The sequence below is a fragment of the Buttiauxella cochleicola genome, assembly GCF_021283185.1.
Lineage (GTDB): Bacteria > Pseudomonadota > Gammaproteobacteria > Enterobacterales > Enterobacteriaceae > Buttiauxella > Buttiauxella massiliensis.
The window spans coordinates 229,337-287,007 of the sequence record NZ_JAJSOS010000001.1 but is presented as its reverse complement, the minus strand read 5'-3'; the positions used below and the strand labels follow the sequence as shown (position 1 = coordinate 287,007).

The 57,671-nt window shown below is 49.2% G+C and carries 54 protein-coding genes and 6 tRNA genes (2 of these 60 running past the window's edge); 19 read left to right on the top strand and 41 right to left on the bottom strand.

All coding sequences use genetic code 11. From position 1 onward, the window contains the following. Both LVQ76_RS01320 and LVQ76_RS01315 read left to right on the top strand, forming a co-directional pair. Nucleotides 1-21 carry the 3' portion of a 2-hydroxyacid dehydrogenase gene (locus LVQ76_RS01320; protein WP_232920792.1) on the top strand. Its footprint begins 927 nt before the window's first position, so 21 of the gene's 948 nt are visible here — the last part of the coding sequence; the start codon falls outside the window, past its left edge; its stop codon occupies nt 19-21. A 57-nt stretch (nt 22-78) separates the two neighbouring features. Continuing rightward, on the top strand, nt 79-1,392 hold the full coding sequence (locus tag LVQ76_RS01315) for an MFS transporter (RefSeq protein WP_232864250.1): 1,314 nt from the start codon (nt 79-81) through the stop codon (nt 1,390-1,392). A gap of 3 nt (nt 1,393-1,395) precedes the next feature. Here LVQ76_RS01315 and rna read toward each other — a convergent pair whose 3' ends face one another. Both rna and dcuC read right to left on the bottom strand, forming a co-directional pair. Then, a complete protein-coding gene (rna, locus tag LVQ76_RS01310) occupies nt 1,396-2,193 on the bottom strand; it encodes a ribonuclease I (protein ID WP_370640055.1) in 798 nt (265 codons plus the stop codon). 94 nt (nt 2,194-2,287) lie between these two features. Then, nucleotides 2,288-3,664, bottom strand: a complete 1,377-nt coding sequence (gene dcuC / locus LVQ76_RS01305) for an anaerobic C4-dicarboxylate transporter DcuC (protein ID WP_232904067.1) — start codon at nt 3,662-3,664, stop codon at nt 2,288-2,290. Nucleotides 3,665-4,077: 413 nt separating this feature from the next. Here dcuC and LVQ76_RS01300 point away from each other — a divergent pair, with 413 nt between their 5' ends. The 7 genes from LVQ76_RS01300 to cspE all read left to right on the top strand — a co-directional run bounded on the left by LVQ76_RS01300 (nt 4,078) and on the right by cspE (nt 11,899). After that, complete coding sequence (locus LVQ76_RS01300; protein ID WP_232904066.1) at nt 4,078-4,488, top strand: DUF2946 domain-containing protein; 411 nt, start codon at nt 4,078-4,080, stop codon at nt 4,486-4,488. Between the two features lie 65 nt (nt 4,489-4,553). Then, the gene (locus tag LVQ76_RS01295) at nt 4,554-4,901 is read left to right on the top strand and encodes a copper-binding protein (protein ID WP_232864253.1); all 348 of its coding nucleotides are present in this window, start codon (nt 4,554-4,556) and stop codon (nt 4,899-4,901) included. Nucleotides 4,902-4,912: 11 nt separating this feature from the next. Further along, a complete protein-coding gene (locus LVQ76_RS01290; RefSeq protein ID WP_232920790.1) occupies nt 4,913-6,169 on the top strand; it encodes a TolC family protein in 1,257 nt (418 codons plus the stop codon). Further along, entirely contained in the window at nt 6,169-7,626 is a 1,458-nt protein-coding gene (locus LVQ76_RS01285) for an efflux RND transporter periplasmic adaptor subunit (RefSeq protein ID WP_232920789.1), read from the top strand. Before LVQ76_RS01290 ends, LVQ76_RS01285 begins: the two co-directional genes overlap by 1 nt. Beyond that, a complete protein-coding gene (locus LVQ76_RS01280; RefSeq protein ID WP_232920788.1) occupies nt 7,623-10,742 on the top strand; it encodes an efflux RND transporter permease subunit in 3,120 nt (1,039 codons plus the stop codon). Before LVQ76_RS01285 ends, LVQ76_RS01280 begins: the two co-directional genes overlap by 4 nt. Nucleotides 10,743-10,930: 188 nt before the next feature. Then, the gene (gene pagP / locus LVQ76_RS01275) at nt 10,931-11,488 is read left to right on the top strand and encodes a lipid IV(A) palmitoyltransferase PagP (protein ID WP_370640054.1); all 558 of its coding nucleotides are present in this window, start codon (nt 10,931-10,933) and stop codon (nt 11,486-11,488) included. A 201-nt stretch (nt 11,489-11,689) separates the two neighbouring features. After that, nucleotides 11,690-11,899: a transcription antiterminator/RNA stability regulator CspE gene (gene cspE / locus LVQ76_RS01270; RefSeq protein ID WP_004100146.1), complete on the top strand. Its 210-nt coding sequence runs from the start codon at nt 11,690-11,692 to the stop codon at nt 11,897-11,899. 212 nt (nt 11,900-12,111) lie between these two features. Here the strand turns inward: cspE and crcB are convergent, their stop codons facing one another. After that, entirely contained in the window at nt 12,112-12,495 is a 384-nt protein-coding gene (gene crcB, locus LVQ76_RS01265; protein ID WP_232864257.1) for a fluoride efflux transporter CrcB, read from the bottom strand. Nucleotides 12,496-12,602: 107 nt separating this feature from the next. Between crcB and LVQ76_RS01260 the strand changes: the two genes are divergently transcribed. Both LVQ76_RS01260 and tatE read left to right on the top strand, forming a co-directional pair. Continuing rightward, nucleotides 12,603-13,391 (top strand): deaminated glutathione amidase, encoded by a 789-nt coding sequence (locus LVQ76_RS01260; RefSeq protein ID WP_232920787.1) that lies wholly within the window; start codon nt 12,603-12,605, stop codon nt 13,389-13,391. A 127-nt stretch (nt 13,392-13,518) separates the two neighbouring features. Next, complete coding sequence (gene tatE / locus LVQ76_RS01255) at nt 13,519-13,722, top strand: twin-arginine translocase subunit TatE (RefSeq protein ID WP_064517012.1); 204 nt, start codon at nt 13,519-13,521, stop codon at nt 13,720-13,722. A 98-nt stretch (nt 13,723-13,820) separates the two neighbouring features. Here the strand turns inward: tatE and lipA are convergent, their stop codons facing one another. From lipA to LVQ76_RS01205, 10 genes are all read right to left on the bottom strand, one after another. Further along, a complete protein-coding gene (gene lipA, locus LVQ76_RS01250; RefSeq protein WP_232920786.1) occupies nt 13,821-14,786 on the bottom strand; it encodes a lipoyl synthase in 966 nt (321 codons plus the stop codon). Between the two features lie 272 nt (nt 14,787-15,058). Beyond that, nucleotides 15,059-15,700, bottom strand: a complete 642-nt coding sequence (gene lipB / locus LVQ76_RS01245) for a lipoyl(octanoyl) transferase LipB (RefSeq protein WP_232920785.1) — start codon at nt 15,698-15,700, stop codon at nt 15,059-15,061. An 86-nt stretch (nt 15,701-15,786) separates the two neighbouring features. Then, the gene (gene ybeD / locus LVQ76_RS01240) at nt 15,787-16,050 is read right to left on the bottom strand and encodes a DUF493 family protein YbeD (RefSeq protein ID WP_034456720.1); all 264 of its coding nucleotides are present in this window, start codon (nt 16,048-16,050) and stop codon (nt 15,787-15,789) included. A gap of 111 nt (nt 16,051-16,161) precedes the next feature. Further along, nucleotides 16,162-17,373 carry a D-alanyl-D-alanine carboxypeptidase DacA gene (gene dacA / locus LVQ76_RS01235; RefSeq protein ID WP_034457229.1) on the bottom strand — a complete coding sequence of 404 codons (1,212 nt, stop codon included), beginning with the start codon at nt 17,371-17,373 and terminating at the stop codon, nt 16,162-16,164. 143 nt (nt 17,374-17,516) lie between these two features. Then, nucleotides 17,517-18,647, bottom strand: coding sequence for an endolytic peptidoglycan transglycosylase RlpA (gene rlpA / locus LVQ76_RS01230; protein WP_232904059.1), 1,131 nt, complete (start codon nt 18,645-18,647; stop codon nt 17,517-17,519). Between the two features lie 16 nt (nt 18,648-18,663). After that, complete coding sequence (mrdB, locus tag LVQ76_RS01225; RefSeq protein ID WP_064553411.1) at nt 18,664-19,776, bottom strand: peptidoglycan glycosyltransferase MrdB; 1,113 nt, start codon at nt 19,774-19,776, stop codon at nt 18,664-18,666. A 2-nt stretch (nt 19,777-19,778) separates the two neighbouring features. Beyond that, nucleotides 19,779-21,680: a peptidoglycan DD-transpeptidase MrdA gene (gene mrdA / locus LVQ76_RS01220; RefSeq protein WP_232864261.1), complete on the bottom strand. Its 1,902-nt coding sequence runs from the start codon at nt 21,678-21,680 to the stop codon at nt 19,779-19,781. A gap of 27 nt (nt 21,681-21,707) precedes the next feature. Then, a complete protein-coding gene (rlmH, locus tag LVQ76_RS01215) occupies nt 21,708-22,178 on the bottom strand; it encodes a 23S rRNA (pseudouridine(1915)-N(3))-methyltransferase RlmH (protein WP_151992891.1) in 471 nt (156 codons plus the stop codon). A gap of 3 nt (nt 22,179-22,181) precedes the next feature. Next, entirely contained in the window at nt 22,182-22,499 is a 318-nt protein-coding gene (gene rsfS / locus LVQ76_RS01210) for a ribosome silencing factor (protein ID WP_064517029.1), read from the bottom strand. 251 nt (nt 22,500-22,750) lie between these two features. Next, nucleotides 22,751-23,362: an adenosylcobalamin/alpha-ribazole phosphatase gene (locus LVQ76_RS01205; protein ID WP_232904058.1), complete on the bottom strand. Its 612-nt coding sequence runs from the start codon at nt 23,360-23,362 to the stop codon at nt 22,751-22,753. An 85-nt stretch (nt 23,363-23,447) separates the two neighbouring features. Between LVQ76_RS01205 and cobD the strand changes: the two genes are divergently transcribed. Next, nucleotides 23,448-24,542 carry a threonine-phosphate decarboxylase CobD gene (gene cobD, locus LVQ76_RS01200; RefSeq protein ID WP_232920784.1) on the top strand — a complete coding sequence of 365 codons (1,095 nt, stop codon included), beginning with the start codon at nt 23,448-23,450 and terminating at the stop codon, nt 24,540-24,542. Here cobD and nadD read toward each other — a convergent pair. The 4 genes from nadD to leuS are packed head-to-tail and all read right to left on the bottom strand — an operon-like array spanning nt 24,514 to nt 29,417. Beyond that, complete coding sequence (gene nadD / locus LVQ76_RS01195; protein WP_232904056.1) at nt 24,514-25,167, bottom strand: nicotinate-nucleotide adenylyltransferase; 654 nt, start codon at nt 25,165-25,167, stop codon at nt 24,514-24,516. The two genes, cobD and nadD, sit on opposite strands and share 29 nt — an antisense overlap. After that, nucleotides 25,160-26,191, bottom strand: coding sequence for a DNA polymerase III subunit delta (gene holA, locus LVQ76_RS01190; protein WP_232920783.1), 1,032 nt, complete (start codon nt 26,189-26,191; stop codon nt 25,160-25,162). Before holA ends, nadD begins: the two co-directional genes overlap by 8 nt. Further along, nucleotides 26,188-26,820 (bottom strand): LPS assembly lipoprotein LptE, encoded by a 633-nt coding sequence (gene lptE / locus LVQ76_RS01185; protein WP_232904054.1) that lies wholly within the window; start codon nt 26,818-26,820, stop codon nt 26,188-26,190. Before lptE ends, holA begins: the two co-directional genes overlap by 4 nt. A gap of 14 nt (nt 26,821-26,834) precedes the next feature. Beyond that, the gene (gene leuS, locus LVQ76_RS01180) at nt 26,835-29,417 is read right to left on the bottom strand and encodes a leucine--tRNA ligase (RefSeq protein ID WP_232864267.1); all 2,583 of its coding nucleotides are present in this window, start codon (nt 29,415-29,417) and stop codon (nt 26,835-26,837) included. A gap of 253 nt (nt 29,418-29,670) precedes the next feature. On the opposite strand from leuS, the gene LVQ76_RS01175 reads away from it, so the two are divergent. Then, nucleotides 29,671-30,153, top strand: coding sequence for a zinc ribbon-containing protein (locus LVQ76_RS01175; protein ID WP_064517046.1), 483 nt, complete (start codon nt 29,671-29,673; stop codon nt 30,151-30,153). A 24-nt stretch (nt 30,154-30,177) separates the two neighbouring features. Beyond that, nucleotides 30,178-31,224: a TRAP transporter substrate-binding protein DctP gene (dctP, locus tag LVQ76_RS01170; protein ID WP_232920782.1), complete on the top strand. Its 1,047-nt coding sequence runs from the start codon at nt 30,178-30,180 to the stop codon at nt 31,222-31,224. 52 nt (nt 31,225-31,276) lie between these two features. Here dctP and LVQ76_RS01165 read toward each other — a convergent pair whose 3' ends face one another. The 9 genes from LVQ76_RS01165 to miaB all read right to left on the bottom strand — a co-directional run bounded on the left by LVQ76_RS01165 (nt 31,277) and on the right by miaB (nt 40,624). Then, entirely contained in the window at nt 31,277-32,002 is a 726-nt protein-coding gene (locus LVQ76_RS01165; protein ID WP_232864269.1) for an amino acid ABC transporter ATP-binding protein, read from the bottom strand. Continuing rightward, nucleotides 32,002-32,676, bottom strand: a complete 675-nt coding sequence (gltK, locus tag LVQ76_RS01160; protein WP_151992881.1) for a glutamate/aspartate ABC transporter permease GltK — start codon at nt 32,674-32,676, stop codon at nt 32,002-32,004. Before gltK ends, LVQ76_RS01165 begins: the two co-directional genes overlap by 1 nt. Further along, nucleotides 32,676-33,416 carry an amino acid ABC transporter permease gene (locus LVQ76_RS01155; protein ID WP_034456698.1) on the bottom strand — a complete coding sequence of 247 codons (741 nt, stop codon included), beginning with the start codon at nt 33,414-33,416 and terminating at the stop codon, nt 32,676-32,678. The genes gltK and LVQ76_RS01155 overlap by 1 nt, the downstream gene beginning before the upstream one ends. Before the next feature lie 204 nt (nt 33,417-33,620). Then, entirely contained in the window at nt 33,621-34,532 is a 912-nt protein-coding gene (locus LVQ76_RS01150) for an amino acid ABC transporter substrate-binding protein (protein WP_151992880.1), read from the bottom strand. A 413-nt stretch (nt 34,533-34,945) separates the two neighbouring features. Beyond that, entirely contained in the window at nt 34,946-36,487 is a 1,542-nt protein-coding gene (gene lnt, locus LVQ76_RS01145) for an apolipoprotein N-acyltransferase (RefSeq protein WP_232864270.1), read from the bottom strand. Nucleotides 36,488-36,494: 7 nt separating this feature from the next. Next, nucleotides 36,495-37,373 carry a CNNM family magnesium/cobalt transport protein CorC gene (gene corC / locus LVQ76_RS01140; RefSeq protein WP_034494022.1) on the bottom strand — a complete coding sequence of 293 codons (879 nt, stop codon included), beginning with the start codon at nt 37,371-37,373 and terminating at the stop codon, nt 36,495-36,497. 100 nt (nt 37,374-37,473) lie between these two features. Next, a complete protein-coding gene (gene ybeY / locus LVQ76_RS01135; RefSeq protein ID WP_034456694.1) occupies nt 37,474-37,941 on the bottom strand; it encodes an rRNA maturation RNase YbeY in 468 nt (155 codons plus the stop codon). After that, nucleotides 37,938-38,999, bottom strand: a complete 1,062-nt coding sequence (locus LVQ76_RS01130; RefSeq protein ID WP_151992878.1) for a PhoH family protein — start codon at nt 38,997-38,999, stop codon at nt 37,938-37,940. The genes ybeY and LVQ76_RS01130 overlap by 4 nt, the downstream gene beginning before the upstream one ends. Nucleotides 39,000-39,196: 197 nt before the next feature. After that, nucleotides 39,197-40,624, bottom strand: coding sequence for a tRNA (N6-isopentenyl adenosine(37)-C2)-methylthiotransferase MiaB (gene miaB, locus LVQ76_RS01125; RefSeq protein WP_232920781.1), 1,428 nt, complete (start codon nt 40,622-40,624; stop codon nt 39,197-39,199). A 126-nt stretch (nt 40,625-40,750) separates the two neighbouring features. Here miaB and ubiF point away from each other — a divergent pair, with 126 nt between their 5' ends. Next, the gene (gene ubiF, locus LVQ76_RS01120; protein ID WP_232920780.1) at nt 40,751-41,926 is read left to right on the top strand and encodes a 3-demethoxyubiquinol 3-hydroxylase; all 1,176 of its coding nucleotides are present in this window, start codon (nt 40,751-40,753) and stop codon (nt 41,924-41,926) included. A gap of 112 nt (nt 41,927-42,038) precedes the next feature. Here the strand turns inward: ubiF and LVQ76_RS01115 are convergent. The 11 genes from LVQ76_RS01115 to nagB all read right to left on the bottom strand — a co-directional run bounded on the left by LVQ76_RS01115 (nt 42,039) and on the right by nagB (nt 49,001). After that, nucleotides 42,039-42,113: transfer RNA gene (locus LVQ76_RS01115), tRNA-Gln, on the bottom strand. Between the two features lie 6 nt (nt 42,114-42,119). Further along, a tRNA-Met gene (locus LVQ76_RS01110) sits at nt 42,120-42,196 on the bottom strand. 25 nt (nt 42,197-42,221) lie between these two features. Further along, a tRNA-Gln gene (locus LVQ76_RS01105) sits at nt 42,222-42,296 on the bottom strand. Between the two features lie 39 nt (nt 42,297-42,335). Beyond that, a tRNA-Gln gene (locus LVQ76_RS01100) sits at nt 42,336-42,410 on the bottom strand. Nucleotides 42,411-42,429: 19 nt separating this feature from the next. Then, nucleotides 42,430-42,514 (bottom strand) — tRNA-Leu (locus tag LVQ76_RS01095). A gap of 16 nt (nt 42,515-42,530) precedes the next feature. Next, nucleotides 42,531-42,607: transfer RNA gene (locus tag LVQ76_RS01090), tRNA-Met, on the bottom strand. Nucleotides 42,608-42,857: 250 nt separating this feature from the next. Then, on the bottom strand, nt 42,858-44,522 hold the full coding sequence (gene asnB / locus LVQ76_RS01085; protein ID WP_232904049.1) for an asparagine synthase B: 1,665 nt from the start codon (nt 44,520-44,522) through the stop codon (nt 42,858-42,860). Between the two features lie 403 nt (nt 44,523-44,925). Further along, nucleotides 44,926-45,678, bottom strand: a complete 753-nt coding sequence (locus LVQ76_RS01080) for an HAD-IIA family hydrolase (RefSeq protein ID WP_034456689.1) — start codon at nt 45,676-45,678, stop codon at nt 44,926-44,928. Between the two features lie 62 nt (nt 45,679-45,740). Beyond that, on the bottom strand, nt 45,741-46,961 hold the full coding sequence (nagC, locus tag LVQ76_RS01075) for a DNA-binding transcriptional regulator NagC (RefSeq protein ID WP_232920779.1): 1,221 nt from the start codon (nt 46,959-46,961) through the stop codon (nt 45,741-45,743). 7 nt (nt 46,962-46,968) lie between these two features. Beyond that, nucleotides 46,969-48,117 (bottom strand): N-acetylglucosamine-6-phosphate deacetylase, encoded by a 1,149-nt coding sequence (gene nagA, locus LVQ76_RS01070; RefSeq protein WP_151992871.1) that lies wholly within the window; start codon nt 48,115-48,117, stop codon nt 46,969-46,971. Between the two features lie 83 nt (nt 48,118-48,200). Further along, a complete protein-coding gene (gene nagB, locus LVQ76_RS01065; RefSeq protein WP_064517071.1) occupies nt 48,201-49,001 on the bottom strand; it encodes a glucosamine-6-phosphate deaminase in 801 nt (266 codons plus the stop codon). A 333-nt stretch (nt 49,002-49,334) separates the two neighbouring features. Here nagB and nagE point away from each other — a divergent pair, with 333 nt between their 5' ends. The 4 genes from nagE to chiQ all read left to right on the top strand — a co-directional run bounded on the left by nagE (nt 49,335) and on the right by chiQ (nt 55,450). Next, nucleotides 49,335-51,356, top strand: coding sequence for an N-acetylglucosamine-specific PTS transporter subunit IIBC (nagE, locus tag LVQ76_RS01060; protein ID WP_232920778.1), 2,022 nt, complete (start codon nt 49,335-49,337; stop codon nt 51,354-51,356). 176 nt (nt 51,357-51,532) lie between these two features. Continuing rightward, on the top strand, nt 51,533-53,200 hold the full coding sequence (glnS, locus tag LVQ76_RS01055; protein WP_232864276.1) for a glutamine--tRNA ligase: 1,668 nt from the start codon (nt 51,533-51,535) through the stop codon (nt 53,198-53,200). A gap of 472 nt (nt 53,201-53,672) precedes the next feature. Next, nucleotides 53,673-55,070, top strand: a complete 1,398-nt coding sequence (gene chiP, locus LVQ76_RS01050; protein WP_151992868.1) for a chitoporin ChiP — start codon at nt 53,673-53,675, stop codon at nt 55,068-55,070. 47 nt (nt 55,071-55,117) lie between these two features. Continuing rightward, complete coding sequence (gene chiQ / locus LVQ76_RS01045) at nt 55,118-55,450, top strand: ChiQ/YbfN family lipoprotein (RefSeq protein ID WP_151992867.1); 333 nt, start codon at nt 55,118-55,120, stop codon at nt 55,448-55,450. Between the two features lie 89 nt (nt 55,451-55,539). Here chiQ and fur read toward each other — a convergent pair whose 3' ends face one another. From fur to ybfF, 4 genes are all read right to left on the bottom strand, one after another. Then, nucleotides 55,540-55,992, bottom strand: a complete 453-nt coding sequence (gene fur / locus LVQ76_RS01040; protein ID WP_034456677.1) for a ferric iron uptake transcriptional regulator — start codon at nt 55,990-55,992, stop codon at nt 55,540-55,542. Between the two features lie 282 nt (nt 55,993-56,274). Further along, on the bottom strand, nt 56,275-56,805 hold the full coding sequence (gene fldA / locus LVQ76_RS01035) for a flavodoxin FldA (protein WP_034456675.1): 531 nt from the start codon (nt 56,803-56,805) through the stop codon (nt 56,275-56,277). Nucleotides 56,806-56,956: 151 nt separating this feature from the next. Next, a complete protein-coding gene (gene ybfE, locus LVQ76_RS01030) occupies nt 56,957-57,238 on the bottom strand; it encodes a LexA regulated protein (RefSeq protein WP_064517087.1) in 282 nt (93 codons plus the stop codon). 135 nt (nt 57,239-57,373) lie between these two features. Continuing rightward, a protein-coding gene (ybfF, locus tag LVQ76_RS01025; protein WP_232920777.1) for an esterase crosses the window boundary here: on the bottom strand, nt 57,374-57,671 show its end. Its footprint extends 479 nt past the window's final position; the window shows 298 of its 777 coding nt (coding positions 480-777); its start codon lies beyond the right edge, outside the window; the stop codon is at nt 57,374-57,376.

Sequence of the window (57,671 nt, the reverse complement as noted above, 5' to 3'; positions counted from 1 at the left end):
CTGCCGCACCGTATTAAGTAATTTCCCGGAGCCCTTTATTAAAAAGGGCAATGACTTTTATTGTCACGGATAAATACCATGGAAAAGAAAATCCCCGGCACTCGCTGGTGGCGCGTGGTCGCGCCTATTTTAATCGCCTGTATTATTTCTTTTATGGATCGGGTGAATATTAGTTTCGCACTTCCCGGTGGAATGGAGGCTGATTTAGGTATAACCAGCCAAATGGCAGGTCTCACCAGCGGGATATTTTTCATCGGTTATCTTTTCTTGCAGATTCCCGGTGGGCGGGCGGCGGTGAACGGTAGTGGTAAACGGTTTATCGCCTGGTCGCTGGTGGCGTGGGCTATCGTTTCTGTCGCCACAGGTTTTGTCACCAACCACTATCAGGTCTTAGTTCTGCGGTTTGTGCTCGGTGTCGCCGAGGGCGGAATGCTGCCAGTCGTGTTAACGATGATCAGCAACTGGTTCCCGGACCGCGAAATTGGGCGAGCGAATGCTTTCGTCATGATGTTCGCTCCTATCGGCGGTATGGTAACCGCGCCAATCTCGGGTGCGATTATTCAGAGTCTGGACTGGCGCTGGCTGTTTATCATCGAAGGTTTGCTGTCGATTGTGGTCTTGGCGGTGTGGTGGTGGCTGATTAGCGACCGTCCGCAGGAGGCTCGCTGGTTACCTGCTGCAGAACGTGAATACCTGCTGGCGGAATTTGAACGCGACCGTCAGGCGCGAAGCCTGAAGCAGCCGGTAAGTAATGCTCCGTTGCGCGATGTATTTCGTAACAGCAGTCTAATGAAGCTGGTGGCACTTAACTTTTTCTACCAAACCGGTGATTACGGCTACACGCTGTGGCTGCCGACAATCCTCAAAAACCTTACCGGCGCGAATATGGCGGGTGTCGGGCTGCTGGCAATAGTGCCTTTTGTCGCGACGATTATCGGTATCTATGTCATTTCAATGCTCAGCGATAAAACCGGTAAACGCCGACTGTGGGTAATGATTTCACTGTTGTGCTTTGCCGCGGCATTGCTGGCGTCGGTAGTTTTACGTCATAACATTATCGCGGCCTACATTGCTTTAGTGGTGTGCGGGTTCTTCCTGAAGGCTGCAACCAGTCCGTTCTGGTCGATTCCGGGGCGAATTGCATCACCAGAAGTTGCCGGTGGGGCACGTGGTGTGATTAACGGATTAGGCAATCTTGGGGGCTTCTGTGGCCCGTGGCTGGTGGGGATGATGATTTATCTCTATGGGCAGAACATGGCAGTCTGCGCCCTGGCTGGTTCGCTGGTGATTGCGGCACTGATAACTCTGACGCTACCAAAGAACTGCGATCTGACTCCCGATAATGGAAAGTCAGTCGCAGACGAGTCGGCTAAACAGCCACATGTTGCTTAACGATCAATAACCTACAGCATCCAGGCGGAACTGCTTCGCGCAGTTGCCTGGATTTCTTTGTGTGGCAAACGAACCTTCATTAAGCGGGCCATTAATTTTTGCAGCATCAAGCGAGATTTGCATTTCCGTCAGGTATGCCGGGTTACCGTTACAGGTCAGTTTTACCGCCTTCACCGCATCATTTCCCCAGCTCTTTTCCAACGCTTTATTGAACGCTTTTCGCGTGACGACTTTGCCGTAGTTTGTTGCCAAAAATTCACCGAAAGCGCTTTGTTTGAATTCATTGTTCAGGCGAACCATGGTGCCGAAATAGGCGTTGGGGTTAAAACCAAAACACGCGCCATGTTTTGCGAACTCATAGCGTTCAAGGCACGACTGACCTCCAGCCCCTGGCATGACACCCGCAAGTTTGCTGGCGATATCTGTTGATAACGCAGGTGCTGGTGCCTGGCATTTTTGCGAACCGCGAACTTCAGCCATGTTCGGCACCGGGCGTGTTGAACAGCCGTAGCGCATCCATCGTTTTTCATCCACACCGCGCGCCGCTACCGATTTTGGCAAACCTGGCCACAGGCCGTGCACGGTTAAGAAAGTGCGCTTGTCATTTTGCTCTTGCTGAGTTTTACATTCGGCAGGTTCGTTGCGGTTACGCTCATGCATGCTCTGGCAAAAACCGGTTTGCCAGGACAGAGCCAACACGTAACGGTCGAAATCGGCATACTGTTTGGCGGTGAGTTCCTCCGCGTGTAACAGATGGCTGGTGGCCAGTAGGGAAGTCAGGATTAGCGTGTTTTGCCACATTAATTTCATCGTTTTCTCGCTCAGGCTTCCAGAAGTCACTTTATTTAAACATAAAAAAAGCGCCTCAATGAGGCGCTTATTACAAAGCTAAAGATTAAGGCAGAATGGCAGCAGACGGCACCAGAATTTCGGTGGCGATAATCACGACAATCAGACCAACAGCAACGGGGACTGACGTGCGTTTTACCACTTCGAATGGAGAGATTTTTGCCATCCCTGCAACCGCAACAACTACACCGGAAACCGGAGAAATGGTGCGTCCAAGGTTGGAGGCTTGCAGCATTGGGATCGCCAGGTACGCCGGGTTAATGCCGGAGGAGTGAGCCAGTTTCGGGATCATCTCAACGAAGGCATAAAACGGTGCGTTACCGGAACCGGTGGTCATCGCAGCCAACATCGTCAGCACGACCAGCACCAGCATCAGAATGATACTTGCTGAACCGAACGAGGTGGCAATCGATATTAGGCTCTGGATAAAGCCGATGGTGCTAAGGCCTTGTGCAAACACACCCGCAGCAACCAACAGCATAACGACGTTTGCGAAGGCATCAGCCATACCGCGATAGCAGACTTCAAGGCCAGAGAAGACGGTTTGCGCTTTGAAGCTACGGAAGAATTCAATCACCGCGGCAATCAGAATACAGATCACCAAAATTGAGATGATGTGCAGTTGTGGACCCCATTTGCCGTCGAAAATCAGCACGCCGATAATTGGCGTAAATGGCAGAATGGCATAGAAAGAAGGCGCAGTAGTCTGGATTTCGCTGACATCAAGCATTTCATGGCTGACGTTTTCTTTTTTATCCAGGTAGCGTTGCCAGAAGAAGTGGGCAATCGCCATGGCAATAATGGCAGCGATAGAAATTGGCACGGTGGTTTTAAAAGCAAAATCAACCAATGACATTTCTGCAGCTTTTGCCGCCAGCACTACGTCACCAGAAGTTGGGGACAGGATGATTGCCGCAGGAGAAGCACAAATTGCTGCTGCCGCACCACGACTAATTCCCACGTTCACCATGACCGGGAACAACGTTGCCATCAGCAACACACCCAGGCCGGTTGCAGATGAAACCGCCAGCGACATCAGACAAGCCACGAAATAAGCGGCGATCATCAGGATATAGGGTGAGTTAATTAATTTCAGTGGTTTAGACGCAAGCTTAACCACCATATCGTTAGCGCCGATATGCGTCATATATGATGCGAAACCGCACAGCATCATGATCATCATGCCAAGATCGCCACCGCGGCTCATCAGCAGAATTTTGACATATTCAACGATATCAGTTGCGGTATACCCAGTGCTTTCGGCATTGCCAGGTAAAACCTTGTGACCCATCAGGGCACTTATAATCAGTAACGTTAAACCACCGACGAATAATACGCCGGTCGCGGAGTAGCCCTTGATGATGTAGCGAGCTACACCGACAATAACCACAACCCCAATAAGTAATTCAAGAGTAGTTAGCATTTGAGTCCCCTGTCGCGTTCGGCATCTTTACCCATTAAGGGGTGAGCAGTACCTGAGCGCAACGCCATGCCAGAAAATAAAAAAATAAGACGCTTTGCAGTCGTCGGCGAAAACGGTGCCAATCTGCCTGAATCATTGGCGCAGAATTCTGATGAGCATCAAATTTAGTAAGCTTCGTTCTGCTGCCATGACACTTTTGTCGGCAGCCTTGCAATTATGACATTTACTTATTGATAAGCGGTATATATTTATATCGCTTATTGCTCTGTTAATAATCATATGGAGGGAATTAAATTAAAATTATATTACATAATTGTTAATTACCTATCTGAATGTAAAGCAACTAAAAATCTCTTTAAAATAAAAAGGTCTAATGCTTATACTGCCGCCTCGTATATTTTGGGGTAACCAAGTTGCAATCCACTTTCTGGTCGACAAGCCGTTTACGCTTCCTCAGAAAGCATCTTTTGATGCTGCTGTTGGCGTTTGGCTGGCTGTTTGTCAACAGCCAGGTCGCAGTGGCATCGCATGACTGCCCGGTAGAAATTAGCGCGCCATCCCTTTCCGTTCAGCATAGCGAACATATGCTGATGAAAAACCATTGGGATATGGTGAAAGCGAAGGGAACGCTGTGTGATAAACATTGCATTCCGGACGTGATGCAAAAAGATAACGGCTACAGTTCTTTGGCCGCATTGCCGGTTACCGATACTCTGGCCTTAGTGATCCCCGAATGCACTGAAACGGTTACCTCGGTTGCCTTATTAACTCCGCCTGCAACTGGCCCTCCGGCCACAATACGGTTTTGTCGTTTTAGAGAATAACTCCAGCACTGTCTTGGTTCATCCCTTACGGATTTCATCCTTTGACTTTAGTTCTGGAGATTTTTATGTCTGCTATTTCTGCACGTTTCTTTACAGCCGTTGCGCTGTCAGTATCAGCTTTCTTTACTTTGGCTCACGCAGCTTCTCACGATATGACTCATGAAATGTCGATGGCTCAGCCAATGGCCTCTGAGGTTTACCACGGCCATGGTGTGGTAAAGAAAGTCACCAACGATTCCATTTCAATTGCCCACAAACCTATCGCTGCCCTTAACTGGCCCGCAATGACGATGACATTCAGCTTGCCTGAAGCGGGTTCATTAGCGACGGTGAAAGCCGGTGACACGGTTGATTTCACTTTTAGCCAGCAGGCTGAAGGTTACCAACTCGCTTCGGTTACCCCGACTAAGTAACTGAGGCCATCATGAAACAACATTCCCTGAGCTTATGGCTCGGCGGGGTGCTGTTTGCTGTGTCTGTCTCTGTCGCAAATGCGGCAGAGTTCAGCCTGCAACAGACCCTGGCCGCGGCCGTTCATTATTCCGCAGAACTTTCTGCCAACCGTAATCAGAGCAACGCGCTGAATGCGATGGCTGATTCTGCCCGCGAATTACCCGACCCGAAATTGAAATTCGGCATTGAAAACGTGCCGGTACAGGGCAGCAACAGCCACCGTTTTACTCGTGAAGGCATGACCATGCAGCGCATTGGCATCATGCAGGATTACGTCAGCGAGGAAAAACGCGACCGTAAAGCAGAAACTATTCTGGCGCAATCGGCCAGCAGCGCTGCGAAAGCGGAAGTGATTCGAGCGACGTTACAAAGAGTTACGGCGCAGGCCTGGCTCGATTTAGCGTTATCGCAAAAGGTGCTGGTGGGCGCTCAAAAGCTGGTGGCAGAAACCGAACGCCAAATCAGCGTGCAAAAAACCACCGTCGCCAGTGGTAGTTCCCCGGCATCCAGCGTGGTGGATATCCGCATGACGCTATTGGGGATGCAGGACAAAGTCACGCTCGCCCAGCGCGATGTGACGCTGGCGCAAACTCGTTTACTGCAATTAACCGGTGAGAACATTGAGGACACACGCGGCACATTACCGCGCTATCAGCGCTTGCCTGCGGACCCGGAAATACTGGAACAAAACGTCGAGCAGCACCCGGAAGTGATAGAAGCGGCGCGTGAGGCGGATGTTGCCAAAGCGCGTTCGGCGCAGTCTGCAGTCGCCGCGAAGCCGAACGTGGGGGTTGAGGTTTATTACGCCCATCGCGCCGATGATTACGACGATATGGCAGGCGTGATGTTTACCGTCGATTTACCGATGTTTAAATCTCAGCGCCAGGACAAAGATCTCGCGGCGGATATGTCGCGTTCAATGGAAGCCAACGACCAATTGGCATTGGCGAACCGCGACCGTATAGCATTGGTGCGCACGCTTGTCGCGCAGTATCAGGCAGCTCAAACACTCTGGCTGCGCCAGCAAGAAGAGATTTTGCCGTTGCAACGCCAGCGTCTTTCACTGATTGAAGCGCAATACCGTGCCGGGCAATCCACGCTTTCCGATTTGCTCACTGCGCGCCGCACCTTACTCGATACCGAACTGACCGCGAATAGCGCTGAAAAAAGCGTGGCTGAAACCTGGGCCGCCATCCGCTACCTGACGCCACAGGATGACAACCAATAATGAAAACCATAACGAAACTCTCATTGTTAGCGCTCACTATCGCGGCGGCACTTGGCGCTGGGTATTACGCGGGTAAACAAAGCCATTCCACCACTACTACACAATCTGTTCAGCCAGAACGCAAAGTTCTTTATTGGTATGACCCGATGACGCCCGGACAGCGTTTCGATAAGCCGGGTAAATCGCCGTTTATGGATATGGACCTGGTGCCGCGTTACGCCGATGAAACCACTGAAGATGGCGGAGTGACGGTAAGCGCTCGCCAACAACAAAATCTGGGAATAAGAACAGCGCTGGTTGAGAAGAAAGTGCTGGATTATCAGTTTGATGCTTTTGCCACTGTTTCTACCGATGAGCGCAGCGTGCAGATTATTCCGGCCAGTGCTAATGGCGTCGTTGAGAAGCTATTTGTTAATGCGCCGCAGCAATTTGTGAAAGCAGGTGAACCACTCGCACAGCTGTGGATACCTGAATGGACAGCAGCTCAACAGGAATATCTGGCGGTGCGCGGTTTGGGCGATAGCGCGTTAAGTTCTGCCGCGCGTGAGCGCCTGCAACTCCAGTTTATGCCTGCGGAAATTATCAACCAGGTTGAGCGCACCGGGAAACCGCAAACGCGTGTGACAGTGCGGGCTAAACAAGCAGGCTACATCAACAAGCTGGAAACGCGTGAAGGGGCGCAGGTTACACCAACCGCACCGTTGTTTGAGGTTGCCAGCCTCGAATCTGTGTGGATTGTGATTGATTACCCACAAATTCAGGCGCAGGTGCTGCAAGTGGGAAGTGAGATTCAGGCATCGAGCAATAGTTGGCCTGGTGAGACTTTCCATGGCCGCGTGAGTGAACTACTCCCCAATATGGATACGTCCACCCGAACGCTGAAAGCGCGCATCGTGGTGGACAATCATCAAATGAAGCTCAAGCCTGGGATGTATCTCAATGTGAAACTAGCCAGGCAGCTTAATCTCCCGCCAGTGCTGGCTATTCCTGAAGAGGCGATGATTGAAACGGGCAGTAATAGCCGAGTGTTAGTCGCTCAGGACGATGGTCATTTCAACCCGGTGAATGTCGTGGTTGGGGCGGCGCAAAATGGCTGGGTTGAGATTAAACAAGGATTGAAAGAGGGCGATAAAGTTGTGACCTCCGGGCAGTTCCTGATTGATTCCGAAGCAAGCCTTCGTAGTGCATTGCCACAGGAGAAAACTGCCAAGGCAACTGCCCAAGAATATCAAGGGGAAGCCGTAGTAAAAGGCATTGCTGATGACGCGATTACCCTTTCGCACAAACCGATCCCAGCGTTGAAATGGAATGCAATGACCATGGACTTTGCTCTGAAATCAGCCGCTGACGCGCAGAGTGTGAAGGTTGGGGATCGCGTGATGTTCAGTTTCACAATGGATGACGAACATGGCGCAGTAATCACTCATCTGATGCCGATGGCGGGGGCAATGAAATGATTGCCGCCGTTATTCGTTGGTCACTTAAAAACCGGCTGCTGGTGTTGCTTGCGGCGATCATGATGGCTGCATGGGGAATTTGGTCGCTGCAACGCGCACCGCTGGATGCGCTGCCCGATCTCTCAGACGTACAGGTGATCATTCGTATCAATTACCCAGGCAAAGCGCCACAGGTCGTTGAGGATCAGGTTACTTATCCGCTGACCACTACCATGCTTTCGGTACCAGGCGCGAAAACTGTGCGCGGGTTTTCGATGTTTGGTGACTCCTATGTCTACATTCTGTTTGAAGATGGCACCGATCCGTACTGGGCGCGCTCGCGGGTTCTGGAGTATTTAAGCCAGGTTCAGTCGCAGTTACCTCCAGAAGCTAAAGCCTCGTTAGGGCCGGATGCGACGGGGGTGGGTTGGGTTTATGAATATGCGCTGGTGGACAGAACCGGCAAACACAGCCTGGCAGATTTACGCGCCCTTCAAGACTGGACGCTTAAATTTGAGCTCAAAACTGTGCCGAATGTTTCGGAAGTTGCGAGCGTAGGCGGCATGGTTCGACAGTACCAAATCGTCCTCGATCCGCAGCGCATGCGGGCGCTGAACATCACACATGAACAAGTTATTAGTGCGGTGCAAAGCGCTAACCAGGAAGGTGGCGGTTCGGTCATCGAAATGGGCGAAGCCGAATATATGGTGCGCACGGCAGGTTACCTGAAAAATCTGAATGATTTTAAACAGGTAGTGATCACCACGCGCGAAGGCGTGCCGGTGTTATTGAGCGATGTAGCAACGCTGCGCATGGGGCCTGAAATTCGCCGGGGCGTGGCGGAATTTAATGGTGAAGGTGAGGTTGCGGGCGGCATCATTGTAATGCGCTATGGCAAGAATGCGCTGGATACCATTAATGCAGTGAAGGCAAAACTCCAGCAAATCCAGAAAAGTTTGCCAGCGGGAGTCGAAATCGTTCCGGTTTACGATCGCTCGCATCTGATTGAAAACGCGATTGAAACGCTGTCCCACAAGTTGCTGGAAGAGTTTATTGTCGTCGCCATTATTTGCGCGCTGTTCCTGTTCCATTTCCGCTCGGCAATGGTGGCGATGATCACCCTGCCGCTGGGAATTTTGGGTGCATTTATCGTCATGCACTACCAGGGGGTGAACGCCAATATTATGTCGCTGGGTGGGATCGCCATTGCGATAGGGGCGATGGTTGATGCGGCGATCGTGATGATCGAAAACATGCATAAAGTCCTGGAGCAGTGGCGGCATGACAACCCTGGCAAACAGCCAGCAGGAGCTGATTACTGGCGGATATCAGAACAAGCTGCCGTGGAAGTGGGGCCTGCGCTGTTCTGTAGTTTGCTGATTATCACGCTGTCGTTTATCCCGGTGTTTTCCCTTGAAGCGCAGGAAGGGCGCATGTTTTCGCCGTTGGCATTCACCAAAACCTACGCCATGGCGGTGGCGGCAGGGCTGGGAATCACGCTAGTGCCAGTGCTGATGGGCTATTTTATTCGCGGGAAAATCCCTGATGAAAAGGCAAATCCCATCAACCGTTGGTTAATTGCCGCCTATGAACCACTGCTGGATAAAGTGCTGGCGCGCCCGAAAACTACGCTGCTGGTTGCAGGGTTAGTATTATTGGCGACGTTATGGCCGCTGAGCCGACTTGGAAGTGAGTTTATGCCACCGCTTGATGAAGGCGACTTGCTGTACATGCCATCAACGCTGCCGGGTATTTCCGCACGTGAAGCCGGACGTTTACTGCAACAGACAGACCGCTTAATCAAAACCGTGCCTGAAGTGGCGACGGTATTTGGTAAAGCTGGACGCGCAGATACTGCAACCGATCCTGCACCGCTAACCATGATCGAGACCACTATTCGTTTTAAGCCGCGCGATCAATGGCGGCCAGGAATGACGATGGATAAGCTGGTTAGTGAACTCGATAGCGTGGTGAAAGTACCGGGAATTGCTAACGTTTGGGTGCCACCTATCCGTAACCGCCTGGACATGTTGGCGACGGGTATCAAAAGCCCGGTAGGCATTAAAGTAAATGGCAATAATATTGCCGCCATTGAGCAGGTGGCTGAGCAAATCGAGCGAGTGGTGAAGCAAGTTCCTGGTGTCACATCCGCTCTTGCGGAAAGACTCGGTGGTGGGCGCTATGTTGATATCAATATCGACAGGCTTAAAGCGGCGCGCTATGGCGTCTCAGTCAAAGAGTTACAGTCATTAGTCGCGACGGTGATTGGTGGCCAAAATATCGGTGAAACGATTGAGGGACGTGAACGCTATCCGATCAATATTCGCTACCCGCGCGAAATACGTGACAACGTCCAAAAATTGCAAAACTTGCCGGTGATTACCGCGAATGGTAGCCAGATTGCGCTTTCTGAATTGGCAGATATCACTATCACTGATGGTCCACCAATGTTGAAAAGTGAAAATGCCCGTTTATCTAATTGGGTTTATGTGGATTTACGTGGGCGCGATTTAAAATCAGCAGTGGAAGATATGCAGCGTGCTGTTTCCCAGCAGGTGAAATTACCTGATGGCGTCTCATTATCCTGGTCTGGTCAATTTGAATATTTAGAGCGAGCAAGTGCTAAATTAAGAATAGTCTTACCATTCACTCTGGTCATTATTTTCGTCTTGCTTTATGTAACATTCTCACGTGTAAGTGATGCGTTGTTAATAATGGGGACTTTACCATTCTCACTTATTGGTGGTGTTTGGTTGCTATATTTGCTGGGATATAATTTATCCGTTGCGGGTGCGGTAGGATTTATTGCATTGGCTGGGGTAGCAGCTGAATTTGGCGTAATAATGGTACTTTATTTAAATCAAGCTATTGCGAGGCATAAAGCGTTAGATCCACAGGGAGGAAAACCCATGCTAATGCGCGCCCTACATGAGGGCGCAGTGCTACGCGTCAGGCCTAAAGTGATGACTGTTGCGACGATAATGGCAGGTTTATTGCCGATTATGTGGGGCGACGGTACGGGATCAGAAGTGATGCGCCGTATTGCGGCCCCGATGATTGGCGGCATGATTACAGCCCCATTACTATCGATGCTAGTCATCCCCGCAATGTATGTGTTACTAAAAAAGCATAAATAATAGTCGGTTACCCTTGTTGTTTTTAGCTTAAAAAACAACAAGGGTGATTTTTTTTGGGATATTAAAATAAGCGTGAAAGGCTGTTTTTAGGAATTAGCCATAGGCTTATTTAGCTTTTGTTAATATATAATTTGTTAGGCTGTATATTGGATTTTGATGTGGAAATCAATGTGACACTAACAAATAAAATCATCTTTTCTGTTATTATTTTTGTATCACCATTAATGGTGCTACCTGCTGCAATTGCGAGCCAAAATAGTGTATTAGGTGACGCCTGGAATACTTTGTCTGATAACGTTTCACAAACATGGAACGAGCCGCAACATTATGATTTGTATGTGCCAGCAATAACCTGGCATGCTCGCTTTGCATACGACAAAGAAAAAACCGATCGCTATAACGAACGCCCTTGGGGGATTGGGTTCGGGCAAACGCGTTGGGATGACAGCGGCAACTGGCATGGTTTATATCTGATGGCGTTCAAAGATTCCTATAACAAATGGGAACCTATCGGTGGCTATGGCTGGGAGAAGATCTGGCGTCCTTTGACGGATGATAACTTCCGTCTTGGTCTGGGCTATACGCTGGGGGCAACAGCGCGTGATAACTGGAACTACATTCCGATTCCCGTGATTTTACCTTTGGCATCGGTAGGTTATGGCCCTGCAACGTTCCAGATGACTTATATACCCGGCACGTACAACAACGGTAACGTTTACTTTGCCTGGTTACGCTTCCAATTCTGATGGGCATTGGTAGTCTGGAATCATACAAATCGCGTATTTTTGCTGTCTGGTATTCAAAAATACGGACTGCTGCACAGTTTTTAAAAGAGGTAGTAATTTTTATCACTTTTTAGCAATTCTGGGCTGGACAAAATCCATCACAATTGGTGTACTGATGCCCGACACAGCATTTGTGTCGTTTTTCATGTAAAGGTAATTTAGATGTCTAAGATTAAAGGTAACGTTAAGTGGTTTAACGAGTCAAAAGGCTTTGGCTTCATTACTCCGGAAGATGGTAGCAAAGACGTGTTCGTACACTTCTCTGCAATCCAGAGCAATGGTTTCAAAACCCTGGCTGAAGGTCAGCGCGTTGAGTTTGAAATCACTAACGGTGCCAAAGGCCCATCTGCTGCAAACGTAATGCCTATCTAAGGCTTTACCAGTAGAATATAAAAACCCGCTAAGGCGGGTTTTTTTTGCTTTAAATTCAGGGGAAAAGATAAACTTTCACAAAGCACATCACAATCAACGTGCTCATCAGCACCGCTGTCCATCCAGCAACACGTTCTTTCATAAGTTTGCCTCACGCTCATTTTGATCCAGAGTGGCAGACAAAAATTAAGCTAACCTTAACGTGGCTTGAATCATTGACCGTAGGCTAAAGAAACTATCCAAAATGCGATGGCAGTCATGGTGAGTGAACCTGCGAGATTAAGCAGCATATTCAATCCAGCCCAGGCCAGACGCCCATCTTGTAGTAAGAAAACAACTTCTGCCGAGAAAGTCGAAAAAGTTGTAAGGCCGCCACAAAAACCTGTGGTGATTAAAAGTTTCCAGACAGGGTCGAGGTGAGTCATTCTGGTAAACAGCGCCAGCCCAAGCCCAATAATAAACGCGCCAACCAGGTTTGCAGTCAACGTCCCGACGGGAATCGCTGCATGTACTGGGTTGAGCTTCATACTCAATAACCAACGCACAACACTTCCTGTCCCACCGCCAATAAACACGGCTAAAAGCATCTGCAACACGATAGTTTCCTGTTCGTTCTTATTTTAAAGTGCTTGAGTGTAACTTCAGCACGGGAAGTTTCACACCCGGTATACTGAAATTATTCGCAGCCTGTTGAGAGATGACAATGAAAGTTGCAGTAGGACAATTTGCGGTGAGCAAGGTATGGCAGGAAAATGTACAAACCTGTCTGGGGTTGATGGCGCAAGCACAAGCTGCAGGGGCACAATTGCTGGTATTACCCGAGGCTGTCCTGGCTCGTGATGATAGCGACCCCGATTTATCCGTAAAATCAGCGCAAATCATGGACGATGAATTTATCGATAAGCTTTGCGAGCAGAGTCGTAATGATAATCTTACAACCATACTGACATTGCATATCAAAACCACGGTGGGTCGTGCGGCAAATACTTTGCTGGTAATTCGTGGTGGCGAGGTGATAGCTCGGTATCAGAAACTTCATCTCTATGATGCGTTTAATGTACAAGAGTCGCGCCTGGTTGATGCAGGTGAGGTATTGCCGCCATTAATTGAGGTAGCAGGTTTTAAAGTGGGCTTAATGACCTGCTACGATCTGCGTTTTCCAGAGATGGCTTTGAGTCTGGCTTTAGCGGGCGCGGATGTTTTAGTCTTGCCTGCGGCATGGTTACGTGGCCCAAATAAAGAGATGCATTGGTCAACGTTATTGGCGGCTCGTGCGCTTGATACCACATGTTATGTTGTGGCATCAGGTGAATGCGGTAATAAAAATATTGGTCACAGTCGAGTTATGGATCCGCTCGGCGTTGTCATTGCATCTGCAAATCAGCGACCGGCTTTGATCTATGCTGAGTTGGATGGCGAATATTTAACTGAAGTAAGGGCCATGTTACCTGTCTTGAAAAACCGCCGGTTTGGTTTACCCAAATTGCTATGATGGTTTTTAACTCGATCTTGATTCAACTTGTTACAGGTTGCTATTGTATCTCACGAGAAAATGACCGTTAATTGTCTCAGTGTATTATTCGCCGTATTCACGGCACGCATGATTAAAGAAGGTTGTTATGGGTGAGATTAGTATTACAAAGTTGCTGGTAGTGGGTGCGCTGATTGTTTTGTTATTTGGCACCAAGAAGTTGCGCACCCTGGGTGGTGATCTCGGCTCGGCAATCAAGGGCTTCAAGAAAGCCATGAATGAAGACGAGACTACCGCTAAGTCTGCCAACGATACGGATGCAACAACTGACCGTATTACGCATAAAGACTGATCACGACGCAGCTTTCGACCAGATATAAAAAAACCGGCATCATTTATGCCGGTTTTTTTGTGCCTGGCGCAAATTAAAGGTAACGATTTGTTACATCGTTATTTAACTTCCATACCTTTAGCTTGTAGATCTGCATGGTATGAAGAGCGAACAAACGGGCCGCAAGCTGCATGAGTAAAGCCCATAGCCAGAGCTTCTGCTTTCATCTCTTCGAACTCGTCAGGGCTAACATAACGCTGCACTGGCAAGTGATGGCGGCTTGGTTGTAAATATTGGCCCAGCGTCAACATAGTGACGCCGTGGCGACGTAAGTCACGCATCACTTCGACAATTTCCGCGTTCGTTTCGCCTAAACCTACCATCAAACCTGACTTGGTAGGGATATCCGGATGCGCTTCTTTAAAACGCTCCAGCAATTTCAACGACCAGTTGTAGTCAGCACCAGGGCGTACTTTGCGATAAATACGCGGTACGTTTTCCAGGTTGTGGTTGAACACATCAGGCGGCGTGGCGGTAAGAATTTCTAGTGCTTTGTCCATTCGGCCACGGAAATCTGGCACTAATGTTTCAATTTTGATGGTCGGATTTTTTTCACGAATTGCGCTTATGCAATCGGCAAAATGTTGAGCCCCACCGTCGCGCAGGTCATCACGGTCGACAGACGTGATAACGACATAGCGTAATGCCATGTCAGCGATAGTTTGGGCCAATTTGGTGGGTTCATTGGCATCAGGTGCAACAGGGCGACCATGAGCCACATCGCAGAATGGGCAGCGACGAGTGCAGATTGCACCAAGAATCATAAAGGTTGCCGTTCCGTGGTTAAAACATTCCGCCAGATTAGGGCAGGAAGCTTCTTCACACACAGAGTGCAGACCATTTTTACGCATTGCCGCTTTGATACCCTGAATTCGGGTCGAATCAGATGGAAGTTTGATCTTCATCCATTCTGGTTTTCTTAACAGCTCCTGGCGCTCAGTCACCACGTTTTTCACCGGGATCAGAGCCATTTTATCGGCGTCGCGATACTTGACGCCGCGTTCCATTACAATAGGTTTACTCATATCGTACGTGTTCCAGTTGCTGAAAAAAATCAGGCTAATCGAATGTTTTATTTATCAACTATTTTTTAATAGCGCCCGAAGTATATCATCACTGAAGGGAATAAATCAGCCTGACAAAGCAGTAAATGGGGAAAGAATTGTAAATGAGTTGTTGGATTGTGCGCTTTTCGAGGTTAACAATTAGCAAATCGACCTCATAGCAACCGCCGGGAGGTCGATGTGACTACGCAGCCTGTAATTCGTCGAGGATGCAGTTGTCAGAGTAATAAATCTTAAGCAGGTAAGTATTGAACCGGCGGATTATTCAAAAGCTCGATGAATTTATTGATGAGCAATGGTTGTACATCTTCAAGTGACGTTCCAGCGCGTAGTGAACTGACCTGTGTCATCTCAAGACCTGCATATCCACAAGGGTTGATTCGCAGAAAAGGGCTGAGATCCATATCAATATTCAATGCCAGCCCGTGAAATGAACAGCCCTTACGAATACGTAAACCCAGAGAGCAAATCTTACGTCCATCAACATAGACACCAGGTGCATCCGCGCGTGGATAAGCGTCTATTTGAAATTCAGCAAGGGTATTGACCACTGTTTGCTCAAGAATAGTGACCAGTTCCCGAACGCCGAGCTTACGACGCTTAAGATTAAGCAACACGTACATCACTTGCTGACCGGGTCCATGATAAGTGACCTGGCCGCCCCGATCGCTTTGAATCACGGGTATATCACCAGGAACGAGCACGTGCTCCGCTTTACCTGCCTGGCCTTGTGTAAAGACACGCTCGTGTTCTACCAGCCAAATTTCATCGGCGGTCGTTTCATCACGGGTATCGGTAAAATCATGCATCGCCTGAGAAATGGGTTCGTAGGGTTGCAGGCCAAGTTGGCGGATTTGAATAGTATCTTGAGACAAAACATCGTCTCCGGCAGGTTAGAAAGATGAGGGAGTATATATCACCGGGGCAAAAAGCAGTACCCGGCCTAGTGGCCGGGTATGAATTACAGCACCATACGAACGATTTCGATTTTGCCGAGTTCTTCGTACAGGGTCTCAACTTGCTCAATGTGAGTTGCTTTAATGGTAACCGACACAGAATGATAATTACCTTTGCTGCTCGGTTTAACCTGCGGGGTGTAGTCACCAGGTGCGTGGCGCTGCACCACCTCAATGACCAAATCAACCAGCTCGGGTTTCGCCAAACCCATCACTTTGTAAGTAAAGGGAGTCGGGAATTCGAGCAATTCTTTCAGATTGGTTTTCATGGTAGCTCCAGCGTTACGGCATTAAAAATGATAACTCCCGCCTGGAGGGGCGGGAGCTGCTTTGATTCATAGTATATGGGGACGACTTCTATTCTTTCAAGTGTTCAATTATTAACCAAACCAATGATGGAATGTCAGTTTGATGTAATCAATGATACGACTGAAGAAATTACCTTCTGGCATTTCCTGAAGGACAACCAGTGGGCGTTGCTCGATAGTTTTCCCATCGAGTTGGAAATTGATGGTACCAACAACCTGGTTTTTCTGCAGTGGTGCGTGCAGTTCAGTGGTGTTAAGTACATAGCTCGCTTTCAGATCTTTCATGCGACCACGAGGGATTGTCAGATAAACGTCTTTATCAACCCCGAGCGATGCACGATCGTTATCACCAAACCAGGCTGGCTCAGAAGCAAACTCTTTACCGGCTTTCAGTGGCGAGACAGTTTCAAAGAAACGGAAGCCCCAGGTCAGCAGTTTTTTGCTTTCGGTTTCACGGCCTTTGTACGTACGTCCACCAAGTACTGCTGAAATCAGGCGCATCTGGCCTTCAGTTGCAGAGGCTACCAGGTTGTAACCTGCAGCATCGGTATGACCTGTTTTGATGCCATCAACTTGCAGACTGGTATCCCACAGCAAGCCGTTACGGTTTGTCTGGCGGATATTGTTGAAGGTGAACTCTTTCTCTTTGTAAATAGCGTATTCGTTCGGCACATCGCGAATCAGCGCCTGGCCAATCAACGCCATATCACGCGCTGAGCTGAATTGGCCTTCGGCATCGAGACCATGTACGGTCCCGAAATGGGTGTTCTTCAGACCCAATGCGGAAACATAGCTATTCATCAGACCAACAAATGCATCCTGGCTACCGGCCACGAAATCGGCCATTGCAACACATGCATCGTTACCTGATTGCAGGTTAATACCGCGAATCAGCTGTGATACCGGCACCTGCATGCCTGGTTTCAGGAACATCAATGATGAACCTTTAAATACCGGGTTGCCGGTCGCCCATGCATCCTGTCCAACAGTCACAATCGAGCTTTCGTTAAATTTACCGGCTTTCATCGCTTGACCGATGACGTAGCTGGTCATCATTTTGGTCAAACTTGCAGGATCACGACGAGTATCAGCATTAGACTCAGCCAGTACTTTACCGGAGTTGTAATCGATCAGGATGTACGCTTCCGCATCAATCTGCGGGACGCCTGGGATCATGGTTTTAATGTTCAGGTCGTCAGCGTGTGCGACAGCCATCCCCGAAAGAGTGAGGGCCGTAGTGAGCGCCAGGCGTTTAACAAAACGAAAAGAAGGGGCTGTATTCATGATTAGAACAACGACATCCATGATGGGAATAAAAAAAGTGCCTTACTATAGCAAAAGCGATTTTTGCTGGCATCCGTCTTTGCGCATCATTTGTTAATGGAATTTACATTAATTGACGCACGACGGATGCCAGACACAACCACTTACATAGCGGGTGCGTTAGTGATGAAAGATTGCTGCTGGGCTTCACTCATTAAACGTTGTTGCAGAGCGGCCGCTTCGTTCCGACTGCCAAATGGCCCAAGCTGTACACGGAACATAGCACCATTAGTGGAAACCTTGCCCGGCACACCAAATTGCTGGCTAAGTTTTTGTTGCCACTGAGTCGCACGATTCTGATCGCTGACTGCTCCGACCTGAACGACATAACGCCCGGAAGCTGTGGCAACTGGAGCTGCTGTCTGTACGCTACCCTGAACTGAGCCTGGCGCAGTAACCGGTGCATTTTGTTGTACAGGTGCTGCTGCTACTGCAGGAGCAGCTGCAACAGCAGGCTGGTCATTTTCAATCACACCGGGGGCCAGTGGCGTTGCAGCACCTAAGAAACCACTGCTATTGACCGGGGCTCCGGTAGTGTCTTCACTTTTTAGCGAGGAGTTACTAATAGCGCGTACCTCACCTTGCGGAGCTTCCGTTGGCATTCCTGAAGAAGCACTGCCCATTCCACCACTTAAATCAGGACGAGCGGGAAGGATGTAGGTCTGTTTGGCAACAGTTGTACACACAGTCCCAGGTCCGGACATGGAACCATCCTGGGCAACAATAATTGGGTCGATGCGTACTTTGGTGTTGTTCGAGTTGTTCAAACGGTCGGCTGCGGCGCGTGATAATGAAATGACGCGATCATTGCCATATGGACCACGATCGTTAATACGCACGACAATCATGCGCCCATTTGCGAGGTTTGTGATACGCGCATAGCTTGGAATAGGAAGTGTTGGATGGGCAGCAGTCAGTGCAGTCGCATCAAATGGCTCACCCGATGCTGTCAGGTTGCTACCTGGTTCCGCATCATAAATAGCGGCAAAACCTGCCTGGCTAAAGTTTGCCGGATTTTGCACGATTTTGTAGCGTTTACCGTTATTTTCGTAATCCTGATTAGCTGAAGGACTCAACGGTTCAAAGCGCGGTTCCGCGCCGCTTATCTCAACCGTCGGGCCATTACACACCGCCGGTTGCGGTTGCTGGTTTACCTGTTGTTGATCACTATCATCAGACGAGCAGCCAGCCAGTATTGCAGCAACGACACAGATCCCAAGCCAACGCTTAACCATTACGCACCTCATCCACTTACACGCTTTTTGATAACATTTTTCTGTGGGTATGTATCGACATCACGATACCAAACCCGGCCATCAGAACGATAAGGGCCGAGCCCCCGTAGCTCACCAGCGGCAAAGGTACGCCGACCACCGGTAAGATACCACTAACCATACCAATGTTAACAAACACATATACGAATAAAATCAACATTAGCCCACCAGCCATTACTCGACCAAATGTGGTCTGAGCACGAGCGGCAATGATAAGGCCGCGCATAATAAGCAATAGGTAGAGAGCCAGTAATACCAGAACACCCACCAAGCCTAGCTCTTCGGCAAGAACTGCAAAGATAAAGTCAGTGTGGCGTTCGGGTAAGAATTCAAGTTGCGACTGTGTTCCGTGTAACCAACCTTTGCCACGTAATCCGCCAGAACCAATAGCAATTTTAGACTGAATAATATGATAGCCCGCACCGAGAGGGTCACTTTCCGGATCAAGCAGCATCATTACGCGTGCACGTTGGTAATCGTGCATCAGGAAGAACCACAGAATCGGAATAAAGGCGGCAACCAATAGCACGGCAACACCGATAAGTTTCCAGCTCATACCGGATAAGAACAGTACGAACAGTCCTGATGCGGCAATGAGGATAGACGTTCCCAGGTCGGGCTGAGCGGCAACCAGCAGTGTCGGCATGAAAATGAGTATCAGCGCGATGCCGGTATTCTTCAGTGTTGGTGGGCAGACATCGCGGTTAATAAAGCGCGCCACCATCAGCGGCACGGCAATTTTTGCGATCTCTGACGGCTGGAAACGCACAATGCCGAGGTCAAGCCAGCGTTGTGCACCTTTGGATATCGCTCCAAACGCATCCACCGCCACTAATAATATTATGCAGACAATATACAGATAAGGAGCCCAACCTTCGTACACGCGAGGCGGGATTTGCGCCATCACGATCATCACAACCAGTCCCATCAGGATCTGGCCAATTTTACGCTCCATCATGTCCATGTCCTGGCCACTGGCGCTCCAGATTACCAGCGCACTAAAGATAAGCAGCGCCAGAATGGTCACAAGGAAGAGCGGGTCGATGTGGATTTTATCCCAGAACGACTTTTTATTTGGATTATCAGTCATGGTCATTGGTCCTCAGCCCCCGGTGGTGCGGGTACTTCAGTAGGCAGTACCGTATTGTTATCCCCGAGCATAATGTGGTCGAGAATCTGGCGCATGATGGTGCCTACAGCGGGGCCTGCGCCGCCGTTTTCCAGAATCATGGTGACGGAAACCTGCGGATTATCGTAAGGGGCGAACGCAGTCATCAATTTATGATCGCGTAAGCGTTCAGCAATTTTATGAGCGTTATAAGTTTCATTAGCTTTCAGGCCAAAGACCTGTGCCGTCCCTGATTTTGCCGCAATTTTATATGGTGCATTGGCAAAATATTTATGGGCTGTACCGTTAGGGCGGTTGGCTACGCCATACATACCGTCTTTAGCAATTTCCCAAAAACCAGAGTGGATATCACCTACAGGAGGCTGTACCGGCTGCTGCCACGGAACTTGCTTACCATTCTCAACAGTACTCATCAGGAAATGAGGAACGCGAACGATGCCATCGTTAATCAGGATCATCATTGCTTTACTCATCTGAATCGGTGTCGCGGTCCAGTAGCCCTGGCCGATACCGACCGGAATAGTGTCACCCTGATACCACGGCTTTTTAAAGCGTTTCAGTTTCCATTCACGCGTTGGCATGTTACCGGACCTCTCTTCAGAGAGATCGATACCGGTATAGTGCCCGTAGCCAAACTTACGCATCCACTCGCCCATACGGTCGATGCCCATGTCGTAAGCGACCTGATAGAAATAGGTATCAGCGGATTCTTCAAGCGCTTTGGTGACGTTCAGGCGGCCGTGGCCCCACTTTTTCCAGTCACGATAGCGCTTTTCAGAACCAGGCAACTGCCACCAGCCTGGGTCAAAGAGGGAAGTATTGCGGGTGATCACCCCGGCACTTAACGCGGATACCGCCATATACGGTTTCACCGTGGAAGCCGGAGGGTAAACCCCTTGCGTTGCACGGTTAATAAGCGGTGTGTTCGGGTCATTGAGCAAACCGGAATAGTCTTTGCTTGAGATGCCGTCAACGAACAAGTTCGGGTTGTAACTTGGCATCGAAACAAGCGCCAGAATGCCGCCGGTACGTGGGTCGGTGACCACAACTGCTGCGCGGCTTCCTGCTAATAAGGTTTCAATATAATTCTGTAGCTTAAGGTCGATAGTCAGATAGATATCGTGCCCGGCTTGCGGTGGTACTTCCTTGAGCTGGCGAATCACACGGCCACGGTTGTTTACTTCAACTTCCTCATAACCGGTCTGACCATGTAAGACATCTTCGTAATAACGTTCAATACCGAGCTTACCGATATCATGCGTTGAGGCGTAGTTTGCCAGCTTGCCGTCTTTATCAAGGCGTTCAACGTCTTTATCGTTAATTTTGGAAACGTAGCCAATGACATGTGTTAGTGCTGAGCCATACGGGTAGAAGCGGCGTTTATAGCCCTTAACCTCAACACCCGGGAAACGGTACTGGTTCACGGCAAAACGTGCAACCTGCACTTCGGTGAGGTTGGTTTTGACCGGAATAGAGGTGAAGCGGTGAGAGCGTGCTCGCTCTTTCTTAAAGTTGGCAATATCCTCGTCAGTTAAGTCCACGACTGAACGTAACGCTTCAAGTGTTGCCTGCACGTCATCAACTTTTTCCGGCATCATTTCCACTTGGTAAATGGTGCGGTTAAGTGCGAGTGGTGTGCCGTTGCGATCGTAGATAATGCCGCGGCTAGGCGGAATAGGGACCAGCTTTATGCGGTTTTCATTCGAGCGAGTTTGGTAGTCGGTGAAACGGACGATTTGTAAATTATAAAGGTTGGCAACAAGCACTCCGCTTAGTACCAAAATACCAAGAAACGCGACCAGCGCCCGGCGCACAAAAAGCGCAGACTCAGCTGTATAGTCACGAAAAGAATTCTGTAATTTCATCCGCAGCTTTGTTCTACCTGACGATATCTACTCACGGTGATAAGGATGGTTGGTCGTAATGCTCCACGCACGATAGAGGCTTTCCGCTACCAGCACCCGGACTAAAGGATGTGGCATTGTCAAAGTGGACAGTGACCAGCTTTGCTCTGCAGCAGCTTTGCATGCTGGAGCGAGTCCTTCTGGGCCGCCAATCAGCAAGCTTACATCTCTACCATCCTGTTTCCAGCGTTCAAGCTGCACGGCAAGGTGTGGTGTATCCCAAGGTTGCCCCGGGATATCCAGCGTGACAATTCGGTTGCCCTTGCCGGCCGCTGCCAACATCATTTCACCTTCTTTTTCGAGAATGCGTTTGATATCAGCATTTTTGCTGCGTTTTCCCGCAGGAATTTCTACCAGTTCGAATGGCATATCCTTGGGAAAACGACGCAGGTACTCGGTAAAGCCGGTTTGCACCCAGTCAGGCATTTTGGTGCCAACTGCTACTAATTGGAGCTTCACTCATTAACCCCAGAGCTTTTCCAATTCGTATAGCTGGCGGCTTTCTTCTTGCATCACATGGACGATAATTTCGCCAAGGTCAACAACCACCCAGTCAGTCGCATTCACGCCTTTCACGCCCAAAGCTTCAAAACCGGCTTTGCGAGATGATTCTACGACGTGTTCAGCGATGGACATAACGTGACGGTTAGAGGTGCCGGTACAGATAATCATGCAATCAGTGATGCTTGATTTACCCTGAACATCCAGAGCAATGATGTCCTGGCCTTTGAGGTCGTCGATTTTATCAACGATGAAATCTTGAAATTCTTTACCCTGCAAGTGTTCCCCCTGGGAAAAGTAGAGTGTGTTCGATTTAGCCCGCATGATACCCATAATGGGGCAGCTTTACTGACAATTCGGCAATGCGGCGCTCAAAGCGGGGTATCATCCCACCGAGTGGCCTGGTTTGCATCGCCATTTTTGTAAAACTATTTTGGAAAGTCATGCTTGCGGGCAGGAAATTATGGCAGCGGAGCATAACAGTCTGAGGTGTAGTGTCAATGGTTGACGATACCAGAGACGCTGGCAACTTATTGCACCGGTGGACAAATAGCACGGTTATTGAGAGTTCTGAGCGTGGTAAACCCCTCTCGAATCTCAATTGAACTCCATGCCCCTTGTTCAATTACAAAGTGCCACAATGACGCGGGTGGCATGTTGAGCAGGGTGGCGATAAGCAGACTCAGTACTCCCTGATGGCTTACAATCAGAACATTTTCATCTTTTGGCAACGCGGATAACGATGCGGAGAACTCGCTTACACGGCGGGAAAAAAGCTGGAAGCCTTCACCATTGTGGGGAATAACGTTTTGCCAGTCATTGCACCATGCGGCGTAGTTTTCGCTATCCAAACGCTGTAAATCACGGTGGTGGCGCATCTCCCAGTCACCAAAATTCATCTCATTAAGGCGTGGTTCGGTCACTACGGGAATTTTACGTTGCTGGAGAATCAATTGAGTGGTGTGTTGTGCCCGGCCCAACTCACTGCAAAGTACTTTCTCAAAAGTAACATGACTTAGCATATCGCCTACCGCTTCGGCCTGGTTGATGCCTTCTGCAGTCAGTGGAGTTTCAGAAATACCACTGTAAAGACCGTCTAAATTTGCCTGGGTTTGCCCATGGCGCACTAACCATAATTTCATCTCATCCTCGTACAAACATTGGCTGGCCCTGGCATAAGTGTATCATTGCGCCTCAAGCTCGAAGTCTGTTTTATTGGGGGGATATATGGCGTTCAGTAGTCAGCACGGTGGCAATATCATTGAAGCTGCAGTTGTTATGGGTGTGGATGCAAATTCACTTATCGATTTTAGTGCCAATATTAACCCATTAGGTATGCCCGATTCATTGAAGCGCGCCATTACCGAAAACCTGGCTATTGCTGAACGTTACCCTGATGTTGAATATCGCTCGCTGCACCAGGCTTTGGCAGAACATCATCAAGTCCCCCAGGATTGGGTATTGGCAGGCAATGGCGAAACGGAGCTGATTTTTAATCTCGTGCAGCAACTCTTGCCACGTAAGGCGCTGTTATTGACGCCAGGTTTTGCCGAGTATCGTCGTGCGCTAACGCAAATTAATTGCGAAATAATTGATTTCCATCTTAGTGAAGAACAAAGCTGGCAACCTGATGAATCATTATTACAAGCATTAACCCCCGATTTGGATTGCTTGTTTTTATGCACACCGAATAACCCAACCGGTTTGATGCCTGATAAATCTTTACTGTTGGCTATTACGCAGCGTTGCCAGGAAAACCACATCGATTTAATCATTGATGAAGCCTTCCTCGATTTTTTACCCGATGAGCCAGGCCTGATTCCGCACTTAGCAAAGTTCTCCCGACTTTATATTCTGCGCTCACTCACCAAATTTTTTGCTATTGCCGGACTACGACTTGGCTATATGGTGAGTGCCAATACAGACGTGGTTGGACGTATTCGAACACAAAGAGAACCCTGGACCATTAATGCGTTTGCGGCATTAGCAGGAGAGGTGATTCTCAATGATAGTGCTTATATTGAGGCGAGTTATCGTTGGCTAGGCACCGAGCAACCTCGCTTGTTTAAAGGTCTTGGCGAACTGTCGGGAATTAAAGTGTGGGCTCCACGGGCGAACTATATTTTTCTACGTTGTGAAATTGAAGGTTTAGATCTGCAACGACGGTTGCTGGAAGAGAGTATTTTAATTCGTCACTGTGCAAATTATCCGGGACTAGATTCGCGCTATTACCGCGTGGCGATTAAAAGCCCAGTCGACAACGACAAACTGCTGGCTGCCATGCAGCGCATTCTTAGCAATATAAATGGTGCCGGCGAATAAACTCAGCTACTGCTGGGGGGAGCAGATCATCACAGGGCTGATGCTGTTCTAATCGTTGGCGGATAGCCGTTGCCGAAATGTCATACATTGGTGTTTGCGCGAGGTAAATCTTACCGGCAGGCTGGTTATGGAGCTGTTCAACTGCAGTGGTTTGATGCGCTTCAAGCCATTGCTGTTCTTCTGGTGTGTTCATCGACAGAGAATATCCGGGACGTTGGCAAACCAGCAGGTGGCATAACGTCAGCAGTGTTTCCCAACGATGCCAGCGTTGCAGGCTAAGCAACGAGTCCTGTCCCACAATAAACGCCAACGGTTGTTCAGCTCCAATCTCCGAGCGTAGCTGTTCGAGAGTTTCAACGGTGTACGACGGTGTTTCGCGCTGGAGTTCACGGTCATCGAGCTTAAACAGCGGGTTCCCAGCAATGGCAAGTTCGACCATGGTTTTGCGCTGCTCACTGTTAGCCAGCGGCTGCGCACGATGTGGAGGGACGTTATTCGGCATGATAGTGACTTGTTGCAGCGCCACCTGTTTTGCCAGTGCTTCGACCGGTTTTAAATGCCCATAATGGATGGGATCAAACGTCCCGCCATACAGAGCAGTTAACCTCGGCGCACTCTTAGCCATCGATGAAAATTTCCGGCAGTGCTTTATGGCACAGCAACAGAGAAAGCCCTTCCAGCTCGGCCCAGACCGACTGGCCGTAATCTTTTTTCAGCGTCATTTCGATTTGGCTAAGCAAACGCACCGCCTGATAAAGCTGTTCGGCAGATAAGCGATTAAGTGCTTCAGTCACCAGCGCGCGACGATTTTGCCATACGCGTTGTTGATCAAATAACGTGCGTAGTGGGGTGTTAGCCGATTGACGTTTGATATTAACCAGTTGTAGCAGTTCACGTTGGATTGTACGCAGCAAAATCACTGGTTCACTGGCTTCCAACCGGAGCTGTTGCAGAATATGCAATGCGCGCTTACTTTTCCCTGCCAGAATCGCATCCACCCAATGGAATGGTGTGAAGTGAGCTGCATCGTTTACCGCTTGCTCAACCCGAGGCAAGGTCAACGTACCATCAGGCCAAATCAGCGAAAGACGTTCAAGCGCTTGCGACAGTGCCAGCAGATTTCCTTCATAGCAATAACAAAGCAGTTGGTTGGCCGCATCATCGAGTGTGAGATTCATCTGTTTAGCGCGTTGGGCTACCCAGCGCGGTAATTGAGCCTGTTCCGGGGTTTGACAGGTCACAATAACGCAGCGTTCGGCCAGTTTACTTAGCCACGCTGCATTCTCTTGAGCTTTGGTGAATTTGTTCCCACGCACCAGCAGAAGAATGTCGTCATGCAGCAGGGACACCAGAGTTTCTAGTTGGGCATTGATCGCAGCGTTTGGGCCATTTTCTGGTAGTAGCAACAGAAGTGTCTGGCGACTGGCGAACAGGCTTAAAGCCTGGCAAATCGAGAACAGATCTTGCCAGTCGGTACTGACATCAATCTGAACGGTATGGTGTTCTTCGAAACCCTGGGTGCCAGCCATCTGGCGAATGGCATCCTGGCTTTCCTGGAGTAATAGCGGATCGTTCCCGAGTAGCAGATACGCCGCGCGCAGCCCTTCATTGAGCTGCGCGCGAAGTTGTTCAGGGTACAACCTTATCATTGGCTACCAGATGTGGCCGAAAGCGTGGTCGACGTACGGCCTGCTGGCGTTGCTGGCGTTGCTGGCGTAGAGGTTGAGGTTGCGCCTGTAACAGGCGTCTCAGCTGCTTCGGTTTCAGCAACATCAGCAACATGCACGGTCATCAGCTTACGAATAAGCTGTTGAGCTGCCGTGGTGTACATCTCTTTGATCAATAAATCTTGCTCGGCATCTTTTTGCAGTGCAGCGAGTGGGTTATCAAAGAATGACTTATATACTCTGGCGTTAATCGGATAAATGTCATGACCCGGAATCAGCACCTGCGCTGAAACTGTCATAACCATTTGATACTCCGCTGTGCGACCATCCTGGAAGACAGATGCAGTATCTTTTCCGAGCGAGCTGCCTAGTAAGCGCAGCGACGGAATATCCTTGCGAACACCCGTTCCGGTATCGCTGACTATCGTAACGCCGTTAAGGCGCAACTGAGAGCGTACTTCGCGCGCTAGTGGGCCGTTCGGATCGCCAGAGTTGAAGATCAAGGTTTTCATTTGATCTGGAACCTGCGTGCTGCCACGCAGGTGAAAACCGCACCCGGCAGTGACAAGCACCGCCAAAGTAACTAACAAGCTGATAAAGGGATGTCGCACGGTTCCTCCTGCGCTTAGCCCACAACCAAATTGAGCAGTTTGCCCGGAACGTAAATCACTTTACGTACGGTCACACCCTCAAGATATTTCGCAACCAGATGTTCCTGACCTGCGCGTTCCTGCACTTGTTCTTGCGTTGCATCCGCTGGAACAGTGATTTTGCCGCGAACTTTACCGTTCACCTGCACAACCACCAGCAGCGAGTCTTCGACCATCGCTTTTTCATCAGCCTGCGGCCATGGTGCGTTGTCGATATCGCCTTCACCACCCAGAGACTGCCACATATCGAAGCAAACATGCGGGGTGAAAGGATAAAGCATACGAACTACAGCAATCAGCGCTTCATTCAGCAGTGCGCGGTCTTGATCGCCGTCCTGTGGTGCTTTCGCCAGTTTGTTCATCAATTCCATGATGGCAGCGATTGCGGTGTTAAAGGTCTGACGACGACCAATATCATCGGTCACTTTCGCGATGGTTTTATGAACATCACGGCGCAATGCTTTTTGATCTTCACTTAATGCAGCAACGTCTAATGCTGGTGCTGCGCCACGGCTGGTGTGCTCGTAAGCCAGTCTCCAGACACGTTTCAGGAAGCGGTTAGCCCCTTCAACGCCAGATTCCTGCCATTCCAGCGTCATATCCGCAGGAGATGCAAACATCATAAACAGGCGAACAGTATCTGCGCCGTAGCGTTCAACCATCACTTGCGGGTCGATGCCGTTGTTTTTCGACTTCGACATTTTACTCATGCCAGCATAGACCAGTTCATTGCCCTGTGCGTCAGAGGCTTTGATAATACGGCCTTTCTCGTCACGTTCTACAATCGCATCAACCGGGGAAACCCAGTTACGCTCACCGTTAACACCGGTGTAATAGAACGCATCAGCCAGCACCATACCCTGACACAGCAGTTGTTTGGCAGGCTCGTTAGAGGTCACCATGCCAGCGTCGCGCATCAGTTTGTGGAAGAAGCGGAAGTAGAGCAGGTGCATGATGGCGTGTTCGATGCCACCAATGTAGATATCAACCGGCAGCCAGTAGTTTGCCGCTTTGGAATCCAGCATGCCTTTGTCGTACTGCGGGCAGGTGTAACGCGCGTAGTACCAGGATGATTCCATGAATGTATCGAAAGTATCGGTTTCACGCAGCGCAGGTTTGCCATCAATAGTGGTTTTTGCCCACTCAGGATCGGCTTTAATTGGGCTGGTGATACCATCCATCACGACATCTTCAGGCAGGATAACCGGCAGTTGATCGGCAGGCGTTGGCATAACAGTGCCGTCTTCCAGAGTCACCATTGGAATTGGCGCGCCCCAGTAACGCTGACGGGAAACACCCCAGTCGCGCAGACGATAGTTAACTTTGCGTTCGCCAACACCTTTGGCAGCCAGTTTGTCGGCAATAGCGTTAAAGCCGTTCTGGAAGTCCAGACCGTCGAATTCACCTGAATTAAACAGCACGCCTTTTTCGGTCATTGCAGATGCAGACAAGTCAGGCTCGCTGCCGTCAGCATTCAGAATAACCGGTTTGATTTGCAGACCATATTTAGTCGCAAACTCCCAGTCGCGCTGGTCGTGACCAGGAACGGCCATTACCGCGCCTGTGCCGTATTCCATCAGGACGAAGTTTGCCACCCAAACTGGAACAGATTCGCCAGTCAGTGGGTGAATAGCGTTAATGCCAGTAGCAACGCCTTTCTTCTCCATGGTTGCCATTTCAGCTTCAGCAACTTTGGTGTTACGGCACTCTTCAACGAACTCAGCCAGCGCTGGGTTGTTCAGTGCGGCTTGCTGTGCGATTGGGTGACCTGCGGCAACGGCCAGATAGGTCACACCCATAAAGGTGTCCGGGCGCGTGGTGTAAACGGTCAGCTTCTCAGCGCTGTTTTCAACGTCGAAAGTAATTTCAACGCCTTCGGAGCGGCCAATCCAGTTACGCTGCATGGTTTTGACCTGTTCAGGCCAATGGTCCAGCGTATCCAGATCGTTTAACAGTTCGTCAGCGTAAGCGGTGATTTTGATAAACCACTGAGGGATCTCTTTGCGCTCAACTTTGGAGTCACAACGCCAGCAGCAACCGTCGATAACCTGTTCGTTTGCCAGAACGGTCTGGTCATTCGGGCACCAGTTAACCGCGGAGGTTTTTTTGTAAACCAGGCCTTTGTTGTACAGCTGAGTAAAGAACTGCTGTTCCCAACGGTAGTATTCTGGGGTACAGGTCGCCAGCTCGCGGCTCCAGTCATAACCAAAGCCCAGCGTTTTGAGCTGGTTCTTCATATAGTTGATGTTGTCGTAAGTCCACGGTGCTGGAGCGGTGTTGTTTTTTACCGCTGCACCTTCTGCTGGCAGGCCGAACGCATCCCAGCCGATTGGCTGCAGTACGTTTTTGCCAAGCATACGCTGGTAACGTGCGATAACGTCACCGATGGTGTAGTTACGAACGTGGCCCATGTGTAGTCGGCCAGAAGGATAGGGTAGCATCGAGAGGCAGTAATACTTCTCTTTGCCTTCGTCTTCGGTTACTTCAAAAGTACGCTTCTCTTGCCAGTGAAGCTGTACGTTGGATTCTATCTCTTCCGGGCGATATTGCTCTTGCATGGCAGCCAATGGTCCTGTGATGAAAAACAGCTACAGGTTAGGTTTCAATCCTAACGTGTGATTTGATCCGCATAGCATAGCCGATAAGAGTGCGGCAAAACAGCCTTTCAAGGGCCGTGATCACCATTTCTCATTTGCAGATATTTACCTTGCTTGTGGTCAATCTAACAAAGAGATGCCCGATTAAGGTCTACTATTATAGTCAGTTACATGACACTGAACGCATGAAACTCTTCAAGGAGGCAGGTAGGCGATGAACAAGGTTGCTCAATTTTACCGTGAACTGGTGGCCTCACTCACCGAACGGTTACGCAATGGAGAGCGCGATATTGACGAACTGGTCGACAGCGCGCGTAAACGCATGAACGAAACCGGGGAGCTGACTCGTACCGAAGTAGATGAAGTGACACGCGCAGTCCGTCGTGATTTAGAAGAGTTTGCTCGCAGCTATAACGAAAGCCAGGATGAATTTACCGACAGCGTATTCATGCGCGTGATTAAAGAGAGTCTTTGGCAGGAACTGGCTGATATCACAGACAAAACGCAGCTCGAGTGGCGCGAAGTTTTCCAGGATCTCAACCATCACGGCGTTTATCATAGCGGTGAAGTGGTCGGTCTTGGCAATTTGGTTTGTGAGAATTGCCATTTCCACCTGGCGATTTATACCCCTGATGTGCTGCCCGTTTGCCCGAAATGCGGGCATAACCAGTTTAGCCGTCGCCCATTTGAACCTTAATTTTCACAACGCGAAGGAACCGCAATGCAACGAAAACCCCTGGCCAGAAAAATTCTGGCCGTCTTCCTCACCATGATGCTGATGCCCACCACGGTATCGGCAGTTCAAATTCTGAAATATTCCGACCATGAACCACTGGGCGGGATGCGCACCAGCTTTATCAAGAATGTTTTCTTTGCCGAAATTGAGAAGGAATCGCACGGCCGCCTGAAGGTTGACGATCACTGGAACAGTGAACTGGCTCGTAGCTATGATGCTTTGGGTGTCGTTAAAGAAGGGAAGGTTGCTGATATGGCAATCGTGGTGCCTGAATACACGGCGAAGGAATTTCCCCTGCAGCAGGTCTTCAAAAGTTTCCCTGTCGGGCCAACGGGTGATAAACAGGTTGAGTTTTTCCGCAAGGCTTACGCCACTATCCCTGAATTCCAGACTGAGTTAGCAAAGCAAAATGTGGTTAACATTTTCCTCGCGACCGGCTATCCCGTGGCTTTTCTCAGTACCAAACCCCTGAGCGCATTAGGTGATATCAAAGGAACCAAGTGGCGTTCAGCCAGTTTCTGGCATCAGGACTTCCTGAAAAACAGCGGTGCCATTCCCGTTTCTATGCCATGGGGCGAGGGAATTTATGACGCGCTGAAAGCAGGAACTCTGGACGGATTAATGGTTAACGTCGACAGCGGTTTTGAGCTCAACGTGCATAAAACAGCCCCTAATGTTTTGATCTCCAAAGATCTGTGGTTGGGCCATGTTTATCCGTTGGTGATGAATAAAGACACCTGGAACAAACTTGCCGATCAAGACAAGCAAGCAATTCAACGCGCCGCCCAAAAAGCGTATCAGACTTTAGGCTCGGTGATGGACAGCAGTTTCGATGGCATGGTGAGTGAGTTGCGTGATAACGGTGTAAATATTCGCGAGTTGAAACCTGATGAAGTTAAACATTGGGAAACGGCGACCCATTACCAGGATGTGCAAAGCAAGTGGGTGAAGGAGCAAGAGAGTAAAGGCTTGAAGGACGCAGGTCCTGTGATGAATAAAGTCACAGTGTTAATGAACGAGACTATGAAGTAATTTTGCCGCGCAACCACCGCTCTGGAGGGGGATTGCGCGACTTAATACCGAATCAGTGCAGGATTTTCGCCAGGAAGTCTTTTGCACGTTCGGACTGCGGGTTGTTGAAGAAATCCTCTTTATTCGAGTCTTCGACAATCTTCCCTTCATCCATAAAGATCACGCGGTTCGCCACTTTACGAGCAAAGCCCATCTCGTGTGTGACCACCATCATGGTCATCCCTTCGTTTGCCAGCTCAACCATCACGTCCAGCACTTCGTTGATCATCTCAGGGTCAAGGGCTGAAGTCGGTTCATCAAACAGCATTGCCACAGGGTCCATACATAGCGCACGGGCAATCGCTACACGTTGCTGCTGGCCGCCAGAAAGCTGTGCCGGGAATTTATCCGCATGTGCGGTCAACCCAACGCGCTCGAGCAGTTTCAGCCCCTTTTTACGCGACTCTTCTTTGTTGCGTTTCAGCACTTTTACTTGAGCCAGGGTCAGGTTTTCGATAATCGACAGATGTGGGAAAAGCTCAAAGTGTTGGAACACCATTCCTACATGCGAGCGCAATTCCGCAAGGTTAGTTTTTTTGTTGTTCACTTGCGTGCCGTTAACAACAATTTCGCCTTTTTGCACCGGCTCCAGGCCATTCACCGTTTTGATTAGCGTTGATTTACCGGAGCCAGATGGCCCACAAACAACAACTACTTCACCTTTTTTCACTTCTGTTGAGCAGTCGGTTAGCACCTGAAAGTGACCATACCATTTAGAAACATTTTTCAGGGAAATCATTACACTGTCCTTTTCTTCAAGTAGCTGACCAACAGCGAAGCACTCAGGCTGATTGCGAAATACACTACACCGGCAAACAGGATCATTTCGACCTGGGTTCCGTCGCGCTCACCAATGGTGGAAGCGGTACGGAAGAAGTCAGCCAGACTTAATACATATACCAGTGACGTATCCTGGAACAAGACGATGCCCTGCGTTAACAGCAATGGCACCATGGCGCGGAACGCCTGTGGCAGGATAATCAGTTTCATTGACTGCCAGTGCGTCATCCCCAGCGCAAGAGCGGCATTGGACTGCCCACGGGAGATACTCTGGATACCGGCACGGATAATCTCGGAATAGTAGGCAGCTTCAAACATCGAGAACGCCACCATTGCGGAAATTAAACGAATGTCGGTTTGAGGGGAAAGCCCTAGCACTTTTTGCAGAATACCTGGCACAACCAGGTAGAACCACAACAGCACCATCACCAGCGGGATAGAGCGGAAAACGTTGACGTAGGCGCTGGCAAACCAGGCTATGGGCTTAATCGGCGACAGGCGCATCACAGCCAGCAGCGTACCCCAAACGATACCGAAGATAATCGCCGTAACGGTGATTTTCAGGGTGATGATCAACCCCTGCATCAGGTAAGGCATTGCGGGGAGAATAGAACTCCAGTCAAACTCGTACATTATTTGCCTCCCATATTGCCAGGCAGGCGAATTTTACGTTCAACGACATACATCACCAGCATAATCACAGCGTTAATCAGGACATACGCGAGGGTGATTGCGGTAAAGGATTCGTAAGCATGCGCGGAGTAATCCAGCAATTTACCCGCCTGCGCCGCCATATCGACCAGGCCGATGGTTGATGCAATAGCTGAGTTTTTCACCAGGTTCATCATTTCAGATGTCATTGGCGGCACAATTACGCGATAGGCGTTTGGTAGCAGCACATAGCGGTAAGCTTGTGGGAGCGTTAAACCCATCGCCAATGCGGCATTTTTTTGCCCGCGAGGCAGAGACTGAATGGCGGCACGAACTTGCTCACATACACGAGCTGCGGTAAACAGACCAAGGCAAATCATCGATGACAAGAAGAATTGTACATTCGGGTCAAGCTCAGATTTAAACCACATGCCGAGATTTTCGGGCAGTAATTCCGGCACCACTAAGTACCAGGTAAAGAACTGCACGATAAGCGGTACGTTACGGAATAACTCGACATACAGCGTGCCAAGGCTCGACAGCCATTTATTTGGAACGGTGCGTAAAATGCCGAACAGAGAGCCGACGAGAAAAGCGATTATCCATGCACAGATGGATAGGGCGACGGTGACCTGGAAGCCATTCCAAATCCAGCCCAAATAGGTGGTGTTGCCGAACGGGGCGGGCTGTAGAAATATTCCCCAGTTCCAGTCTATAGACATAAAATACTCCGAGAAAAAATTGAGGGTAGCGAGCTGCGCTACCCTCGAAGATTGATGAGAAGCTTGCACCCTGATTTCAGATCTATGCCTGAGATTTATTGGGGTGCTTTCACGCCGGATGGGGAACGGCCATCCGACGCATAGTCTGTCCGAGCTTCAGTTCGTCAATCGAGAGGGCTGGGTCATCCCGGCCCCTGGTTCTGATTAGTTCAGTGCTTTATCGTTTGGTTCTTTGAACAGGGCTTTCATGTCGTCAGACAGAGCGAAGTTCATATTGATGTTTTTCGGTGGAATTGGATTCATAAACCACTTATCAAACCATTTCGCCGCTTCACCAGATGTCTGTGCCTGAGCGATGGTGTCATCCATCAGCTTCTTAAACTCTGGGTCGTCTTTACGCAGCATACAGCCGTAGGCTTCGCGGGATTGCGGAGTGCCAAGAATTTCCCAGTTATCCTGTTTCTTCGCTTTAGCACGTTCACCCGCCAGCAGGGCGTCATCCATCATAAAGGCAACGGCACGACCGCTTTCAAGGGTACGGAACGAGTCGCCGTGGTCTTTGGCGCTGATAATACGCATGTCCATTTTCTTCTCTTCGTTCAGCTTGTTGAGCAGAACTTCAGAAGTGGTACCAGAAGTCACAACAACTGCTTTGCCTTTCAGGTCAGCGAAGTCCTTAATCGGGCCACCTTTCTTAACCAGCAGACGCGTACCGACGACGAAGATAGTGTCGGAGAACGATGCTTGTTTCTGGCGTTCCAGGTTGTTGGTGGTAGAACCGCACTCAAAATCGAAAGTGCCGTTTTGCAGCAATGGAATACGGTTTTGTGAAGTAATCGGGATCAACTTAACGTGCAGGTCAGGCTTGTTGAGCTTTTTCTTCACGGCTTCAACGATAGCGTTGGAGTAATCCTGTGAATAGCCGACGACTTTTTGTTGGTTATCGTAGTAAGAGAAAGGAACAGAAGACTCACGGTGACCGACCACAATGACGCCGTTTGCGGCGATCTTATCAAGAGTACTTTGTTGAGCAGCAGGTTTAGCATCTTCGGCGTGTGCTATTCCAGCGCCTAAACCCATTACCAGCAAAGCTGAGGCTAGTTTACGTAATTGCATTACCAACTCCTTTATCTTAATGCCATGAGGCATTGATACCCGTTGTGAGTGTTTTACCTGTCATCCTTCGAGCCGCAAGGGCTGAATGCTGCCAGGTATATTTTTGTTGTTGTGTGTTATTGAATAAGCTTAATTCTTTGTCTTTTTGTTAACACTTAACCTAGCTTAATGTAAAGATTTTGCTATCCAGATGTTTATTTTTGCGAAGCATGCCGCACCGTTTAGAGGCAAAAATCTTCCGTTGCACTACTTTGGTGCTGGGTTTGTCATCGTTTGGTGCAACTCAATGCTTCATGCTGCTCACAGGGTAGTGATTCAGCATTTTGTGTCTTTCTAGTGAGTAATATTTTGCAAAGGTTGTGCCAGAAATGAAAATGGCCAGCATGAGCTGGCCATTTTTAGGTATTGCAGAATCAGGATTTGCGGCGTGTGCGCAGTGCCAACAGAACAGAGGCGAAGCCAAAGATGAGTGTTGCGCCCCACAGTGGCCAGTCGCCAAAGCGTGCATAAGGCGTAATACCCCGCGTTGGCGTGACCTTCGCTTCCAGAACTTCGCGAGTAAACTGCGGGATCATTGCGTCGATATCACCGTTAGCATTAATCACGGCGGTAATACCATTGTTCGTGCTGCGTAGAAGCGGACGACCCAACTCCAGTGAACGCATACGCGCCATCTGGAAATGCTGCCATGGGCCAATAGATTTGCCGAACCATGCATCATTCGAAATAGTCAGCAGGAAATCTGTATCAGGGCGGAAGTTATCGCGCACCTGCTCTCCCAGGATAATTTCGTAGCAAATCGCAGGTGTCAACTTAATACCATTGGACTCCAACTGCGGCTGTAAATAGGGCCCGCGACTGAATGATGACATTGGCAAATCAAAGAACGGAGCCAGCGGACGCAGGATGGATTCCAGCGGCACAAACTCACCGAACGGCACCAGATGGTTTTTGTTGTAACGATCGGGGCTGTTATAGCTGTACTGGTTGCCTTCACCCAATGTGATGATGGTGTTGTATGTGTCGTAGCGATTCTGTTTATTCAAACGTGCATCAACAATACCGGTGATCAACGAGCTGTGCTTCGACCGCAGCAAATCGTCCATCATCGTCAGGAATTGCTGCTGGTTAATCTCCAGATCGGGGATTGCCGATTCAGGCCAGATAATCAGCTGGGATTTACCCATCTGCGGCTGAGTTTTATCGAGATAGATTTTTAGCGTATTGAGCAGCTGGTTTTCATCCCATTTCAGGGATTGCGGGATGTCTCCCTGGACCATCGCCACATCAACGGTGCGCTCAGGTTGCGGCTGATACCACTGAATCGAACGTAACGGCCACGGCAGTAACAGCAACGCCGCAGCAACCACCGCCGGGCGCCAATTGCGTTCATGTAGCGCAAACACCAACAGGCCACTGATAATCATCAGCAGGAACGTTACACTTTCCACGCCGAGAATCGGCGCGATACCTTTCAGCGGGCCATCAATCTGGCTGTAACCAAATTGTAGCCACGGGAAGCCGGTTAATACCCAGCCGCGCAGGAACTCGGTGAGTTGCCATAGCATCGGAGCAGCAATCGCTACGCGCCACCACGTCGTTTTCGGGCAAAGTTTGCTGAGGAATCCACCAAATAAGCCGGTATATAAAGATAAATAAGCCGCCAGCAGTACCACCAGGAAGACGTTAACCGGGCCGGGCATCCCGCCAAATTGCGCGATGCTGACATACACCCAGTTAATGCCTGAGCCAAATAGCCCCAGCCCCCAGAAGAAACCAATCCATGCACTTTGAATAGCACGTCGATTAAGTGTCAGCCCCTGAAGCCCAGCCAGAGAAACAATCGCGGCAGGCCAAAAATCGTAAGGGGAGAAAGCCAGCGTTCCGCAGGCACCAAAAAGCAGCGCCAGCAGCAGACGCACGCGCTGGCGTTGAAGGAGTAGGGCTATAGCCATCTTTGAATTAATCTTCCAGTTTCGGTTGTGGCGAGTCGTCCGGAATTCTGACATGAACCTGAATAACACGGCGGCTATCTGCCATCGCGACTTTGAACTGATAACCATCGATTTCGATGGTTTCGCCACGGGCAGGTAAGTGGCCAAAGGCCTGCATCACCAATCCACCAATGGTATCAACTTCGTCATCGTTGAAATGGGTGGCAAAGGTGTCGTTAAAATCTTCGATTGAGGCCAGAGCGCGAACCGTCCAGGTGTGACGGCTTAGCTGGCGGAAATCACCGTCTTCTTCGTCGTCGTACTCATCTTCAATTTCCCCAACAATCAGTTCGAGAATATCTTCAATGGTGACAAGCCCGGAGACGCCGCCAAACTCATCAATCACTATCGCCATGTGGTAGCGCTGCTGACGAAACTCTTTGAGCATGCGGTCAACACGCTTACTTTCCGGCACAACAACTGCCTGACGTAACACTTTTTCCATGCTAAATGGCTCAGTATCGCTGCGCATAAACGGCAGCAAATCTTTAGCCATCAGAATCCCTTCGATATGATCTTTGTCTTCACTGATCACCGGGAAGCGGGAGTGTGCGGATTCGATGATCACATCGAGGCATTCGTCCAGCGTCTGGTTGTGTTTGAGCGTTACCATTTGCGAGCGAGGGATCATGATGTCGCGGACGCGTTGGTCGGCGATATCCATCACGCCTTCAAGCATGTCGCGGGTATCTTGATCGATCAGATCATTTTGCTCAGAATCACGGATAAGTGTCAGCAGATCGTCACGGTTTTTAGGTTCACCGTGGAATAGCTGGTTGAGAATCAGGGAAAAGAATCCCTTCTTACTGGCAGGTGTGTCACTGTTTTGGGAATTGTCGTCGCTCATGGCGTTAGGTTTGTGGCCCCTCGGTTAATTAATAGATAGCAGGCAGTTAATGGCTCGCTGCCTGCACCTGATGCGTTACGGTAATCATTTACCGTAGCGACTATTCTTTCTCGGCAATGTACGGATCAGCATACCCAAGAGCAAGCATTATCTCTGTTTCCAGGGATTCCATCTCTTCGGCTTCTTCATCTTCAATATGGTCATAACCAAGCAGATGCAAACTGCCGTGGATGACCATATGTGCCCAATGCGCATCCAGCGGTTTTTGCTGCTCTTTTGCTTCTTGTTCCACAACCTGACGGCAAATAATCAGGTCGCCCAATAGTGGCAGTTCAATGCCCGGAGGCGCTTCAAACGGGAACGAGAGCACATTGGTGGATTTATCTTTCCCACGATAAGTGAGGTTCAGATCGTGGCTTTCTGCGTCATCCACCAGGCGAATCGTGACTTCTGACTCTTCCTGAAATTGTGGAATGACCGCATCAAGCCATGCCTGAAATTGTTCTTCCGTAGGCAGGCCGTTTGCGTCTTCACACGCGACCTGTAAATCCAGTATAACCTGACTCATTTACTCTCCTGAGCGGCAGCATTGATTGCCATCGCTTCTCGCTTGCGCTCTGCTGCGAGTTCATCTTTACGAACCTGTTCCGCGTTTTCCCACGCTTCATAGGCATTCACAATACGTGCCACAACCGGATGGCGTACCACGTCTTCACTATTAAGGAAGTTAAAGCTGATTTCATCGACTTCGGCCAGTACGTCGATTGCATGACGTAAGCCCGATTTCAGATTTTTTGGTAAATCTATTTGGGTGACGTCGCCTGTAATCACTGCTTTGGAGTTAAAACCAATGCGCGTCAGGAACATTTTCATCTGTTCGATAGTGGTGTTCTGGCTTTCATCCAGAATGATGAATGCATCGTTTAACGTGCGGCCACGCATATAGGCGAGTGGTGCCACTTCGATGACGTTACGCTCGATCAGTTTCTCAACACGCTCAAAGCCGAGCATTTCAAACAGGGCGTCGTACAACGGGCGCAGATAAGGGTCAACTTTCTGGCTTAAATCGCCAGGCAAGAAGCCGAGCTTTTCGCCCGCTTCAACGGCCGGACGGGTCAGCAGAATGCGACGGATATCCTGGCGTTCCAGTGCATCAACGGCTGCCGCAACCGCGAGGTAAGTTTTACCTGTACCCGCAGGGCCGACACCAAAGGTGATGTCGTGGTCGAGAATATTGGCGATGTACTGCGCCTGGTTCGGTGTACGCGGTTTGATGACGCCGCGTTTAGTCTTGATGTTCACTGCTTTGCCGTACTCTGGAACGCTTTCAGCAGACTGTTCCAGCACGCGAATTTCTTTAATGGCGAGGTGGATATGCTCAGGAGTTATATCCTGAATTTCGCCACGCATCGGTGCGGTATCGACATACAGGTTACGCAAAATATCTGCGGCAGCATTGACCAGAATCGGGCGGCCCGTCAGCTTGAAGTGATAGTCACGACGGTTGATTTCGATCCCCAGCCGACGTTCAAGCTGCTTGATATTGTCATCAAATGGGCCACACAGGCTTAGCAGACGCGCATTGTCTGCGGGTTCTAGCGTAATTTCACGTGTCTCGATATTCAAACTTATCCTCGGGGTCGCACAGGGCCAGTAGAATGTATTGCTGCATAATTGCAGGCCATAAAAAGATTATTTACGGCGTGGGCAGATGGCGCAAGCCTGGTTTTTGATATTTGGGTGGATGCTTCCGAATGCAAGTGCAACAAATGAAAATGCCAGCGGGTTCACGGCGTTAGCGAACCCGCTGGCATTGAGTGGAATTATGGCTGATAAATCCCGACGCCGATTTCGTTCTCTTTGCGAGTGCGGGCAATCACTGACTCAGGCGATTGCGCGATACGCAGTCCCATTTCGTCTTCGGTGCGAACCACTTTCCCGCGCAGGGAGTTGTTGGTCGCCACTTCGGTGATTTCGACATCAACAAATTTACCGATCATATCCGGGGTGCCCGCAAAGTTGACGCCACGGTTGTGTTCGGAACGTCCGGTCAACTCCATAATGTTTCTGCGTGAGGTGCCTTCGACAAGGACACGCTGCGTGGTGCCAACCATCTTACGGCTAAATTCCATGGCCTGTTGGTTGATACGCTCTTGCAGAATATAGAGGCGCTGCAATTTCTCTTTTTCTGGTACGTCATCAACCATATCGGCGGCTGGCGTGCCCGGGCGTGAAGAAAAGACGAAGCTGTAGCTCACGTCAAAATTAACATCGCCAATGACTTTCATGGTTTGCTCGAAGTCCTGCTGGGTTTCGCCAGGGAAACCAACAATGAAATCAGAACTAATTTGAATGTCAGGACGCACGGCGCGCAGTTTGCGAATAATCGATTTGTATTCCAGCGCGGTATGCGTACGACCCATTAAATTCAGGACGCGGTCAGAACCGCATTGAATCGGCAGATGCAGGAAACTCACCAGTTCTGGAGTATCGCGGTAAACTTCGATGATATCGTCAGTAAATTCAATCGGATGGCTGGTGGTGAAGCGAATGCGGTCAATGCCGTCAATGGCAGCCACCAGGCGCAGCAGTTCAGCGAATGAACAGATGCCACCATCGAAAGTCGGCCCGCGGTAAGCATTCACATTCTGGCCGAGCAGATTCACTTCACGCACGCCTTGCGCTGCGAGTTGTGCGATTTCAAACAGCACATCATCACACGGACGGTTCACTTCCTCACCACGCGTATAAGGCACCACGCAGTAAGTACAATACTTGTTACAGCCTTCCATAATAGAAACGAATGCAGTCGGGCCATCGGCTTTTGGCTCTGGTAGACGGTCGAACTTTTCGATTTCAGGGAAGCTGACATCAACGATTGGGCTACGGTTGCCACTCACTTTGTTGATCATTTCAGGCAGGCGGTGCAGCGTTTGTGGCCCGAAAACAATATCAACATAGTGTGCACGGCTACGAATCAGCTTACCTTCCTGGGAAGCAACGCAACCGCCAACACCAATAATGATATTGGGATTTTTACGCTTTAAGAGTTTCCAGCGGCCAAGCAGATGGAACACTTTTTCCTGGGCTTTTTCACGGATAGAGCAGGTATTGAGTAGCAATACGTCCGCTTCTTCTGGGTTGTCCGTAAGCGTATAGCCATGTGTGCTATTCAGCAGATCGGCCATCTTCGATGAATCGTATTCGTTCATCTGACAGCCCCAGGTTTTGATATGGAGTTTTTTTGTCATCGACTTGCCATTGCTCAGTTAAAGCCAGGAATTCAGGCGGCGTATTGTAATGCTTTGGCCTTGATGTGACCAGCTTGCGTAAAAATCCGGTAGAATCAGCATAGACAATTTAAGGACAAACTCATCATGTTGAATCAGTCAATTGATGTCGCGGTAGTGGGTGGGGGGATGGTCGGCGCGGCCGCAGCCCTTGGCCTCGCGCAAAATGGTTTTCAGGTTGTGGTGATTGAGCAGCAGGCTCCTGCTGCCTTTGACGCAACAAGCCAACCCGATGTGCGTATTTCGGCTATCAGTAGTGCATCGGTCGGGTTGTTGAAATCACTTGGCGTTTGGGATGCTATTCGTTCAATGCGTAGCCATGCTTATCGCCAGCTCGAAACCTGGGAGTGGGAAAGCGCCCACGTCAGCTTTAAAGCTCAAGAGTTAGGGCTGCCAGAATTGGGCTATATGGTCGAAAACCAGGTTTTACAATTCGCATTGTGGCAGGCGCTAGAGGCCCATCCGAATGTCACGTTGGTTTGCCCTGCACACATTGACCGTATGCACGGGCAGGCAGGGAAGTGGACGTTACACTTTGCGGATGAGCGGACCCTAACGGTTCCTATGGTCATTGGAGCTGATGGCGCAAATTCGCAGGTGCGCCGCTGGGCTGGAATTGGTGTTCATGCCTGGCAGTATCGTCAGTCGTGCATGCTCATTACGGTAAAATGCGAACAAGAACCAGGCGATAGCACCTGGCAGCATTTTACGCCGAACGGCCCGCACGCGTTTTTACCACTATTTGATAATTGGGCTTCGCTTGTTTGGTACGATTCACCGGCACGTATTCGCCAGCTGCAAAATATGACGATACCGCAACTGCATAAAGCGATTGAGGCGAGTTTCCCGGAGCGCTTAGGTAAAGTAATACCGATTGCCAGTGGCGCATTTCCGCTGACTCGTCGCCATGCATTGCAATATACCCAACAGGGCCTGGCGTTGATTGGCGATGCCGCGCATACCATTCACCCATTAGCGGGGCAGGGTGTGAATCTAGGTTATCGTGATGTGGACGCTTTACTTGATGTGATGATTAAAGCGCGTAGCTACGGTGAAAACTGGGCAGATGCGCGTATTTTGAAGCGCTACCAGACGCGCAGACAGGCGGATAATTTCCTGATGCAAAGCGGTATGGATCTGTTCTACGCAGGTTTTAGCAATACTTTAGGGCCGTTGCGTGTGATTCGAAACTTAGGGTTGATGGCGGCTGAACGTGGTGGGGTGCTTAAACGCCAGGCGCTGAAGTATGCGTTAGGGTTATGAGTCGATAGTCTTTCGTAGGTCGGATTAGCGTTAGCGACATCCGACTTTAATTCTGACGAGAATATCCAAATGCAGAAAAGCAAAAAGCTCGCCGAAGCGAGCTTTTTATTTTTGGCTGGGGTACGAGGATTCGAACCTCGGAATGCTGGTATCAGAAACCAGAGCCTTACCGCTTGGCGATACCCCAAAAATATGGTGGCTACTACGGGAATCGAACCTGTGACCCCATCATTATGAGTGATGTGCTCTAACCAGCTGAGCTAAGTAGCCTAATTTTAAAACTTTATTCTTCGACTGGCTGGGGTACCTGGATTCGAACCAGGGAATGCCGGTATCAAAAACCGGTGCCTTACCGCTTGGCGATACCCCAACTATGGGCGCACAAAACTAACGTGCTATGTCGAAAAATTGGCTGGGGTACCTGGATTCGAACCAGGGAATGCCGGTATCAAAAACCGGTGCCTTACCGCTTGGCGATACCCCAACTGTGCAACGCTTTAAAATGGTGCGGGAGGCGAGACTTGAACTCGCACACCTTGCGGCGCCAGAACCTAAATCTGGTGCGTCTACCAATTTCGCCACTCCCGCGCTAAAAAAAGAATAATGGTGGCTACTACGGGAATCGAACCTGTGACCCCATCATTATGAGTGATGTGCTCTAACCAGCTGAGCTAAGTAGCCTTCTTTTTTCTGCGTCACCTTATCGGCGTTGCGGGGCGCATTATGCGTAGTTGGCCTTCTAGCGTCAACAATTTTTTCCCGAAAATTGGCGTAAATTGTCTGTTTGATTAGCTTACGAACAGCTTGATGCAATATTCGTCAAAAATCGGTTATTTCGTGGTTTTATGTTAGGGAAAAGCCCAGATAAGAGGTGAGGAATATTGCAGAAACAAAAACGGGCCCGTAGGCCCGTGTGTTTCATTTTGCTCAATTATTTGTAAGCGGACTGGTGAACGCCCACTGCACGGCCTGATGGATCATTCATTGTTTTGAATGCTTCATCCCATTCGATGGCCTTAGCTGAAGAACAGGCAACAGATGGGCCGCCTGGAACGCACTGCGCAGCGCTTGGTAGTGGGAATAACTCTTCAAAGATTTCACGATACAAATAAGCTTCTTTAGAGCCTGGTGTGTTGTACGGGAAGCGATAGCTTGCCGTTTCCAGTTGTTGGTCGGTGACCTGACCCGCTGCAACTTCTTTTAACGTGTCAATCCAGCTGTAACCTACGCCATCAGAGAATTGTTCTTTCTGACGCCATGCAACACTTGCTGGTAGGTAAGATTCAAAACATTCACGCAGGATATGTTTTTCCATCTTGCCGTTGCCGCACATTTTGTCTTTCGGGTTGATGCGCATAGCAACATCGAGGAATTTCTTGTCCAGGAACGGTACGCGAGCTTCAACGCCCCAGGCAGACATCGCTTTGTTAGCACGCGCACAGTCAAACATATGCAGCGCTTGCAGCTTACGAACGGTCTCTTCGTGCAGCTCTTTATCGTTTGGCGCTTTATGGAAGTACAGGTAGCCGCCAAAGACTTCGTCAGAACCTTCACCGGATAGCACCATCTTGATGCCCATTGCTTTGATTTTGCGTGACATCAAATACATTGGAGTAGAGGCGCGAATGGTGGTCACATCGTAAGTTTCAATGTGATAGATAACATCGCGAATCGCATCCAGGCCTTCTTGCACGGTGAAATGAATTTCGTGGTGCACGGTGCCTAAGTGATTTGCCACTTCTTGCGCTGCTATCAGGTCAGGAGACCCGACCAGGCCAACTGCAAAAGAGTGCAGCTGTGGCCACCAGGCTTCGGAACGCTCTTCATCTTCTACACGGCGGGCGGCAAATTTCTTGGTAATCGCAGAGATAACCGATGAATCCAGACCGCCGGACAGCAACACGCCATATGGCACGTCAGACATCAGGTGGCTTTTTACGGAATCTTCCAGCGCCTGGCGCAATTCGTTTTTATCAGTAACGTTGTCTTTTACCGCATCGTATTCGAACCAGTCACGCTGGTAGTAGCTGCGGATTTCACCGTCTTTGCTCCACAGATAGCTGCCTGCCGGGAACTCTTTAATAGTGCGGCAAACCGGGACCAGCGCTTTCATTTCTGAAGCAACATACATGTTGCCGTGTTCGTCATGACCCATATATAGGGGGATGATACCAATATGGTCACGGCCAATCAGATAGGCGTCTTGTGTTTCGTCATACAGAATGAAGGCAAACATACCTTGCAGATCGTCGAGGAATTCCGAGCCTTTTTCCTGGTACAGCGCGAGGATAACTTCACAGTCGGAGCCTGTCTGGAATTCGTAACGGTCGCCGTATTCTGCACGCAGAGCCTGATGGTTGTAGATTTCGCCGTTAACAGCCAGGGCGTGGGTTTTGGCTTTGTTGTAGAGCGGCTGAGCGCCAGCGTTAACGTCAACAATCGAGAGACGTTCATGGGACAGAATGGCTTTATCATTAGCGTAAACACCAGACCAGTCTGGGCCACGGTGACGCATCAGGCGAGATAACTCGAGCGCTTTCTTACGCAGTTCGACCGCATCGGTCTTGATATCCAGAACACCAAAAATTGAACACATAGAACTCTCTCCGTAATGCTTCTTTGAGCCATTAAATTGTTTTTACCCTTCATACTTCAAGTTGCAGATGCGTTGTCTGCATTCAGTCACCCGAATCACTTACTCCAGTAAGCTCATCGGGATTCCTTCACTTGCCGCCTTCCTGTAACTCGAATTATTTTGGGTAATAGCTGCGTTGCATGACTATGAAAATGCGCAATCATTGACGTGAAAGCAAGTCCTTTAGCCCTGGAGAGATAAATAGTTCAATGGTGATTGTTGATTACTGAAAAATGATGAGGAAATGAGCGAAATAATTAGCGGATCGGCAATTATTGGTGAAATCGCCAGGCTGGTATTCAGAGAAGGGGAAAAAGATTGGTGAATCGCTAAAACGCCCGGCGAAAACCGGGCGAATCATTAATTAGATAATATCGACTTCGGCAACGGACGGGTAAATCCACGAAGGGCGGAACGGCATGGCATCGATATCGTTCAGCGTTGAAACGCCCGACAGCACCAGAATCGTTTCCAGGCCAGCCTGGAATCCCGCAAGAATATCGGTGCGCAGGTTATCGCCGACAATCACCGTGTGCTCGGAATGCGCCTGCATTTTATTGAGCGCCGCGCGGATAATCCACGGGCTTGGCTTGCCAACACAGAATGGTTTGCGGCCAGAAATTTTCTCGATACCCGCGCAAAGCGCACCACAGGCTGGATAGTAACCACGGCCATGTGTATCAGGGTTAGTCGCAATAAAGCGCGCACCGTTTGCTACGAAGTAGGCGGCCTTGTGCATCATTTCCCAGTTATAAGAGCGGGTTTCACCGACGATGACAAAGTCAGGATTGATATCGGTGATGGTAAAGCCAGCTTTATACAGTTCATGAATCAACGCACCTTCACCGACAACGTACGCTTTTTTTCCTTCCTGACGGCGCAGGAAATCCGCGGTTGCCATTGCGGAGGTATAAAAGACGCTGTCTGGTACATCAATACCCGCGGACGCAAAACGGTTCGCCAGATCTTGACCTGTCTGCGACGGGTAGTTAGTCAGCAGAACCAGCGGCATACCCTTTTCCATGATGCGGGCTAAGAATTCATTAGCACCCGGTACGGCGACGTTATCGTGCATCAGCACACCGTCAATATCACAAATTACATTCTGAATGGTCATTGATTACCTTGGCTCACATTTCAGGAAGGCGTAACTATATCGTAAAAAGGCTCACGGCTGAGTTAACTTTCCAGCAAACGTTGAAGCAGAACGCCATTCAGCATCGAGCGTTTTACCAAAGCAAAGGCACCAATGGCTGAACGGTCATCGAGTTTTGAACGTACGACGGGTAGATTCTTACGGAATGCTTTCAATACCTGTGTATTGATGCATGCTTCGATAGCGGGAAGAAGCACTTTTTCGGCTTCAATGATTTCCCCGGCAATGACCACTTTTTGCGGATTAAACAGGTTAATCGCGATAGAAATGGCTTTGCCTAAGTGGCGACCAACATGTTCAATCACTTCGCAGGCAAGGGCATCACCTTTGTTAGCAGCTTTACAAATCGCAGTAATATCGCAATCTTCAAGTGTCAGGCGGCTGTTATAACCTTGCTCGAGTAAATGGCGCACACGGTGTTCAATAGCAGCATTGGCGGCAATAGTTTCCAGGCAGCCAAAGTTTCCGCAGTGGCAGCGTTCGCCTAATGGGTCAACCTGAATATGGCCAATTTCACCAACGTTACCGTTACGGCCAATAAAAATACGTCCGTTAGACAAAATCCCCGCACCTGTACCACGGTGGACACGCACCAAAATGGAGTCATCGCAATCGTGTGTTGCACCAAAATAGTGCTCAGCAAGCGCCAGGCTACGGATATCGTGACCCACATAGCAAGTCACTTTGAACTGTTTTTCGAGGCTATCGACTAACGACCAGTTATTGACCTGGATATGAGGCATATAACGAATCACACCGCTTTCAGGATCAACCAGGCCTGGCAGGATTACGGAAATCGCAATCAGCTCACGCATTTTACGTGTGTTTTGTTCGATAAATTGAGCAATAGCGTTTAGCAGTGCATGCTCGAGCGTTTCCTGAGTTCGTTCAGGAAGAGAATAATGCTCTTCGGCAATCGGTTTAGCGCTGAGATCAAATAACGTGATAGTTGCATCGTGGCGGCCAAGACGTACGCCAATAGCATGGAAATTGCGGGTTTCAGTGATAATTGAGATAGCGCGGCGGCCCCCGGTGGAAGCCTGTTGATCAACTTCTTTGATCAGCCCGCGCTCAATTAACTGGCGAGTAATTTTCGTGACGCTGGCAGGTGCTAGCTGGCTTTGTTCGGCAATCTGAATGCGAGAAATTGGCCCATGTTGGTCAATCAGGCGATATACCGCCGCGCTATTCAGTTGTTTTACCAGATCGACATTACCAATTTGAGCCTGTCCGCCAGTCGTCATGCCTTAATTACTCAGTTACGACCTCGTTACCATTAACAAAGGTCTTGGTGATTTTAAAATCGCGGGTAAAGGTCGTCAGGTTGGCGACTTTCCCTGCTTCAATAGTACCTAATTGCTGCTCTACACCCATTGCACGGGCAGGGTAGAGGGTGGCCATACGTAAGACTTCGTCTAATGCGATGCCCGCATGCTCAACCAGGTTACACACCCCTTCAATCATCGTCAGGGCTGAACCGCTCAGCGTACCGTTCTCATCTACGCATAAACCATCACGGTAGTATATTGTTTTTCCTGCGAAAATGAACTCATCGATATTTGCGCCTGCCGGAGCAGTTGCATCAGTCACCAGGCACAGCTTATCGCCTTTGACCTTTTTCGCAGTACGAATATTGGCATAGTCCACATGTAAACCATCGGCAATGATACCGCAGTAAACATCTGGCTCATCAAAAATGGCCCCAGCAAGACCCGGTTCGCGGCCAGTAATATATGGCATAGCGTTGAAAAGGTGGGTTGCGAAGGTGATACCAGCACGGAAGCCGACTTTAGCTTCTTTTACAGTGGCATTGGAATGCCCGGCTGAAACGATAATGCCGGAAGCAACCAGTTTACTAATCACTTCAGGCCCAACCATTTCTGGTGCCAAAGTGACTTTAGTGATCACATCTGCGTTTTGGCACAGGAAATCAACCAGTTCTGCATCAGGTTTACGCACGAAGCTTGGATTGTGCGTTCCTTTTTTCACCATGTTTAACCACGGGCCTTCAAGATGCAGACCGAGAGCCTGGTGCTGATATTTCGCCAGGTATTCGCGCATCACTTTCACGCCTTGCTTCATCAGCTCATCGCTGCTGGTGATCAGTGTCGGTAAGTAGCTGGTACAGCCAGAACGCTCGTTGGCTTTCTGCATGATTTCCAGCGTTTCAACGGTAACCGCATCTGCGGAATCGTTGAACTGAACGCCACCACAACCATTAAGCTGCACATCAATAAAACCGGGGGCAATGATTGCACCACCCACATCGCGAGTCTCAATACCCGCAGGGAGATCTGAGCGCGGGCAAACGCGTTCAATTAGGCCGTTCGCGATAACAATCGCGTGATCATCAAGAATTTCATGGCCGGTATAAATCCGACCGTGAGTTAATGCAAACATAATTACCCCCGGTTATACCCGTCATACTTCAAGTTGCAGAGGTGTTGGCTGCAACTCGAATTATTTTGGGTATAAGTTAGTATTTAAAGATCTTTGATGTTTTCCGCTTCGAGCTCATTGAAGTACTTCAGCGTCTTCACTTTGAGTTCCATGGTGGACGGCTCATCACAAACAACCACTGCTTTCGGGTGCAGTTGCAGACAGCTAATGGTCCACATGTGATTCACATTGCCTTCCACTGCTGCTTGCAGAGCTTGCGCTTTCAGATGACCAATGACCAAAATCATCACTTCTTCTGCATCAAGCAGAGTGCCCACGCCCACAGTCAGCGCAAATTTTGGAACCTGAGTAACATCGCCATCAAAGAAACGGGAGTTTGCAACACGGGTGTCATGAGTCAGCGTTTTGATACGAGTACGGGAAGCCAGAGAAGAAGCTGGTTCGTTGAATGCGATGTGACCATCGTTGCCCACGCCACCCATAAACAGGTGAATTTTACCGTATGAGCGAATTTTTTCTTCATAACGACGGCACTCTGCGTCAACATCGTCAGCATTGCCATTCAGCAGGTTGATATTTTCCGCTGGGATATCAACATGATCAAAGAAATTGCGGTGCATGAACGTATGATAGCTTTCCGGATGCTCTTTTGGCAGACCAACGTACTCATCCATATTAAAGGTGACGACGTTTTTAAAGCTAACCTGGCCCGCTTTGTGCATCTCTACCAGCGCTTTATACGCTTCAAGTGGAGTACCACCGGTTGGCAGGCCCAGCACGAAAGGACGATCTGCTGTCGGATTAAACGCATTGATACGCTTAACGATATGGCGTGCTGCCCATTTGCCAACTTGAGCTGGGGTAGCCAGGGGAATCAGTCTCATCATTCACCTCATAAGTTAATAGAAAGTAGCTTTAGCCAGATTGTTATCCGAACCCTCTAAGGGTAAACCAGTTTCGAACCAGTTATTACGGGATCAATCCGTCTTGATTTTTCGGATGATAAAATAAGTTTTAGTCGATAGCTAGCCAAAGGGGAGTGGAATAACAATATTTGGTGATTTTAATCACAAAAAAAGGGTGTTTAATTTGCGATACGAATTAATTTTTCACACACTCTGAAAGTTGGCGAATCTTCGTCATGCTTTCAAGGTTTGTTACACAATAATAAAACTGCTTTGAACGAGCCTTAACGGGGTCTCATAGGGGGAATTAACGTGAGTATTCTAGGTTATATGCAAAAGGTTGGCCGTGCGCTGATGGTGCCGGTAGCCACGCTACCAGCCGCAGCCATATTAATGGGTGTTGGTTACTGGATTGACCCGGTTAGCTGGGGTGGTGATAGCGCATTAGCTGCGTTGTTCATCAAATCTGGTGCTGCAATCATTGACCACATGGGAGTGCTGTTTGCCATTGGTGTGGCTTACGGTATGTCCAAAGATAAAGATGGTGCTGCTGCACTAACCGGTTTTGTCGGTTTCCTGGTTTTGACGACTCTCTGTTCGCCAGCCGCTGTTTCCATGATCAAACACATTCCGTTGGATCAGGTTCCATTGGCGTTCACTAAAATTGAAAACCAATTTGTGGGCATCATGGTGGGGATTATCTCCGCAGAGTTGTACAACCGCTTCAGCAGCGTCGAGTTGCCGAAAGCGTTGTCCTTCTTCAGCGGTCGTCGCCTGGTTCCAATTCTTACCTCCTTTGTGATGATTGCTGTTGCCTTCATCATGATGTTCATCTGGCCAATCGTTTTCAGCGGCCTGGTGAACTTTGGTGAGCACATCCAGAAAATGGGTTCAATTGGCGCAGGTGTTTATGCGTTCTTCAACCGTCTTCTGATTCCAGTTGGCCTGCATCACGCTCTGAACTCCGTGTTCTGGTTTGATGTTGCAGGTATTAACGATATTCCTAAATTCCTTGGCGGTGCTAAATCTATCGCTGAAGGTACTGGTATCGTTGGTATTACTGGTCGCTATCAGGCTGGCTTCTTCCCAATCATGATGTTTGGCCTTCCAGGTGCTGCATTGGCAATTTACCACTGCGCGCGTCCTGAAAATAAAGCCAAAGTTTTGGGTATCATGATGGCGGGTGCGTTTGCTGCCTTCTTTACTGGTATCACCGAACCGTTAGAATTCTCCTTCATGTTCGTGGCTCCAGTTCTGTATCTGATTCACGCAGTGCTGACCGGTATCTCTGTATTTATCGCAGCAAGCATGCATTGGATTGCTGGTTTCGGCTTCAGTGCGGGTCTGGTGGATATGGTGCTTTCTACCCGTAACCCACTGGCGACTCACTGGTACATGCTGATCCCACAAGGCATCGTGTTCTTCGTGATTTACTACGTGGTCTTCCGTTTCACTATCAACAAATTCAATCTGTTGACTCCAGGTCGTGAACTGGCTGTTGCAGGTGATGAAGCTGATGGCCAGGACGTGAATGTTAGCGCCAACGCCTCTCAAGATGTAACTGAGTTGGCTCGTCAGTACATCGCAGCGGTAGGTGGTTCAGCTAACCTGACAGGTATTGATGCATGTATCACTCGTCTGCGTCTGAACGTGAAAGACTCTTCATTGGTTAATGAAGCGTTGGCGAAACGTCTGGGTGCAACCGGTGTTATCCGTCTGAACAAAACCAGCGTGCAAATCATCGTCGGCTTTGTAGCTGAGAAGATTGCCAACTCCATGAAGACTGTAGGTGAAGTTGCAGCTGCTCCTGTTAGTGCTGCTACCGCGGCGCCAGTGGCTGCTGCTAAACCACAAGCAGTTCCAAATGCTGTAACCATTGCTGCTCTGGTTTCACCAGTGACAGGTGATGTGGTTGCGCTGGACCAGGTTCCTGATGAAGCCTTCGCCAGCAAAGCAGTTGGTGATGGTGTTGCTGTTAAGCCAACTGGAAAAACAGTTGTCGCTCCAGCTGCCGGTACTATCGTAAAAATCTTTAATACCAACCATGCGTTCTGCCTGGAAACCGAGAAAGGTGCTGAGATCGTTGTCCATATGGGCATTGATACCGTTGCACTGAACGGCCAGGGCTTTACTCGTCTGGTAGAAGAGGGTGCTGAAGTGGTTGCAGGCCAGCCGATTCTGGAAATGGATCTTGATTTCCTGAATGCGAATGCCCGCTCCATGATTAGCCCAGTAGTTTGTAGCAACATCGACGACTACAGTGGTCTGGTACTCCAGGCACAAGGTTCTGTTGTTGCGGGGCAAACACCTCTGTACGAAATTAAAGGCAAATAATCGCTCCTGAGTCATAGATTGTGCCTTTAGCGGCTGGAGATTTTCTCCAGCCGCTTTTTTGTTCCTCTAGCACGCCACCCGCCTATACCCTTATTTATGCAACTAAAGGTTGTTTCCGACGCTTGCTTATAAGATCATGTGCCGATAACTAAAGTTTTTGCACAGAGGAACCCGCGATGAGTGAGGCTGAAGCCCGCCCAACTAACTTTATTCGCCAGATAATCGATGAAGATTTGGCTAATGGTAAGCACAACAGCATTTGCACCCGTTTCCCGCCAGAGCCAAATGGTTATCTGCATATCGGCCATGCAAAATCCATCTGCCTGAACTTTGGTATCGCCCAAGATTATCAAGGCCAGTGCAACCTGCGTTTCGATGACACCAACCCGGCAAAAGAAGACATCGAATTCGTAGATTCCATCAAGCATGACGTCGAATGGTTAGGTTTCCATTGGTCTGGTGACGTGCGCTACTCCTCCAATTATTTCGATCAACTGTTCAACTATGCTGTTGAGCTGATCAATAAAGGGCTGGCGTACGTGGATGAACTGTCGCCTGAGCAGATCCGTGAGTATCGCGGCTCATTGACATCTCCGGGTAAAAACAGCCCTTACCGTGACCGCAGCGTGGAAGAAAACCTCGCGCTGTTTGAGAAAATGCGTAACGGTGAGTTCGCTGAAGGGACTGCGTGCCTGCGTGCGAAAATCGATATGGCATCGCCATTTATCGTGATGCGTGACCCGGTAATTTATCGTATTAAATTCGCCGAACACCACCAGACCGGCAACAAGTGGTGCATCTACCCGATGTACGACTTCACCCACTGCATTTCCGATGCGCTGGAAGGCATTACGCACTCCCTGTGTACGCTGGAATTCCAGGACAACCGTCGTCTGTATGACTGGGTGTTGGATAACATCACAATTCCTGCGCATCCGCGTCAGTACGAGTTCTCTCGCCTGAATCTCGAATACGCCATCATGTCTAAGCGTAAGCTGAACCAGCTGGTGACTGAGAAGGTTGTAGAGGGCTGGGATGACCCACGTATGCCAACCATCTCGGGTCTGCGTCGTCGTGGTTATACTGCCGCTTCTATTCGTGAGTTCTGTAAGCGCATTGGTGTGACTAAGCAAGATAACACGGTTGAAATGGCATCTCTGGAATCTTGTATCCGTGATGACCTGAACGAGAACGCACCACGCGCTATGGCTGTTCTCGACCCGGTTAAAGTTATCATTGAAAACTTCCCACAGGGTGAAGTTGAAATGGTAACGATGCCTAACCATCCTAACAAACCAGAGATGGGTAGCCGTCAAGTGCCATTTAGCCGTGAGATCTATATCGATCGTGCTGACTTCCGTGAAGAAGCTAACAAGCAATATAAGCGTCTGGTGTTGGGCAAAGAAGTACGCCTGCGTAATGCATATGTGATTAAAGCCGATCGCGTTGAGAAAGATGAAGCAGGTAATATCACCATGCTGCATTGCTCCTACGATCCGGACACATTAAGCAAAGACCCAGCTGATGGCCGTAAAGTTAAAGGTGTGATTCATTGGGTGAGTGCGGAACACGCATTGCCTGTTGAGATTCGCCTTTATGACCGCCTCTTCAGTGTTGCAAACCCAGGGGCTGCGGAAGATTTCCTTGCAACGATTAACCCGGAATCACTGGTTATCAAACAAGGCTTCGTCGAACCAAGTCTGCAAAATGCCGAAAAAGGCAAAGCGTATCAGTTCGAGCGCGAAGGTTATTTCTGCCTGGATTGCCGTTATGCAACTGCCGAAAAACTGGTATTTAACCGTACCGTTGGCTTGCGTGATACCTGGGCGAAAATGGGCGAATAGCCCCTTTTTACTAAGTCAATATCTGACAAAAACGCCGCAAATTGCGGCGTTTTTTTTCGCTTTATAATCATTTGCTTAAATAAATCTTCACATTCGCGTTGCGAATTAATGTTATTTACACTTCTTCCTTTCAACTTTTTATGGTCAACCTCGGAACATTAAAAATTCTTATTTTAATTATGTGAGCGCTCTCATGTAGAGTTTTGTATTTTATAAATAGTAATTATCAAGATAAAACTCTCAAGGCATGATTTGTTACAAATACTCATAAATTATGTGCTCTCTGTCATAATATCGGAATGAACTCTTACAAAGTCATTGATAATTCGCGTCGCGAAAAATAGTCTTAAGGGCAGCAGTAATGCGGGCAAATATTCATAACCGCTTTAGCCGTTAGGCATTTTTACTTTTTTTCGCCATAAGGCGTCTTTTAACGTCCGGCGATTATTGATACGTCAAAGAGGAATAATATATGCGTACGTTTAGTGGCAAACGTAGTGCACTGGCGCTTGCAATTGCAGGTGTCACGGCTCTTTCAGGACTGGTAGTCATCCCTCAGGCAAGCGCAGCAGGCTTTGTGGATGACTCAACTCTGACCGGTGGTGTTTATTACTGGCAGCGTGAGCGTGACCGTAAAGATGTTACGACTGATAAATATGAAACTAACCTTGCGCATTCCACCTGGAACGCCAATCTGGACTTCCAGTCTGGTTTCGCCGCTGACATGTTCGGTCTGGATATTGCGGCCTTTACTGCTATCGAAATGGCAGAAAATGGTGATAGCGGTCACCCTAACGAAATCGCATTCTCCTCTGTAAACAAAGCTTACGATGAAGATTTCTCCGGTGATAAAAGTGGCATTAGCCTTTATAAAGCCGCAGCTAAATTCAAATACGGCCCGGTTTGGGCGCGTGGCGGTTACATTCAGCCAACCGGCCAAACCTTGCTCGCACCACACTGGAGCTTCATGCCTGGTACTTACCAGGGCGCTGAAGCCGGTGCAAACTTTGATTACGGCGATTCTGGTGCGCTGAGCTTCTCCTACATGTGGACCAACGAGTATAAAGCTCCATGGCACCTGGAAATGGACAAGTTCTATCAGAATGACAAAAACACCAAAGTTGAATATTTACACTCTCTTGGTGCGAAGTATGACTTCAAAAATGATTTCATTCTCGAAGCGGCATTTGGGCAGGCTGAAGGCTACGTTGATCAGTACTTCACCAAAGCAAGCTACAAATTTGATATCGCGGGTAGCCCGTTAACAACCAGCTACCAGTTCTACGGTACGCGTGACAAAGTTTCTGATGGCAGCGTTAACGATCTGTACGATGGCACTGCATGGTTGCAGGCATTGACTCTTGGATACAGAGTTGGACAGGTTGATTTGCGTCTTGAAGGAACTATTGTGAAGGCCGATGGCCAGCAAGGTTACTTCCTGCAGCGTATGACCCCAACTTATGCATCTTCAAACGGTCGTCTTGATGTGTGGTGGGATAACCGCTCTGACTTCAACGCCAACGGTGAAAAAGCAGTATTTGCAGGCGCGATGTATGACCTGAGCAACTGGAACCTGGCCGGTTGGGCAGTGGGTGCTTCTTATGTGTACGCATGGGATGCTAAACCAAGCTCTAAACCAACCACTGACGGTTACTACGATGCGGATAATCGCCTGAAAGAATCTGCATACAGCCTTGATGCGTTGTACACCGTTCAGGATGGTCGCGCGAAAGGCACGCTGTTCAAACTGCACTTCACTCAGTACGACAACCATTCAGACATCCCAAGCTGGGGCGGTGGTTACGGCAACATCTTCCAGGATGAGCGTGACGTGAAATTCATCGTCATCGCACCGTTCACCATCTTCTGATTCGAATCCGGGCGTGAAAGCGCCCGGTTTTCTTAAGGATATCAAGCATGAAAAAAATCGTACTGACTATGGTGATGGCGTTAGGTTTGAGTGCGTGTGCGCAGCAGCAACCTAAAACGGCTCCGGAAGATACAAAACTAAAGCAAGCGTATAGTGCCTGTATTAACACCGCAGAAGGCAATCCGGATAAAATTCAGGCCTGCCAAAGTGTATTGAATGTGTTGGCTCAGGAGAAGGAACACCAGGAGTTTGCGAAGAAAGAAACGGTTCGCACCCTGGATTACCAAAACTGCATTCAGGCAACACGTACTGGTAATGACCAGGCTGTGAAAGCAAAATGCGATAAAATCTGGCAAGAGATTCGCGCTAACAATAAGTAATCGCTGAATTCAGGCAATAAAAAAACCGGTGACCTTACTCACCGGTTTTTTTACATCTGGCATCTGAATCCGATGCCAAAATATGCAGATTACTTTTCGCTGATTTCGTGTGCGTTTTCGTCGGTACGGCAATCACCTTCAGCGCAGTGACCATACAGGTACAGGCTGTGGTTAGTCAGACGAATACCATGACGAGACGCGATTTCACGCTGGCGGGCTTCAATTGAATCATCACTGAATTCAATTACTTTGCCGCAGTCCAGGCAAATCAGGTGGTCATGGTGATGCTGTTGTGTAAGTTCGAACACGGATTTGCCGCCTTCGAAGTTATGGCGAGTCACAATGCCTGCATCATCAAACTGGTTTAATACACGATAAACTGTGGCGAGACCAATCTCTTCGCCCATATCAATCAGACGTTTATATAAGTCTTCCGCACTGACGTGATGGTTCACCGGCCCCTGCAACACTTCAAGGATTTTTAATCGCGGAAGCGTGACTTTCAGGCCGGCCTTCTTTAATGCGGTATTGTTGTCAGTCATGCGGAAATTGTCCTGTTGCTTAACGATTCGCTCGGACTCAGGGTGAGCGTTAAGATGAATGCGTCTCATTATAGAACTGCCACTTCTAAATGGGAACCGCAAGTATTATGCATAATCAAGCTAAGAAATGGCGGTTGAGTCGCGATTTGATTGCCTTGTTAGCTATTTTGTCAGGAGTTCATTGTACAGGGACAAACTGAAAAGTTAAAAATTTGTAGCAATTATTTTAATCGGAAATAACTATCAATGTGGCGCAACCTAATAGTTGCGCCACATCTGGAATCAGGCGTTGATGATATCAGCCAGGTTCAGTTCTTCAGAAACTTGTTTGACCCACTTCTGAACACGTTCAGCAGTCAGTTCTGGTTGACGGTCTTCGTCAATCGCCAGACCAACAAAGTGGTCATCGTCTGCAAGACCTTTAGATGCTTCGAAATGGTAACCAGCAGTTGGCCAGTGACCGACGATTGCTGCACCACGCGGCTCAATGATGTCGCGGATAGTGCCTAATGCGTCACAGAAGTATTCTGCGTAGTCTTCCTGGTCACCGCAACCGAACAGCGCGACCAGTTTGCCATTGAAATCAACTTCTTCCAGAGTTGGGAAGAAATCGTCCCAATCACACTGGGCTTCGCCGTAATACCATGTTGGAATGCCGAGAAGCAGAATGTCGAAGCCTTCCAGGTCTTCTTTGCTGCTCTTAGCAATGTCATGCACCTCAGCAACATCTTTACCGAGCTGTTTTTGAATCATCTTCGCGATATTTTCGGTGTTACCAGTGTCGCTGCCGAAAAAAATGCCTACGATTGCCATGAGTAAAATAACCTCTTGATACTTAATGGTATGGTGGCTGCTATTTGGCCACAGATAGGGCAATCATAGCAGAACACTTCGTGGTGCGGAAACTGCTATCGCCCCGGTGTGCACAGACTGCAAAATTGCATACCAGGGCATAGCACTAAAACTAACTGAGATGTTGCTTCAGTTGTTCGAGAAGTATCTCTTCAATCAATTCACTACGACTGATATTGCGCGCTTCAGCCAACTGATTGAGAGCATCTACCGCATCGTTATTGAGCTTTAGCTCCACTCGCTTCAGGCCGCGTACTTTATCGCGCTTGAGCTGGTTGCGTTTGTTGATACGCAATTGCTCATCACGCGTTAGCGGATTGGTTTTTGGTCGCCCCGGGCGACGCTCGTCCGCGAACAGATCTAATGTAGTACGGTCCGTTTGTTCTTTTGCCATGATTAGACTACTGACAGGGAATTCAGGTGGCACGGAGCGGGGTGCTCTGGCGCAATTTAGCGCGCAATCATACATCAGCATGGCTTGCGCGCCAACGCGTTAGCCGCAACTTGCGGCCAGTCGGTTTGTTTTTAATCAGTTTGTTGCGGATTCGTCGATAAAACGATGGATTGCGCGCAAAACAGCATCAGGTTTTTCAGCATGAACCCAGTGACCGGCCCCGGCCACGACGTGCGCACGTGCCTGCGGGAACTGCGAAAGCAACTGGCTACGATGTGATTCATCAACATAAGGAGACGCCCCGCCGCGAATAAATAGCGCGGGTTCATTCCATGCAGGAATGTTTTCCCAGCCGACAATATTCTCATATTGGTCCCACAATACCGGCACGTTGAATTTCCATGTGCCATCGGCAAAGGATTTCAGCAAAAAC

Bases quoted from the DNA above. Each gene is read 5' to 3' on its own strand.
- LVQ76_RS01315 (WP_232864250.1), top strand. From the start codon at position 79: ATGGAAAAGAAAATCCCCGGCACTCGCTGGTGGCGCGTGGTCGCGCCT.
- rna (WP_370640055.1), bottom strand. From the start codon at position 2,193: ATGTGGCAAAACACGCTAATCCTGACTTCCCTACTGGCCACCAGCCAT.
- dcuC (WP_232904067.1), bottom strand. From the start codon at position 3,664: ATGCTAACTACTCTTGAATTACTTATTGGGGTTGTGGTTATTGTCGGT.
- LVQ76_RS01295 (WP_232864253.1), top strand. From the start codon at position 4,554: ATGTCTGCTATTTCTGCACGTTTCTTTACAGCCGTTGCGCTGTCAGTA.
- LVQ76_RS01290 (WP_232920790.1), top strand. From the start codon at position 4,913: ATGAAACAACATTCCCTGAGCTTATGGCTCGGCGGGGTGCTGTTTGCT.
- LVQ76_RS01285 (WP_232920789.1), top strand. From the start codon at position 6,169: ATGAAAACCATAACGAAACTCTCATTGTTAGCGCTCACTATCGCGGCG.
- LVQ76_RS01280 (WP_232920788.1), top strand. From the start codon at position 7,623: ATGATTGCCGCCGTTATTCGTTGGTCACTTAAAAACCGGCTGCTGGTG.
- cspE (WP_004100146.1), top strand. From the start codon at position 11,690: ATGTCTAAGATTAAAGGTAACGTTAAGTGGTTTAACGAGTCAAAAGGC.
- LVQ76_RS01260 (WP_232920787.1), top strand. From the start codon at position 12,603: ATGAAAGTTGCAGTAGGACAATTTGCGGTGAGCAAGGTATGGCAGGAA.
- tatE (WP_064517012.1), top strand. From the start codon at position 13,519: ATGGGTGAGATTAGTATTACAAAGTTGCTGGTAGTGGGTGCGCTGATT.
- lipA (WP_232920786.1), bottom strand. From the start codon at position 14,786: ATGAGTAAACCTATTGTAATGGAACGCGGCGTCAAGTATCGCGACGCC.
- ybeD (WP_034456720.1), bottom strand. From the start codon at position 16,050: ATGAAAACCAATCTGAAAGAATTGCTCGAATTCCCGACTCCCTTTACT.
- dacA (WP_034457229.1), bottom strand. From the start codon at position 17,373: ATGAATACAGCCCCTTCTTTTCGTTTTGTTAAACGCCTGGCGCTCACT.
- rlpA (WP_232904059.1), bottom strand. From the start codon at position 18,647: ATGGTTAAGCGTTGGCTTGGGATCTGTGTCGTTGCTGCAATACTGGCT.
- mrdB (WP_064553411.1), bottom strand. From the start codon at position 19,776: ATGACTGATAATCCAAATAAAAAGTCGTTCTGGGATAAAATCCACATC.
- mrdA (WP_232864261.1), bottom strand. From the start codon at position 21,680: ATGAAATTACAGAATTCTTTTCGTGACTATACAGCTGAGTCTGCGCTT.
- LVQ76_RS01205 (WP_232904058.1), bottom strand. From the start codon at position 23,362: ATGAAATTATGGTTAGTGCGCCATGGGCAAACCCAGGCAAATTTAGAC.
- cobD (WP_232920784.1), top strand. From the start codon at position 23,448: ATGGCGTTCAGTAGTCAGCACGGTGGCAATATCATTGAAGCTGCAGTT.
- nadD (WP_232904056.1), bottom strand. From the start codon at position 25,167: ATGGCTAAGAGTGCGCCGAGGTTAACTGCTCTGTATGGCGGGACGTTT.
- holA (WP_232920783.1), bottom strand. From the start codon at position 26,191: ATGATAAGGTTGTACCCTGAACAACTTCGCGCGCAGCTCAATGAAGGG.
- leuS (WP_232864267.1), bottom strand. From the start codon at position 29,417: ATGCAAGAGCAATATCGCCCGGAAGAGATAGAATCCAACGTACAGCTT.
- LVQ76_RS01175 (WP_064517046.1), top strand. From the start codon at position 29,671: ATGAACAAGGTTGCTCAATTTTACCGTGAACTGGTGGCCTCACTCACC.
- dctP (WP_232920782.1), top strand. From the start codon at position 30,178: ATGCAACGAAAACCCCTGGCCAGAAAAATTCTGGCCGTCTTCCTCACC.
- LVQ76_RS01165 (WP_232864269.1), bottom strand. From the start codon at position 32,002: ATGATTTCCCTGAAAAATGTTTCTAAATGGTATGGTCACTTTCAGGTG.
- gltK (WP_151992881.1), bottom strand. From the start codon at position 32,676: ATGTACGAGTTTGACTGGAGTTCTATTCTCCCCGCAATGCCTTACCTG.
- LVQ76_RS01155 (WP_034456698.1), bottom strand. From the start codon at position 33,416: ATGTCTATAGACTGGAACTGGGGAATATTTCTACAGCCCGCCCCGTTC.
- LVQ76_RS01150 (WP_151992880.1), bottom strand. From the start codon at position 34,532: ATGCAATTACGTAAACTAGCCTCAGCTTTGCTGGTAATGGGTTTAGGC.
- lnt (WP_232864270.1), bottom strand. From the start codon at position 36,487: ATGGCTATAGCCCTACTCCTTCAACGCCAGCGCGTGCGTCTGCTGCTG.
- corC (WP_034494022.1), bottom strand. From the start codon at position 37,373: ATGAGCGACGACAATTCCCAAAACAGTGACACACCTGCCAGTAAGAAG.
- ybeY (WP_034456694.1), bottom strand. From the start codon at position 37,941: ATGAGTCAGGTTATACTGGATTTACAGGTCGCGTGTGAAGACGCAAAC.
- miaB (WP_232920781.1), bottom strand. From the start codon at position 40,624: ATGACAAAAAAACTCCATATCAAAACCTGGGGCTGTCAGATGAACGAA.
- ubiF (WP_232920780.1), top strand. From the start codon at position 40,751: ATGTTGAATCAGTCAATTGATGTCGCGGTAGTGGGTGGGGGGATGGTC.
- asnB (WP_232904049.1), bottom strand. From the start codon at position 44,522: ATGTGTTCAATTTTTGGTGTTCTGGATATCAAGACCGATGCGGTCGAA.
- LVQ76_RS01080 (WP_034456689.1), bottom strand. From the start codon at position 45,678: ATGACCATTCAGAATGTAATTTGTGATATTGACGGTGTGCTGATGCAC.
- nagC (WP_232920779.1), bottom strand. From the start codon at position 46,961: ATGACGACTGGCGGACAGGCTCAAATTGGTAATGTCGATCTGGTAAAA.
- nagA (WP_151992871.1), bottom strand. From the start codon at position 48,117: ATGTTTGCATTAACTCACGGTCGGATTTATACCGGCCATGAAATTCTT.
- nagB (WP_064517071.1), bottom strand. From the start codon at position 49,001: ATGAGACTGATTCCCCTGGCTACCCCAGCTCAAGTTGGCAAATGGGCA.
- glnS (WP_232864276.1), top strand. From the start codon at position 51,533: ATGAGTGAGGCTGAAGCCCGCCCAACTAACTTTATTCGCCAGATAATC.
- chiP (WP_151992868.1), top strand. From the start codon at position 53,673: ATGCGTACGTTTAGTGGCAAACGTAGTGCACTGGCGCTTGCAATTGCA.
- chiQ (WP_151992867.1), top strand. From the start codon at position 55,118: ATGAAAAAAATCGTACTGACTATGGTGATGGCGTTAGGTTTGAGTGCG.
- fur (WP_034456677.1), bottom strand. From the start codon at position 55,992: ATGACTGACAACAATACCGCATTAAAGAAGGCCGGCCTGAAAGTCACG.
- fldA (WP_034456675.1), bottom strand. From the start codon at position 56,805: ATGGCAATCGTAGGCATTTTTTTCGGCAGCGACACTGGTAACACCGAA.
- ybfE (WP_064517087.1), bottom strand. From the start codon at position 57,238: ATGGCAAAAGAACAAACGGACCGTACTACATTAGATCTGTTCGCGGAC.